This is a genomic window from Rhodobacter sp. TJ_12, assembly GCF_020023995.1.
In the GTDB taxonomy this organism is placed as follows: Bacteria; Pseudomonadota; Alphaproteobacteria; order Rhodobacterales; family Rhodobacteraceae; genus Rhodobacter.
The window spans coordinates 1-56605 of record NZ_NRRD01000018.1 but is presented as its reverse complement, the minus strand read 5'-3'; the positions used below and the strand labels follow the sequence as shown (position 1 = coordinate 56605).

The window sequence follows — 56605 nt, the reverse complement described above, 5'->3', positions numbered from 1 at the left end:
CGAGATTGCCGAAACCGTGGGCGAACAAGACCTTGCTGCCAGCCTCGTGCTGATCGGCAAGCGCGGTGAAACCGCCGAAAAGCCCGACCGGGCACTGGGCCAAAACCTAGAGCGGATCGTGCGGGCCAGCCATCGCCCGGTGTTTGTGGCCGCGCGCGCCTTCAAACCCGTGGAACGGATTTTGGTGGCGTGGGATGGCGGCCCCTCGGCGATGCGCGCGGTGGATTTCATGGCCCGCAGCCCGATCTTTGCCGGGCTTTCCGTGCGCCTTGTCACCATCGGCCATGACACCTCCGAGGCGCGCCGCAGCCTTGACGATGCCGCCGCGCTTTTGGGCGCAGCCGGGATCAAGGCCACGACCGAGGTGATTGCGGGCCAACCCGCCGCCGTTCTGGGCCGGATCGAGGAAGAAGAAGGGTTCGACCTTCTGGTGATGGGGGCTTACGGCCATTCGCGCATCCGCACGATGATCGTGGGCTCCACCACTTCCGAGATGATCCGCACCTGCCACAGCCCGGTTTTGTTGGTGCGCTAAGCAAATAGGGTCATGCCCCTCCTGTCGCCCTTCAAGGGCCACCCGAGGGCATGAGACGCGGCCGACAGGCCGCGTCTTTTTGCGCGACCCGTTGCCGCCATTGCACCGGGCGGCATTTCGGGCGACCTTATGGGCCATTTCAGCCGGAAAGCCGCCATGACCCATCCGATCCGCCATGCCGCGCTGGGGTTGTTTGCCCTGTGCCTGGTTCTTCTGTCCGTCTTCATGCTGGAGCGCGAGCGGGCCGGTGTGCAGATGCGCCCGCTTGCCGTCGGCACAACGCCTGTGACGCTTTACCAGCGCGCGGGGGCCGAGGGGGGACCCGCGGTGGTGGTGGCGCATGGGTTTGCAGGCTCACGTCAGATCATGCAGGGCTACTCCTTTCGGCTGGCGCAGGCGGGCTATCGGGTTTTGGCCTTCGATTTTGAGGGGCAAGGCCGCAATCCGGTGCCGATGCGCGGCGATGTCACAAAGATCGAGGGGACGACCGTCTATCTGATGGCGGAAACCCGCGCGGTCATCGCCGCCGCGCGCGCACTGCCCAAGGTGACGGGCGTGGCGCTTTTGGGGCATTCAATGGCGACCGATATCATCGTGCGCGTGGCCGAAGAAGAGGCGCAGGCAGGCACCCCGATTGATGCCGTGGTGGCGATTTCGAGCTTTTCCGAGGCCATCGGCCCAGAGGCGCCCGAGCGGCTTTTGCTGATTTCCGGCGCGTGGGAGGGGATGCTGCGCGATTTCGCGCTGAAGGCTGTGCAGCAAATCGACCCCACCGCGGCAGAGGGCGATCTGGCGGTCTCCGGTGCGGTGGAGCGGCGCGCGATGGTCGCACCGCATGTCGGCCACGTGGGCGTGCTTTATAGCCCTGCGGCGATCACCGCTGCACGCGATTGGCTTGATCGCAGCTTCGGTCGGGTCAGCACGGGCGCGATCGATGCGATGGGGGTCTGGATCGTCACACTTCTGACCGGGCTGGTGCTGTTGCTGCATCCGCTGGTGGCGCTGTTGCGCAAGGGTCCTGGGGCGCGGGCGATCTCGCGCGGGCAGTTCTGGCTGGCCTGTCTAGCCCCCGCCGTGGCCACGCCACTGCTGCTGATAGCCTTTCACGTCAACCCGCTGCCAGTGACCGCGATCAGCGCCTTAAGCCTGCATCTGGCGCTTTACGGCGTGCTGCAACTGGCGGTTTTGCGCGGCGCGGGGCTGCGCGGGCCGGTGTCGCTTGCAGCCCTCGGACTGTTGATCCTGTGGGGGCTTGGACTCTTTGGGTTTGCGCTGGATCGCTATTTCACCAATTTCTGGCCCTCGCCCGAGCGCGCGGTTTTGATGGCGGTTTTGGTGCTGGGCACGGTGCCGTTCATGCTGGCCGATGCGGCCCTGACCGAGGCGGGACGGGCAGCGCTATGGCGGCGGGTGGTGGCGCGACTGATTGCGCTTGCCGCGCTTGCGGCCACGGTGGCCCTTGGCGATGCGGATCGGCTGTTCATCTTGATGGCCCTGCCAGTGATCGTGGTCTTTTGGTTGGTGCATGGGCTGATGGGGCGCTGGATCGCGCGCCGCACAGGCGCACTGCCCGCCGGGCTGGGGCTTGGGGTCAGCTTGGCTTGGGTTCTGGGCGTGATCTTGCCGCTTTTGGAAGCCTAAGCCCCGGGCTTTAGGCCTCTGTCTTGCGGATCGGGTCGGTCAAAAGCCGCAAGCCGTTCAACACCACCAAAACGGTGCCGCCTTCGTGGCCGATCACCGCAATCGGCAACGGCAAAGAAAAAAACAGCCCCGAAGTGACCAGCACCACCATCGCCCCCATGGCAAAGACAAGGTTTTGTCGGATGATCGTGGCGGTGCGCTTGGCCAGACGATGCGCCTCGGCCAGACGGGCAATATCGTCGGACAAAAGGGCCACATCCGCCGCTTGAAGCGCCACTTCGGAGCCCGCCGCCCCCATCGCGATCCCCACATCGGCGCGCGCCAGCGCCGCCGCATCATTCACCCCGTCGCCCACAAAGGCGACGCGCCCCTTGCCCGCCAGATCGGCCACAAGGGCGACCTTGTCCTCGGGGCGCAGATCGGCATGGATCGCGGCGCGCGGGATGCGCAACTCATCCCCGACCCGCTCCGCCACGGCGCGCCGGTCACCGGTTAGCATGGCGATCTGTTTCACCCCGCCCGCGCGCAGCGCCGCAAGACCGTAAGGGGTGGAACTGCGCGGCAAATCTTCAAAGGTCGCGGCGCCGATGTAATGCGCCCCGCGTCCCAAAAGCACCAAGGTGCGCGGCGCCTGTTGCACCGCCTCGGGCAGCGCTTGGGCCGCATCCACCTCGGCCTTGGCGCCCATACGCGCGGCCAAACGCGCGTTGCCCGCCCAGATCACCCCGCTGTCATCGACACCGACCATCCCCTCTCCGGGGACGGCGCGCGCCTCGCGCACGGTGACCGGGGCAAGGCCGCGCGCCTTGGCGGCCCGCCGGATCGCCTCGGCAATCGGATGTTCGGAATGCGCTTCAAGCCCCGCCAGACGGGCCAGAAAATCGCGTTCATCGCCTTCGCAGTGGATTTCGACCAACTCTTGCCGCCCGGTGGTCAATGTGCCGGTCTTGTCAAAAGCGAAGGTCGACACCGACGCCAATGTTTCAAGCGCCGCGCCGCCTTTGAACAGAACCCCGCCCCGGGCGGACACCGCCAAGGCCGACAAGATCGCTGCGGGCACGGAAATCACGATGGCACAGGGGCTGGCCGCGACCAAAAGCGTGGCCGCCTTGTAAAGCGCCGCGTGCCAGCCATAGCCAAGCATGGCAAAAACGATAAACGCCACAATCGCTCCCGCCAGAACCGCAATCGTGTAACGCTGACCAAACCAGTCCGAAAAACGCTCGGACGGCGCGCGCGCCGCCTGTGCCTCGGTCACCAGCGCGATCATCCGCGCGACCGTGCTTTCGCTGAGCGGCTTGCGCACCTCGACCGCCAGCACACCATGCAGGTTCACCGTCGCTTCGAACACCTGCGCGCCCGGTGCCTTGTGCACCGGCACCGATTCCCCGGTGATGGTCGATTCATCGACCGAGCCTTCGCCCTCGACGATCAAGCCATCCACCGGCACCCGCGCGCCGGGGCGCAGCATCACCACATCGCCGGGCACAAGGCTGTCGACTGCCACCTCTTGCGTGGTGTCGCCCACACGCTTGAGCGCTCGATCCGGGCGCAGTTCCATCAACGCCTCAATCGCGCGGCGCGTGCGCCCCATCGCGCGATGCTCCAAGGTGGTCGACAGGCTGAACAGCGTCAAAAGCACCGCGCCTTCCAGCGCCGCCCCCACCGCTGCGGCTGCAACGGCCGCAATCACCATCAACAGATCGATGTCGAGCGTGCGTTCCTTGATCAGCGCGTCCAGCGCGCGCAGCGCGGCGGGCACACCACCAGCCAAAAACACGACGACCAGTGCGGCAGCTTCGAGCCAGCTTTCCGCCAGACCCGGCAACGCCCAATGGCACAGGGCCGCCATCGCCATGCCCAGAATCGTCGCCCAAGTGAGGGCCAAACGCTGCGTCTCTTCGCTCACCATCTTGCTCCCGTTTCCTGCGGGCCGGTCGCGCCGCTCTGCCCTTCTAGCGCATTTTACGGCTTATGACAGGCGACGCTTCGTCTGTGCGGGCGCGGGTCAATAGCCGGGCGGGAAATGCTCGGTCAGATAATCCACCACGGCTTTCATCGCCTCGGGGCGGCGCTCGATATCGGTCATATCGACAACGTGCTTTTCCCATTCCGCGCGGGCGCGACCGTCAGCATTGACGATATTGCGCAGCGCGTGACAGCGGGTGCATTCCTTGCGCAGCGTCTTGAGCCCCTCTCCTTTTGGCATCGGCCAAGCGCTGGCAAGCCCAGTGCTGACGCCAAAAACGATCAAGGCTTGGGCAAGACGGTGCAGCAGGCGCGTAAGCATGGACAAATCCGTTCAGGCAAAGACGCCAAAAGATCGCGCGGGCGCATGACAGTTTCACGACGTTGGCCCGCGTCACATCGCCGGACCGGCCCACCCCGGCCTGAAGCGCCCGTGTCATGGCACGCGTCGCACAACTGTCATGCAATCATCATTCGACACGCATAATTATTTCCACTAATCCGGAATTATGGAACATACTTTTGCCGCCACCGCCTTTGCGACCCTTGGCCACCCGGATCGGTTGGCTGTGCTGCGGCTGATCTTGCGCCGTGCGCCCTCGGGTGTCCGTCCCGGCGAGATCGTCAAAGCCTTGGGGCTAAAGCCCAACACGCTGTCGCATCACCTGTCCGACCTCGCCGCCGCGCGCTTGGTGACGGTGACACGGGACGGACGTGCTAGGCTTTACGCCGCCAATCTGGAAACGACCGAGGCTTTGGTGGACTACCTAGCGCTTGATCTGGGGCGGGCGCGGGGCGATGTTCTGCCCAAGGTGTTGAACAGCGGACCCGCACCGGTGGCCCCATTCCATGTTCTGTTTCTATGCACCGGGAACTCCGCCCGCTCGATCATCGCCGAGGCGCTGCTGCGCGACCTTGGGCAAGGCCGGTTCGTCGCCCATTCGGCGGGCACCCGCCCCGGGGCTGCACCGAACCCATTCGCGCTGGAGGTGCTGGCGCGCAATGGCCATGCCACCGACACGCTGAAGTCCAAATCTTTGGCGCAGTTCCGCGCACCCAACGCGCCGCAGATGCATTTCGTTTTTACCCTATGCGATCTGGCCGCGACCGAGGAATGCCCGCCCTGGCCGGGCCAGCCGATCAGCGCGCATTGGGGTCTGCCTGACCCGGCGCAGGCGACGGGCACCGGGGCGCAGAAAGCCTTGGCCTTTGCTGAATGCTATGCCGCGCTGCATCGTCGGCTGTCTGCCTTTGTCGCCTTGCCTCTTGAAACGCTTGACCGGCGCGCCTTGCAAGCGCGCCTCGACACGCTTGCCCCCCAGATCGATACGGAGTGACCTATGCCGCGCATCGCCCTCAATGGCCTTGGAAGAATGGGCAAACTTGCCCTGCGCAACCTGATGGATGCTGGCGCAGGCGGCGAGATTGTGCTGGTGAACGAACCGGCGGGCGATGCTGAGCAGCTTGCGCTGTTGATGGAATTCGATTCCGTGCATGGCCGCTGGCAAACCCCGGTGCGCGCCGAGGCCGGCGCCTTGGTGCTGAACGACCAGCGCATCCGGCTGACGCAAGAGACGCGGCTTGAAGACCTTCCGCTGCGGGAAATGGGCATCGATCTGGTGATCGATTGCACTGGCGTCTTCAAAACCGCCGCGAAGATCGCCCCCTACTTCAACGCAGGGGTGCAAAAAGTGGTCGTGAGCGCGCCGGTCAAGGATGGGGAGGCGCTCAACCTTGTTTATGGGGTGAACCACCACCTTTACGACGGCAGCCAGCGGCTTGTGACCGCGGCCTCTTGCACCACCAATTGCTTAGCGCCGGTGGTGAAGGTGATCCACGAACATCTTGGCATTCGCCACGGGTCGATCACCACCTTGCACGATGTGACAAATACCCAAACGATCGTCGATCGTCCGGCCAAAGATATGCGTCGCGCGCGCTCTGCGCTGACGAACCTGATCCCCACCACCACCGGCTCGGCCACCGCGATCACGCTGATCTATCCCGAATTGAAAGGCCGCCTGAATGGCCATGCGGTCCGCGTGCCGCTGTTAAATGCCTCGCTCACCGATTGCGTCTTTGAACTGGAGCGTCCGACCACGGCAGAAGAGGTCAATGCGCTTTTCACCGCCGCCGCCGACGGCCCGCTGCGGGGCATTTTGGGCGTGGAAACGCGCCCGCTTGTGTCTTCGGATTTCACCAATGATGACCGATCCGCCATTATCGATGCGCCCTCGACCATGGTCATCAATGGCACACAATTGAAGGTCTATGCTTGGTATGACAACGAATGGGGCTATGCCTGCCGTCTGGCGGATATTGCCCGCATGGTTGCCCAAAGTCTCTGACCCCGGCTGACGACAGGACCCGCGATGAGCGACAACCCGATCCGCGCCTATGCCGCCGTGACCGCCGCCTATTGGGCTTTCATGCTCTCTGACGGGGCGTTGCGGATGCTGGTTCTGCTGCATTTCAACCAGTTGGGGTTCAGCCCCGTCGATCTGGCATGGCTTTTTCTGCTTTATGAGGTGGCGGGGATTGTCACCAACCTTGGCGCCGGCTGGCTTGCCGCGCGCTTTGGCTTGGCGGCCACGCTTTATGGCGGACTGGCGCTGCAAATCGGGGCGCTGGTCGCGCTGGCGCAGTTGAACCCGGGGTGGAGCCTGACCGCCTCGGTGATTTTTGTGATGGCGGTGCAGGGCGTTTCCGGCGTGGCCAAGGATCTGGCCAAGATGTCGTCCAAATCCGCGGTGAAGCTGCTGGCCCCCAGCGGCGATGGCGCACTGTTTCGCTGGGTGGCGGCGCTGACCGGGTCAAAGAACGCAGTCAAGGGACTTGGCTTCTTTCTGGGCGCGGCGCTATTGGCGCTGGTCGGTTTCAAACCCGCGATCTGGGGCATGGCCGCGATCTTGGCTGCGATCCTTGCCGCCGTGGTGGTGTTCTTGCCCAAGGGCCTGCCGGGGCGGATGAAATCCGCCGAAAGCTGGGGCGGATGGCGATCAAAAGATCCGCGCGTGAACCGGCTGAGCCTTGCGCGGATGTTTTTGTTTGGCGCGCGCGATGTGTGGTTTGTCGTCGGCATTCCGATCTATTTTCACGCGGTCCTGTCCGATGGCACCGCACAGGGCAGCCGCGAGGCGTTTTTCCTAACCGGCGGCTTCATGGCGCTTTGGATCATCGGTTACGGTGCGGTGCAGGGCTTCGCCCCCAAGCTTTTGCGCGCAAGAACGCTGCCCGAAGCGGCGGTGACCCGCAAGGCGATTGGCTGGGCCGGTGCGCTGGTGCCGATCCCCTTTACGCTGGCAGCAGCCACGGCACTGGCCGGGGCGCCCGCCCCATGGCTGACCGCGCTTCTGGTGGCAGGGTTGTTGCTGTTTGGGGCAGTTTTCGCGCTGAATTCCGCGCTGCATTCCTATTTGATCCTTGCCTTTGGATCGGCAGAGCGGATCACCCGTGATGTGGGCTTTTACTATATGGCGAATGCGGCCGGGCGGCTGATTGGCACGCTTTTGTCGGGGCTTAGCTATCAGATCGGCGGGCTTGCACTGTGTCTGGCCACCGCCGGGTTGATGGCGGCGGCCAGTTGGCTTGCGGCACGCCGACTGGCCAGCCTGTGATCATTCCCCGCGCGGGTAGCGCTGGCTTTCCTCTAGCGTGTTCAAATCCATGTGGTTGCGCATATAGCGTTCCGACGCGCGTTGCAGCGGCTGGTAATCCCATGGGAAATAGGCCCCGTTGCGCAGCGCCTCATAAACGACCCAGCGCCGCGCCTGACTTTCTCGCACCGCAGCGTCAAAGGCGCCCAAATCCCAACGCGCCATCGCCAGTTCGGTCAACCGGGCCAGCGTGTCGGCATGGGCCGGATCATTGGCCAAATTCACCAGCTCTTGCGGATCAGCCTCCAGATCGTAAAGAAGCGGCGGATCGGCGTCGCACAGCATGATCTTGTAGCGCCCATCGCGCAAACAGACCAAGGGCGCGATGCTGGCTTCGGCAGCATATTCAACCGGCACCGGGGGACGCGGCGCGCCTTTGGCGATGGGGGCAAGGTCTACCCCATCGGTCCAGCGCGCAAGGGTCGAGATATCAATGCCCGCCAGCACCGCCAAGGTGGGCGTTACATCCAGCGTTGAAACGGGCGTATCGACCCGCCCAGCCTCCCAGCCCGGGGCCGAAATCATCAAGGGCACCCGGGCCGAGCCGTCGAAAAAGCTCATCTTGAACCACAAGCCCCGCTCGCCCAACATGTCCCCGTGATCGGAGACAAAGACAACAATCGTGTCTTCAGCCATCCGGCCTCGTTCCAGAACATCCAGAATTTCACCTATCTTTTCATCCAGGTAAGAGATATTGGCGAAATAGCCCTGCCGGGCGCGGCGGATATGCGCGGGCTGGATATCGAAATTTTCGATATCGCACGACTCTAAAATGCGGCGCGACTGCGCATCATGCGCGGCCAGATCGAAGGCGGGCACTTTGGGCTCAAGCTCCGCGCACCCCTCATACAGATCCCAGAACTTGCGGCGCGCCACATAGGGGTCATGCGGGTGGGTGAACGAAACCGTCAGGCACCAAGGCCGGTCATCGCTGCGCCGCGACAGATCATATAGCTTGCGGGTTGCGTGATAGGCCACCTCGTCATCATATTCCATCTGGTTGGAAATCTCGGCCACGCCCGCGCCAGTGACCGAGCCAAGATTGTGATACCACCAATCGATCCGCTCGCCGGGCCTTGTGTAATCCGGCGTCCAGCCAAAATCAGCGGGGTAAATATCGGTCGTCAGCCGCTCTTCGAAGCCGTGCAACTGATCTGGGCCGACAAAATGCATTTTGCCTGACAGCGTGGTGGCATAGCCCGCGCGGCGCAGGTGGTGCGCAAAGGTGGGAATATCGGAACAGAATTCAGCGGCATTGTCATAGACCCGCGTGCGCGACGGCAATTGCCCCGACATGAACGAGGCCCGCGCAGGCGCACAAAGCGGGCTGGCCGTGTAGGTATGGGCAAAGCGCACCGAGCGCGCCGCCAGCGCATCAAGGTGGGGGGTGTGCAGGAACGGCGCGGGACCATCGGGAAACAAGGTGCCATTGGCCTGATCCACCATAATGATCAGAATATTGGGGCGGGTCTGCATGGGCGGGCCTTTCTTTTGGGTGCGCAACGGGCGTGCGCAGCGTGGCCAGCCCAGTGAAACAGAGCTGCCCCCCATTTGGAAAGGGCGCCCGGCCCCATGCGGGGCACGCCCCAAAAAGAAACGCCCCCATGCGGGGGCGTTGTCTCAAGCATGGGCTTCGCCGCGCTTATTGATCAAGGAACGAGCGCAGCTTGCGCGACCGCGACGGGTGCTTGAGCTTGCGCAAAGCCTTCGCCTCGATCTGCCGGATCCGTTCGCGGGTCACGCTGAACTGCTGGCCAACTTCTTCCAGCGTGTGGTCGGTGTTCATGCCGATACCAAAGCGCATCCGCAAAACCCGCTCTTCACGCGGCGTCAGGCTGGCCAAAACGCGGGTCGTCGTTTCCTTCAGGTTTTCCTGAATCGCGCTATCGAGCGGCAAAACGGCGTTCTTGTCCTCGATGAAATCGCCCAGTTGGCTGTCTTCCTCGTCGCCAATCGGCGTTTCGAGCGAAATCGGCTCCTTGGCGATCTTCATCACCTTGCGAACCTTTTCCAGCGGCATTTGCAGCTTGTCGGCCAATTCCTCGGGCGTGGGCTCACGACCGATTTCATGCAGCATCTGCCGCCCGGTGCGCACCAGCTTGTTGATCGTTTCGATCATATGCACCGGGATACGGATGGTGCGCGCTTGGTCCGCGATCGACCGGGTGATCGCCTGACGGATCCACCAGGTCGCATAGGTCGAGAACTTGTAGCCGCGCCGATATTCGAACTTATCGACCGCTTTCATCAGGCCGATATTGCCTTCCTGAATAAGGTCAAGGAACTGCAAGCCGCGGTTGGTGTATTTCTTGGCGATGGAAATCACGAGCCGCAGGTTCGCCTCGACCATTTCCTTCTTCGCTTGCCGGGCTTCTTTTTCGCCCTTTTGCACTTGGTTCACGATGCGGCGGAATTCGGAAATATCCACCCCGACATACTGGCCGACTTGCGCCATCTGCGCGCGCAAATCTTCCAGCTTGCCGCCGTTCTTTTCCATCAGCGTGGCCCAGCCCCGGCCCGACTTGGCAGCCATCCGGTCCATCCAGGTCGGGTCCAGCTCGTAGCCGCGATATTCGTCGATGAATTCGCGGCGCGGAATCCGCGCGCTATCGGCCAGTTTCACCATGCCGCTGTCAATCGACATGATCTTACGGTTGATGCCGTAAAGCTGGTCAATCAGCGCTTCGATCCGGTTGTTATGCAGGTGCAATTCGTTCACCAGCAAAACGATTTCCGAGCGCAGCTTTTGATAGGCGGCCTCTTCGGCAACCGAGAAGGTGCCATCTTCGTTCAGCGTCGCCGACATGCGCTGGTCTTGCATCTCGGCCAGATTGGCATAGTCGCGCGCAATCAGATCGAGAGTTTCAAGGACCTTGGGCTTGAGCGCAGCCTCCATCGCGGCCAGCGACATGTTCGAGGTGTCGTCGTCGTCATCCTCGTCGTCGTTGCGCGCAATCGGATTGCCGTCGGCATCATATTCCGGTTCGCTGGAGGCTTGGCGCGGTTGCGCCGTTTCGGTCTCGGCACCATCGATGGGCATGCCTTCAACCGGGCGACCATCGTCGTCGTCCTCGTCTTCCCCATCGATCGAACGACCGAAGGTAGCATCAAGGTCGATCACATCGCGCAGCAGAATTTCTTCAGACAGAAGTTCGTCGCGCCAGATGGTGATGGCCTGAAAGGTCAGCGGGCTTTCGCACAGCCCGGCGATCATCGTGTTACGGCCCGCCTCGATGCGCTTGGCAATCGCGATTTCGCCTTCGCGCGACAGCAATTCGACCGAGCCCATCTCGCGCAGATACATCCGCACCGGGTCATCGGTACGATCCAGCGTTTCCGAGGTCGAGCCAGCAACCGCAACCTCACGCGAACCGGAACCAGTCTCGACGACCTGCCCGCCTTCGGCCTCTTCGGTTTCTTCCCCTTCGACGACATTGATGCCCATTTCCGAGAGCATCGACATCACATCCTCGATCTGGTCGCCCGACACTTGTTCGGGCGGCATCACCGCATTGAGCTGATCGATGGTGATATAGCCACGTTCCTTCGCCTCGGCGATCATCCGCTTGACCGCAGCCTGGCTCATGTCAAAGGACGTCTCCTCTTCGGCGGCGGTATCGGTTTTGCTATCGTCGATGTCCTTGGCGGCCATGGGCGCTCCTTGCTCCGGCTTCATCGGGCTAATCGTCGTCACGCGGGGCCTCGCGTGGCGGAATCGAATCGTTTCCCGCCGTTTTATCGAATCACAACGGCGAATCACAGAGGGCGAATCAGTTTTGATCTGTTTCACCCGCCTGAGTGTTTATCTAGCAGCGATTGCAGGAATTGCGACATCGCCGCGCGGTCTTCGCCAAGATCGGCGGTGTCGTTGATTTTCGACTTTTCCGCATGGTGATAAGCCTTCGTCGCCTGAGTGATTCGCCACGTCACGCCCTCGTCAGCCAAACCTTCGAGCGCCTCAATGGCTTCTTCCGTTTCTGCCTTCACCGCGCGGGCGGCTGCGAGCTTTGCCAATTCCTCTGCCAAGCACATGCGGGCAAAAGCGGTGTCAGTCCGGCGCAACACGGGGGGGGCGGTTCTTACATGGGGGTGGTTCAGCAGCTTTTCAAGCGCGGCGGGCGCCTCTTGTGCCAGCCGATCCGCCAGCGCCTCGGGCCCATCATGGGCATAGGTCAGCATCAGCGACAAAAGCGCCTCTAGCTCAGGGTCCGACAGATGCAGCCGCTCGATCTGGCTTTCAAACTCGGCCAGCAGCCCGGGATGGGTGACCAAGATCGCCAGGCACATGGTTTCGCGCAGTTGCTGGGCCACCGTATCGCCTGCCGCCGCGGCCAAAAGCGTAGAGCGGGTCGAGCTGAGCGGCAGCACCGGACCTTTGCCCGGCCTCCACGGCATCCGGGCGCGCGTTTGCCATCCGCCGGTCGGGGCTGCAGGCCCCATGCCAAACAACTCTTCGCGCAGCCGCTTGATCTCGGCCCCATAATGGCCCCGCAAAGAGAGATCGGAAATCCGGCCCAGCGCGGCGCGCAAAGTCTTGTCGAGCGCGGCGCGCCGCTCCGGGCTGTCGAAGACCTTGCCCTCGGTCTCGCGCCGCCACAAAAGATCGACCATCGGGCGCGCGCCCGCGATCACCTTTTCCATCGCCTCGCGCCCCTCGGCGCGGATCAGATCATCAGGGTCCTGGCCACTGGGTAAAATCGCAAAGCGCAGCCCCTTGCCCGCCTCCAGCAGTGGCAGCGCCAGATCGACGAGCCGCATCCCTGCCCGCAATCCGGCGGTATCGCCATCCAGCGCAATGATCGGCTCATCGGAAATGCGCCACATCAGCCGCAACTGATCCTCGGTGATCGCGGTGCCCAGCGGTGCCACGGCACCGGCAAACCCCGCTTCAACCAGCGCAATCACATCGACATAGCCTTCGGCGACAATCAGCGGCTGCCCCTTACCGCAGGCTTGCCGCGCGGGGCCGACGTTGTAGAGATTGCGCCCCTTATCAAAAAGCTCTGTCTCGGGTCCGTTGAGGTACTTTGCCCGGGCATTCGGGTCCATCGCCCGACCACCCAACGAAATGGCCCGCCCACGGGCATCGCGAATCGGAAAGATGATCCGCCCCCGGAACCGGTCATAGGGCGCGCCGCCATCGTCGGGGCGGATACACAGGCCCGCATCAACAATCAGATCGGGCGCAATGCCTTTGCCTGTCAGCGCCTGAAAAAGCCCCTGCCGGGTATCGGGTGCAAAGCCAATCTCGAACCGCTCCAGCGCGGCGGGCGGGAACCGGCGCCGGGCCAGATAATCGCGCGCGCCCGCGCCTGCCTGCGTACTTAGCTGAAGGCGGAAATATTTCACCGCCTCTTCCATGACATTGGCCAATTCGGTGCGCCGATCCGCGCGCTCGGCCGCCTTTGGATCGCGCGCGGGCATCGGCATGCCCGCCTCACGCGCCAAAATCTCAACCGCCTCCATGAAAGAGACGTTCTCGGTTTCCTTCACAAAACTGAGCGCATCGCCTTTCGCATGGCACCCGAAACAATAGTAAAAGCCCTTGCGGTCATCGACATGGAACGAGGCCGTATTTTCATGGTGGAAGGGGCACGGCGCCCAGTAATCCCCCTTGGCCCGATTCGACTTGCGCTGATCCCACATGACTTTGCGCCCGACAACGTCGGAAAGCGTCACGCGGGTGCGCAGGTCGTCAAGGAATCCGGGAGGTAGCGACATGGCGCCAATATCGGGCCAAGCCGCGCCCGAGTCGAGAGCCCGCATGCGCGATCCGCCCCCGACCGCGTCGCCCGGCACACAGCCCCGTTCTCAAGCCCGTTTCCATCCGCTTGCAAGCGAGCGGCGCACGATCCCCCGCGCCTTCGCCCCGGCAGACTCGCGGCATGCTTAACGAATCACTAAGCGGCTTTGGTTAACCGGGTGAAGGAAATTGCTAAACCAAGCGGAAATTCCATGTCGTATTGTCGACGCTGCGGAAACCGCGCCACACAGTTGTCGTGCAGCGTTGCGCCAGCAGGCACAATCAGCCTGAACGGCCATGTGGCTGCCTCATTTCCGCCCCGATCCGCCTCGATAACGATAGTCGAGAAATCATCTTCCGCGCAGCGTCTTAACCAGACGGTGTGCTGGAATGGAGTGGTGGAATGGGATTGCAACAGAACAGAAAAGGCACGCCAGACAGCCGCGCGCAGCGCTGGCTCTCCCGTGTCCTGCGCGAAGAAGACGGCGCGCTGATCATCCTGTCGCTTCAGATCTTTATCATCATGCTGGTCTGCACCGGCATCGCCATCGACCTTGTGCGGATCGAAGAACGTCGCGCCGTCATTCAGAACACGCTTGACCGGGCCGCGCTGGCGGCAGCCTCGCTGTCGCAAAATCTCGACCCGGAAGCGGTGGTGGACGATTATCTCGCCAAGGCCGGGCTCGACTATCTCGATACAGATACCAAGGTCGAAGAAGGCGATTTCGATGAATGGCGCCGTGTCACCATCAGAACGACAGACCGGATGCCGACGATCTTCGGCCCGCTGGTGGGGATCGACGAACTGCACACCGCAGGCAACAGCCAAGCGATGGAATCGATCGGCAACGTCGAAATTTCCTTGGTGCTCGATATTTCGGGGTCGATGAATTTCAACATCTACCACGACAATGACAGCAGCTATAACGGCGTCTATCCGACCCGGATGGATCAGTTGCGCCCGGCGGCGCTAAATTTCGTCGAGGAAATGTTCGATACGGTTCAACCGCCTACCGCACCGGCAGGGCGGCTTTCGATCTCGATTGTGCCCTATAACCAGCAGGTCACGCTGGGCAGCAAGCTTGGCTCGGTCTTCAAGCTATCGACCGATCACACGCAAAACACCTGTGCCGATGTGTTCACTTTGCCCACGAACCAGATCGCGATCTCGCCGTCGACCACGTTGCAGCGCACCATGTATGGCGACAGCTTCGACTATTGGGGCCAATATGCGCTGGGGCAAGGCAGTTGGTCACTGCGGTCAACCGTGACGAACCAAAACTGCTACGAGAATTCCTATTCGTCGGTTCTGGCCTTTGCCAATAATGAAACCACGATCAAAAGTGCGATCAATGCGCTCCGCCCGGGCGGTGATACCGCGATTGATGTCGGCGCCCGTTGGGGGTTGGCGCTTTTGGATCCGGACGCAGCCCCGGCAGTAACCTCGATGATCTCGAAAAACTGGGTCTCGTCGGACCTTGCCGGGCGGCCCTTCGATTATGACGATGGCACCAAGGACGTGGATGAAACCGCGATGAAGGTGATGGTGCTGATGACCGATGGTCAGAACACCCGCTCCTACTCCACAAAACCGGCCTATCGCACCGGCGATTCCGGCTTCGTGTCGCGCCGCAGCGCAACGGCTTTTTCGCAAAACCAGTATGACTGGGACGAGCTGTTCTATTACGTCGAGGGGCGAACCAAGCCCTATTACAGCTTCAAATACGACAAGTGGTATTACGCCTACCAAATCTATGGCACGAAATACAACATCTCGTGGGAAACGATCTGGTCCAAAGGCTATTCGCTGCAAGGCTTCATCGATATCTTCTTCTATCGTCCGCTGAGCGACATCTACTACGGCGTCGGAAAGACCGACATTTATAACGCAATGGCAGAGCAGTCAGAGTTTTCGGAGAAAGACTCGGCGCTGAATGCCCTGTGCACCACAGCGAAAGACGATGAGCACAATATCATCATCTTCACCGTGGCCGTGGATGCGCCCACCTCCGGCAAAGAGGTGCTGCGCAAATGCGCCACCGCCGACACCTATGCCTATGAGGTCAGCGCGCTGGATTTGACCGATGCCTTTGCCTCCATCGCTTCCGCGATCAACTCGCTCCGGCTGACGAATTAAGGGGGCCGGCATGAGAACGCAGACCCCGAAAAGCTGGCTAGGCCGGTTGCGCCACTCTGAGGAGGGGGCGGTCACGATCCCGGCGCTTTTGTGGTTGCCGCTTTTCATCATGATCATGGCAGCTTCGGTCGAAATGGGCGTGTTGATCATCAAGCAGACACTTTTTGATCGCGGCATCGATCTGACGACGCGGATCTTGCGGCTGGGGCTAGAAGATCTGCCCTCGCACGAACAACTTAAACGCTCGATCTGCACCAATATCGCCTTCATCCCCGATTGCATGGATCGGCTCGCGGTTGAGGTCTTTCCCGTCGATACCGACACATGGACCGCCACGAACCAAGCCGCCGCGCTATGCGTCGATTCAAGCAATGCCGCCTCGATCTCGCCGCAGATTCTGCGCGGCGGCACCAACCAGTTGATGATCTTGCGCGCCTGCCTGAAGATCGACACGATGATGGAGGTGAACCCCCTGGCCATGGCACTTGCACGCGATGTTGATGGCCGCGCGGCGCTGGTGTCGGTGACCGCCTTCGTCAACGAACCGCGACCCGGATCGTGATGCGGGAAGGGGGCGAAAGATGTTGAAATTTCTAAGACAGTTCTGGCGTCAGGAAAATGGCTCGATCCCGATCGAGGGGCTTTATGGCGGCCTGTTGCTGCTGGGCTGGTATGTGATCGCGTTTCAATTCTATGACGCGTTCCGCATGCGGTCCCAAGCCTTGCGCGCGACCTATACCGTGGGCGACCTGATCTCGCGCGAGCGCAATGCGATTGGCCCGACCTATGTGAACGGCCTGAAAAAGGTGTTCGACTACATCGCCGCCGCCCCAAACGAGAATTATACGTGGCTGCGGGTCTCGATCATTTCCTGCACCGCCACGCCGTCGGACCTGCGCAATTGCGACGGAAGCACCAAACAATTCACGCTTGAAAGCTCTTACACCACCGCGACCAACGGCGTTTCGGTGCACAACAGCAGTTCGATCAATCAAGAAGCGTCGCGCATTCCGATCATGGGCGCGGGCGATACCGCGGTGATCGTTGAAAGCTCCTATTCCTACTTCCCAATCTTCGCGATTGGTGACCGGGAAATGACCCTAGACGGCACAAACTGGACTAAGCAAGGGCTCAGCGAAAGGCTGCGGTTCTCGAACTTTGTTGTGACCCGCCCGCGCGGCCCGCGCACGGTCTGGAACGCGCAAAAGTAACCGCTCAGGCGCCCACCGCCTTGCGCACCATATCCCAATAGATCGTCTCGACAGTGTCGCGGCTCAGCCGACCGCCTTCACGGTACCAAGTGTTGACCCCGGTCAGCATGGCGATGATCGCCATGGTCGCGAGTTTGGTATCGGGCACGGACAACGCGCCCGCCGCCTGCCCCGCCTTCAAGATTTCTTCCAACTCGGTTTCATAGGCACGCCGCAACCCCTCGATCACCGCGAAATTCGCCTCTGACAGGTTGCGCAGCTCCATATAGCTCAGGAACACCGCTTCAGACCGCATCAGGTTGAAGCCGATGTGAAAGCGCACGAAACGTTCAAGCGCCTCAAGCGGCTCCGCGCCCTTCGGTTCAGTGTGCCAAGCGGCCAGCAACTCCTCCATATGGGTCTTAAGCAGATCAAACAGCAGCGCTTCCTTGTCAGGCGTATAAAGATACAGTGCCCCCGCCTGCACCCCCACCGCCGCCGCGATCTGGCGCATCGACACCGCCGCGAAACCATGGCGTGCGAACAAGCGGCTGGCCTCCGCGCGAATGCGCGGGCCGGTGATTTCGGAATGCGAACCGGTCTTGCGTGCCATGCCTCAGGGTAACTGAACGCACGTTCACTCTTCAACCGCAAAGCGCTCTGGCGCCTTACAGCGCGCCCGCCTATGGTGGCGCGGACCGCTGCAACCGCGATGAGCCGATGCCCCGCCTGACCCCGCTTTTGCTTTTGCCCGCTTTGCTCGCCGCCTGCGCAAGCGGACAAACCGCCGATTATCCGGCGCTGGTGCCGCTTGATACGGTGTTGATCGACCAGCCGCTGACGCCCTCGCCCGCGCCGGGGCTAGAGGCACGCGCCGCCGCCCTGCGCGCCCGGGCAGACCGCTTGCGCAGCGCCACACCTTAGGCGCGCCCCACGGCCACGTTGCAAGCGCGCCGCCAAACGGCTAACAGGGCGCAACAGTCCGACAATCGCACGAGGTTCCCATGTCCGCCCCTGACGCCCAACCGCTCCGCCTTGGCATCGCGGGGCTTGGCACCGTCGGCATTGGCGCGGTGAAGATCGTGCAGCGCCACGCCGATGTGCTGGCCGCACGCACCGGCCGCCCGGTGATGATCACCGCCGTCAGCGCGCGCGACCGCACCAAGAACCGCGACGCGGATCTGTCCGGCTATGCATGGGAAACGGACCCGGTCGCTCTGGCCACGCGCGAGGATATCGATGTCTTCGTTGAATTGATGGGCGGGCATGACGGCCCTGCCAAAGACGCCACCATCGCCGCGCTAAAAGCGGGCAAGGATGTCGTCACCGCGAACAAGGCGCTTTTGGCGCATCACGGGCAGGAATTGGCTGAGCTGGCCGAAAGCATGGGCCGGGTGATCCGGTTTGAAGCTGCGGTCGCCGGCGGCATCCCGGTGATCAAATCCCTGACCGAGGGGCTGGCGGGCAACGCGATCCGGCGTGTGATGGGCGTGATGAACGGCACCTGCAATTACATCCTGACACGGATGGAAACCGCCGGTCTGCCCTATGACACGGTGTTCGAAGAAGCCCGGCAATTGGGTTATCTGGAAGCCGACCCCAATCTGGATGTGGGCGGCATCGATGCCGGGCATAAGCTGGCGATCCTTGCGTCCATTGCCTTTGGCACCAAGGTCAGCTTTGACGATGTTGTGCTGGAAGGGATCGGCTGCATCTCGATTGATGACATTCGCCGTGCCGCCGATATGGGCTTTAAGATCAAGCTTCTGGGCGTGGCGCAAATGACCGGGCGCGGGCTGGAACAGCGCATGACGCCCTGCCTTGTCCCCGCCTCTTCGCCGTTGGGCCAGCTTCAGGGCGGCACCAATATGGTGGTGATCGAGGGGGACTCGGTCGGCCAGATCGTGCTGCGTGGCGCGGGCGCGGGCGAAGGCCCCACCGCCAGCGCGGTGATGGGCGATGTGCTTGATATTGCGCGCGGGACCCGGCTGCCAACCTTCGGCCAGCCCGCGGCGACGCTGGCCGATCCGGTGCCAGCCGCCGTTTCCGCCCCTGCACCTTATTACCTACGCCTGCAACTGCTCGACAAGCCCGGCGCGTTGGCGAAAATCGCCACCGCCTTGGGCGATGCGGGCGTGTCGATTTCGCGGATGCGGCAATATGGCCATGCCGACACCACCGCCCCGGTGCTGATCGTCACCCATAAGACCACGCGCGACGCGATCGACGTGGCAATCGCCGCCCTGCCCGCCACGGGCGTTGTGGATGGCTCGCCTGTCGCCTTGCGCATCGAAGAACTCTGAGGCAGGCTTTTCCCGCCCCAACGGGAGAAGCGCATGGACTGGTTCACCCCCGTCGACATCTATTGCGAACGGATGGGTCCGGGCCTTTGGGCCGAGCCGTGGAACGCGCTGTCGAACCTGTCCTTTCCGCTGTTTGCCGCGCTTGCGGCGCTGACGGCGCGGGCCCGCGGCACCGATGTGATGGGCTGGGTCTTGATCGCCATGGCGGCGCTGATCGGGCTGGGGTCGTTCCTTTTCCATACCTTCGCAAACCGCTGGTCCGAACTGGCCGACGTGCTGCCGATCTGGAGCTTTGTCGCCGTCTATATCATTGCACTGAAAGCAAAACTTCGCGCCAAGCCGCCCCATCCTGCGCTGGCGGGCACGATTGCGCTGGCCGCTATCGCGACGCTGATCTTTCTGGCAATGGGTGAAGGCGCGCCGCCCGAAGCCTTGCCCACCGGCCCAGCCCAGCCCGACCCGCTGAATGGGTCCGGACAATATGCGCCCGCCGTTTTGGCGATGGCGGTCTTTGGCGTGATCATGTTCCGCCGCCGCCATCCACAGCGTTGGTGGCTTGTGGCTGCGGCGATGACCTTCCTAATCTCGTTGACCTTTCGCACGCTTGATCGCGATCTGTGCAGCCAATTCCCGAATGGCACCCATTTCCTGTGGCACCTGCTCAATGGCGCGATGATCGGGATGATCTTGCAACTCTACCTGCGGCTGCAGCGGCCCGCCGCCGAAGCCCCCTGACCCGGGATTTCGCGTTAGCGTTCACAGGGTTGTCACCCAGTGGTGCGACGGATTAGCTGTGCCCAACCAATCTTCATGCACAGGAAACGCCATGAGTGTCCCCACCGATTTCAATGACCGTCTGCTTTCCCTTGGCCTCGCCCGCGTGTCGGAAGCTGCGGCGCATGCCTCGGCCCAGCTGATCGGTCATGGCGACGAAAAAGCCGCCGACCAAGCCGCCGTGAATGCGATGCGCGAACAGCTCAACGCGCTCGACATTCGCGGTGTGGTGGTGATCGGTGAGGGGGAACGCGACGAGGCGCCGATGCTTTACATCGGCGAAGAAGTCGGCACCGGCGAAGGCCCGGCGGTGGATATCGCCCTTGACCCGCTGGAAGGCACGACGCTGACCGCCAAAGACATGCCCAACGCGCTGACCGTGATCGCCATGGCGCCGCGCGGCACCATGCTGCACGCGCCCGACGTTTATATGGACAAGCTTGCCATCGGCCCGGGCTACCCCAAAGATGTGGTCACCCTTGATATGACGCCGACCGAACGCGTCAATGCGCTGGCCAAAGCCAAAGGCTGCACCAACCGCGACATCACCTGCTGCATTCTTGAACGCCCGCGTCACGAAGACCTGATCGAAGAAGTCCGCGCCACCGGCGCGGCGATCCGCCTGATCACCGATGGCGATGTGGCGGGCATCATTCACTGCGCCGAACCCGATGTGACCAACATCGACATGTATATGGGCTCGGGCGGCGCGCCTGAGGGGGTGCTCGCGGCGTCGGCGCTCAAATGCATGGGCGGGCAAATGTGGGGCAAACTCTTGTTCCGCAACGATGACGAACGCGGCCGTGCGAAAAAAGCGGGCATCACCGATCTCGACAAAATCTATGGCCGCGATGACATGGTCCGCGCCGATGTGATTTTTGCGGCGACCGGCGTGACCAATGGCTCGATCCTGCGCGGCGTGAAGCGCAACCCGAAATTCTTGGAAACGGAAACGGTACTGATGCGCTCGAAAACCGGCTCGGTGCGCCACATGATCTACCGCAACCCGATCCGCTAAGCGCGGAACGCGCCAGCTTGGCATATGCTCAATCGCCCGCCACTGGCGGGCGGTTTTGTTTTTCGCTATGCGAGACCGATGACCGCATTCCTGAATGTCGAAAATTCGCTGACCGGGCGGCGTTGGGTAGGCCCTACGCTTGAGGCCGACCGGCTGGCCGAGGCGATGGCGCAAACCACCCAGCTTCCGCTGCCGCTGGCGCGCGTTCTGGTGGCACGCGGCGTTGCCCCTGAAGAGGCCGCAGGTTTTCTGGAGCCGACGCTGCGCGAGCTTTTGCCCGATCCGCACCGGCTCAAAGATATGGAAACCGCCGCCGCACGGTTTTTGCGCGCGATTAAGGCCCGCGAAAAAATTGCCGTCTTTGCCGATTACGATGTGGATGGCGGCGCCTCGGCGGCGCTTTTGCTGACATGGCTGCGCCAGTTCGGCCATAGCGCCACGCTATATATCCCCGACCGGATCGATGAAGGCTACGGCCCCAACGTTCCCGCCATGCAAGAGCTTGGTCGCCGCCACGGGCTGATTGTCTGCGTGGATTGCGGCACGCTCTCCCACGAACCTGTGGCCGCGGCCAAACCCGCCGATGTGGTGATCTTGGATCACCACTTGGGCGGCGAAACGCTGCCCCCCGCCGTAGCCTGTGTGAACCCCAACCGCCAAGATGAAAGCGGCGATTTGGGGCATCTTTGCGCGGCCTCGGTCGTGTTCTTGATGCTGGTGGAGGCAAACCGCCAACTGCGCGCCGAGGGCATCAAAGGCCCCGATCTAATGGCGCTTTTGGATCTTGTGGCGCTGGCCACCGTGGCTGATGTGGCACCGCTTGTGGGCGTGAACCGGGCGCTGGTGCGCCAAGGGCTGAAGGTCATGGCGCGCCGCGAACGGCCCGGACTTGTGGCATTGTCAGACGTGGCGCGGATCGACCGCGCGCCCACCGCCTACCATCTGGGCTTTCTGCTTGGCCCGCGCGTCAATGCGGGCGGGCGGATCGGCGCGGCAGATCTGGGCGCCCGGCTTCTGGCCACCGATCAAAGCGCTGAGGCCGAAGCCTTGGCCGCCCGGCTCGATGGCCTCAACGCCGAGCGCCGCGACATCGAAAACCGCGTCCGCGACGCCGCATTGGCGCAAGCCGAAACGCGCGGGCTTGATGGCCCGCTTGTCTGGGCCGCAGGCGCCGGCTGGCATCCGGGGGTGGTCGGCATTGTTGCCGCGCGGCTCAAAGAAGCCACGAACCGCCCCGCCGTGGTCATTGGTCTGGAAAACGGCATCGGCAAAGGCTCGGCCCGCTCTGTCGCGGGCGTGGACCTTGGGGCCGCCGTGCAGCGCGTCGCAGCAGAGGGGCTTTTACTCAAGGGCGGCGGGCACCGTATGGCCGCCGGTTTGACCGTCGAAGAAGACAAGCTCGATCTGGCGATGGCGCGGCTTGGCGAATTGCTGGAACGACAAGGCGCAGGCCATGGCGGCCCAACCGATTTGCGGCTTGACGGGCTTTTGATGCCGGGTGCGGCCACAAATGCACTGGTCGAGGATCTGGAACGCGCCGGCCCCTTTGGCCAAGGCGCCCCCGCGCCACGCTTCGCCTTTGCGGATATGGCGATTTCGGGCGCGCGCCGGATCGGCGAAAGCCATTTGCGCTTTTCACTGGGCGATGGGCTGGGCGCCAAGATCGACGCGATCGCCTTTGGCGCCTTCGATGGCCCACTTGGACCAGCCCTTTCCGAGGGGGGCGCAGGGCGGTTTCACCTTGCTGGCAAGCTGGAGATCAACAGTTGGGGCGGGCGCAACAAGGTGCAATTGCGCCTTGATGATGCAGCCCGCGCTTAGGCCCCACCACAAACCCTTGGGATTGCGCCTTTTTTCAAGTTTTTTGGCCGCGACACAGAAAGTTTGGAAAAACTGCAAAAACCCTCTTGCGAGTCACGCGCGGCTGGCCTAAACACCGCCCACGCCGCGCGGCAACGCACCAAAGCGGCAACGGTGGCCCGTTCGTCTATCGGTTAGGACGCCAGGTTTTCAACCTGGAAAGAGGGGTTCGATTCCCCTACGGGCTGCCACTTTTCAAAACATACTAGGCACCAAAAGCCTTCTGCCTCACAGCATTGCTTGGGCTCGTGTGTCTAAGATTGCGCCCCCCTCAGGCAGAGGGGCGGGTCAGCCGCATCACCAGCTCTTCGCGCAAAAGCCCCTCGTCAGAGGCGGTATCGCGCGCAAGCCGCTTCAACCCGAAATGCACCCGGGCGATTTCTTGATAATAGCTGGTGAAAGCGTAATTCACTGCGGCGCCCGCCACGGCCCCCAGAACCGGCACCGTCTGCGTGGCAAGCTTCTGCCCCAAAGCCGCTGCCAACCGTGGCGCGACCTTGGCCACCAACCCATGCAGCCCCGCGCCGGTGATCGTCATGCGCGCGGTCAGGAATCCCATATCCGCCCCGTCATCGGCCTGCAAAGGCCCTGCGGCGGCGAAAACGCGCAGGCATTCTACCTTCACCTCGTCGCTGTCGGGGTCGAACCCATGTTCGGCGGCAATACCCTGGATCGCGCGCAACAGCATGGTGATGGTAAAAGGCAATTCGGCAAGCGCACTGGGCAGCCCGCCCGCGCCCCCAGCCGCGCCAAGCGCCGTGGTCATGGCCGTATTCATCCAATCGGGTCGGTCCGACACCACGGTCCGGCTGCGCCCCGCCGCCTCCAACGCAGTTTCAAGCCCGCGCTCAGTGGCCGATTGCAGGCCATTCCGCACCGGCGGCGGCAAGCGCCCCAACAGGCTTTCTGTGGTCGCCCCCACGAAAGAGATCACCTGCATCATCGGCCCAGAGGCCGCATGATGGCGGCGCGCCAGCGCATCAAGTTCGGCGGTCAGGCCCGGATCGGTGACGGGCATCAGGATTTCGGGCTGCATGGCGGCTCCTTGAAACTCCTTTGGCTTTCCCGATATGGGGCCAGCGTGCGCCGATCAAAAGGTCAGGGCAAGAATTTCTCGACTTGGCCACGCACCCCCGCCCAAGCGCCCGGGCGCAACTCCAGACCCAGGATCCGGTCGGGGTTCGTGGGGGGCGGCATCTCTACGCCGTCCAGCTTCTCGAATCCGAAGCGCGCGTAATAAGGCGCGTCCCCCACCAAAAGCACCCGCCCCCAGCCCAAACGACGCGCCTCGGCCAGACTTTCCCGGATCAACAGACCACCCAGCCCCTCGCCCTGGCGTGTCGGGTGCACCGCGACCGGCCCCAAGAGCAGCACCTGCTGGCCGCCCACCAAGACCGGCCAGAACCGGATCACCGCCGCCAGAATGCCATCTTCGCGCAAGGTCAGGCACAGCGCCTTGACCGGGGCCACCCCTTCGCGCAGCCGGTAAGACGACAGCGCGGTGCGGCCCGGCGCAAAGCAGAGGTCGTATAGCGCCTCCACCTCCCACCAGTCCGCCTCTGTCTCTTCCTCGAGCTGATACATGCCGCCCCCGGATCACCGTTGCTTCGCGCGTAACATGCGGACAAGACAGGTTCAAACCAAAGCGGGTGGCGCTTGCATGTTTACCGGCGGGCGCTGCGCAAAAGCGTATAGACCCCCGAAGCCACCACCAAGGCCGCCCCCACCAGCGTGGCCGTATCGGGCCGTTCGCCGAAGACCAGCACACCAAGGATCAGCGCAAAGATCAGCCGCGTATAGCGGAAGGGCGTGACCACCGACACCTCACCCAGACGCATCGCCGCCGTCAGCGCCCAATAGGCCGCAACGCCAAAGGCCACCGCCCCCGCAACCGGCAACAGCTCGGCCGACCGGGGCACCATGCCCCCGCCGGTCACCGCCAGAATGATTGCCCCCGCCGGGATCAGCGCGGCAAAGCCATAAATGCCCAACTGGAAGTTCGTCAGCCCGCGCGGGGCCGCACGGGTGGCCAAATCGCGCCCGGCAAAGCCCAAAAGCCCCAGCACCGTCCACAAGGCGGCAGGCACGAACCCCTCGAGCCCCGGGCGCAAAATCACCAAAACCCCCAGAAACCCCAAAGCGATCGCCGCCCAGCGCCGTGCATCGACCCGTTCGCGAAAGATCAACGCCGCTCCCGCCACAACCACCAAAGGCGTAGCTTGCAAAATGGCCGAGGCATTGGAAAGCGGGGTCAGGGCAATCCCCAGTGTGTAGCCGATCCGCCCGGTGATTTCGAAGCCCGCCTTGACCAGCATCAACCGGCTGGCCACCGCAGGTTGCCACAGGGGTTGCCCCGCGCCCAAAGCCAACGCCATAAATACCACCATGCCGCCCGCGCCAAAGAGGATCAGCACCTCGCCCACCGGCAAATCCCCGGCGGCGCGTTTGACGAACATGTCCTCCAGCGCGAAGAGCCCCATCGCAAGGGTCATCAATACCGCGCCGCGCAGATTTTCCATGTGGTTTCCCCTGCCGCTCTCCCAAGCGGGTGAAAATATGACGCGGGAGCCAAGGGGCCTATGCCCTTTCCACACCCGTCGCCCCGGCCTAATCTCCCCCTGCCGCATAAGCAAGCGCGAGAGGAAGGCCATGACTGCAGAACGGGTGATCGGGGTGATCGGGGGCTCGGGTGTCTATGACATCGCCGGGCTGGAAGGCGCAACATGGCAGGCGGTCGAAACCACGTTCGGCGCCCCCTCGGACGAGCTTTTGGTGGGCAGCTATGAGGGCGTCAAAATGGTGTTCTTGCCGCGTCACGGGCGCGGCCATCGCTTTACCCCCTCGACCGTGCCCTATCGCGCCAATATCGCCGCGATGAAGATGATGGGCGTGACGGATCTTGTTGCCGTTTCCGCCGTGGGCTCGCTGCGCGAAGATTACGCGCCGGGCGATTTTGTCGTGGTCGATCAATATATCGACCGCACCTTTGCGCGCGACAAAACCTTTTTCGATACCGGCCTTGTCGGCCATGTTTCGGTGGCGCATCCGACCTGTGGCCGGTTGTCGGCCAAATGTGCCGAGGCCGCGCGCAACGTGGGCGTGACGGTGCATGAAAAGGGCACCTATGTCGCAATGGAAGGCCCGCAGTTTTCCACCCAAGCCGAAAGTGAGCTGTATCGCAGCTGGAAAGCCGACATCATCGGCATGACCGGCATGCCCGAGGCCAAACTCGCCCGCGAAGCCGAGATGTGCTACGCCTGCGTCGCCATGGTGACCGATTATGACTGCTGGCACCCGGACCATGATGCGGTGGATGTTGCCCAAGTGATCGCCACTGCCACGGCCAATGCCGAGAAAGCCCGCACCCTTGTCGCGGCGCTGCCTGCGCTTTTGAAAGGCCCGGCAGAGGCGTGTGAAAAAGGCTGCACGCATGTGCTGGATGGCGCGATCATGACCGCGCCTGCGAAACGCGACCCCGAAGTGATCGCCCGTCTGATGCCCGTGATGGGCCGGGTTCTGAAAGGCTGAATGATGAAGACCGTCAAAGACTATATCCGCACCATCGCCGACTTCCCGCATGAGGGGATCATGTTCCGCGATGTGACCACGCTCTTTGCCGATCCGCGCGGTTTCCGCATGGCGATTGACCAACTGCTGCACCCTTGGGCGGGCGAGAAGATCGACAAGATCGTGGGGCTGGAGGCGCGCGGCTTCATCTTGGGCGGCGCGATTGCGCACCAGCTTTCCAAGGGCTTTGTGCCGATCCGCAAAAAGGGCAAGCTTCCGGGCCAGACCATCAGCCAAGCCTATAAGCTCGAATATGGCGAGGCGATCATGGAAATCCATGACGACGCCATTCAGGCCGGTGAAAAGGTGCTGATCGTCGATGACCTGCTGGCCACGGGCGGCACCTGCGGCGCGGCGATCCAACTGATCGAACGGCTGGGCGGGGACATTGTCGGGTGTTCCTTCATCGTCGATCTGCCCGAATTGGGCGGGCGCAAGCTGTTGAACGATCTGGGCATGGATGTGAACGTCCTGTGCGAATTCGAAGGGGCATGAAGGGCGCAGCGCTTCTGCTGGCCCTGTGCCTATCTGCGGGGGCGGCCACAGCCGATGTGGCCCGCCCGCGCGACCTCGACACCCTTCTGAGCGTTTTGCAAAACGCGGTGATCGCCACGGGCGACGCGACCGAGGTGCAGATCCGCGATGAGAAGCTGCACCTGACATGGAAGGGCACGGCGCTGATCGCCGATCCGCATAACCTGTTCATGGAAATGCAGCGCGCCACAAATGATGCCGAGCGGCAAGAGCTGGTCGATACCTATCTGGCGGCTTTCGACGATATGCTGCGCCTCGATACCGGCATCTTGGCCCCGGCCAGCCTGATGCCAATCATCCGCCCCAGCAATTTCGCCGAGCATCAGCCAAAGACAAAAGCCCTCGCATCAGAGCCGTGGTTTGCCGGGCTCTCGATCTATCTGGTCGAAGATTCGCCAAGCTCCACCGCCTATCTGCAGGCCTCGCGGATGCAGGCCGCCGGGCTTGACTTTGCCGCCGCCAAGAAGATTGCGCTGGAAAACCTTGCCAAGCGATCGCCCCGGTTCGAACCGCTGGGGCCAAAGCGTTGGGGGTTGGTGCTGGATGGCTATTATGAAAGCTCGCTTTTGCTGGACAGCGAGCTTTGGCGCCGCATGGCCGAGGATCAGGGCGAAGTGATCATGGTGGTGCCCAACCGCGATCTGGTGGTGGTGGATGCGTCTGGCGCACCTGAGGCCGTGGCGCAACTGGCCCGCTTCGCGCAAGAGGTCAACGAAACGCGCCCCTATCCGGTCTCGACCTATGTCTTTGGCTGGAAGGGCACGCATTGGGAAATTTTGCCCGCACAGCAATAGGCCCAAAACAAAAGGCGCTGTCACTCTTGGAACACGCCAAGTCGCTTTCATTTCAAAAGAAAATGCGACGGGGTTAACGCGGTTAATCTCTTGCTAACCCGAATCGCGCTACCCAGATCGGGCCTGATGGTTCTGCTGCTTGCTACACGTGAACCAAAAGAGCAGCGCCCTGCCGCCCCCGGCAGGGCGCACCCATTTCCGGCCCTCACGCACCGCTTGGCAAGATAACCCCGGGGTTCAAAATACCGCGTGGGTCGAGCGCCGATTTGACCGCCCGCATCATCCTCAATTTTGCCGGGTCTGCGGTGCGGGCAAGCGCATCCACCTTGAGCCGCCCGATCCCATGTTCGGCGGAAATGGATCCGTCAAACCGCTCCACCACCAACTGATGCACGGCCTCCATCACCGCGAGGCGGTGCGCGTCATAATCCGCCCGGTCACGCCCCTTGGCTGGGAAAACGTTGAAATGCAGGTTGCCATCGCCCACATGGCCAAAACAGTTGAGCCGGTAATCCCCCATCTTGCGGATCATCTGGGTGGCCGCCGTGATGAAGGCCGGGATATCTGCAACCGGCACCGCGATATCATGGCTGGAAATCGCGCCGATACGCCGGTTCGCCAAGGGCAAGGATTCCCGCATCTGCCAAAGCTGCGCCGCCTGCCCCGCCGATTGCGCCACAACGGCATCTTGCACCAGATCGCCCGCCGTTTCGTATAGATCGGCAAAGGCGGCCTCGGCCTCCATCCCCGCAGGCAAGCCCAGATCAATCAGCACCGACCAATCCGGGTCTTGGGCAAAGGGCAGATGCACGTCCGGCCCGACCTCGCGCAAAAAGCCGAGCCCCCAGCCGGAGATCAGTTCAAACGCACTGACGCAGCCCGCGAACCGCGCCTGCGCCACCCCCAAAAGATCAACCGCCGCCTGTGGCGAAGCAACCGCGAAGACCGCCGTGCCTTCGACCGCCGGGGGTTCGAAAAGCCGTAAGCTTGCGGCGGTGATGATCCCAAGGCTGCCTTCGGCCCCGATCACCAGATCGCGCAGATCATAGCCGGTATTATCTTTCGCCAGCCGTTTCAGGCCGTGCCAGATCGTGCCATCGGCCAGCACCACCTCTAGCCCCAAGCACAGTGCGCGCGCATTGCCATAGCGCAGCACATTGACCCCGCCCGCATTTGTGGCCAGACAGCCGCCAATCTGCGCCGAGCCCTGACTGGCCAGCGTGAGCGGAAAGCGCCGCCCCACCGCCTGCGCATGATCGTGCACCGCTTGCAAGGTGGCCCCTGCCTCGATCACAAGGCTTTGGGCATCCGCCGCGCGCAAAGCGGCCATCTTTTCAAGGCTCAGAACAACTGGCGCGGCCCCGTCGGGACAAACCTGCCCGCCCACAAGCCCTGTGCCCCCGCCATAGGGCACCACGCCGACCCGGTGCGCATGACAAAAGGCCAAAAGCGCAGACACCTGCGCCGTGCTTGCGGGCTTGGCCAACACGCCGGCATGGCCTTTCCAGCGCCCGCGCGGTTCTTCCAGATAGCGCGGCTCGGCCGGGCCCAGCCAAAGATCGGGCAGGGCCTCGGCCAGCTTACGGACAAAGGCATCATCGGCGGAGTTCAGCATCCTGCCCTCTTTTCTGTGGTCGTCGTTCCGGCCGCACTTAGCCGGTATCGGTGCGCCCGCGCCGATCCGCGCGTAGGTTGGAATAAAGGACGTGATTGCGCCAGCGCCCATTGATCTGCAAATAGCTTTGCGCCACGCCTTCGTATTTGAAACCCGACTTTTCCAGCACCCCGCGCGAGGCCGCATTCTCGGGCAGGCAGGCGGCTTCGATCCGGCTCAAATCCATCGGCCCGAAGGCGTAATCGACCACGGCAGAAATCGCCTCGCGCATGTAGCCTTGGCGGGCATATCTTGCCCCCACCCAATAGCCCAAAGTGCCCGCCTGTGCCGGGCCGCGCCGGATATTGTCGAGCGTGATCGCGCCCAAAACCCCGCCGGTGCGGTTATCGATCAGGAAAAAGGGCAAGGCCGTGCCCGCAGCCTCGGCCCGTGCGGCCCAATAGACCCGGTTAGAAAATGCCTTGCGGCCCAGATGATCGACCGACCACGCCGGTTCCCACGGCATCAAGAAATCGCGGCTTTCCGCCCGCAGGCTCGCCCAGCCGCGATAGTCGGAATGCGTCGGCAAACGCAGCGTCAGCCGCTCTGTTTCGACCAATGGTTTCCGACGACGCATGAACATCAGGCAGCCAATCTGCGCCGCAGCCCCGCAAAATCGGGCGCGCCCTGGGCCGGCCCATAAAGTGCGAGCGCCGTGCGATCTTGCGACAGCATCCGACCCGCATAATCGCGCACCGCCTCCATGCTGACGGCATCGATCCGGGTCGACACTTCGTCCAGCCCCGGCACCCGGCCCCAAATCGCCAAGGTGCGCGCCATCCGCTCGGCGCGGCTTGACGGACTTTCCAGCCCCATCAACATGCCCGCCTTCATCTGCGAGCGAGCGCGGGCGACCTCGGCCTCGGTCATGTCTTCGGCGGCCCGCTTAAGCTCATCGACCGTCAGCCCGCACAGATCCGCGACCTCCTCGCCCGAGGTGCCCGCATAGATCGTGACCATGCCCGTATCGTCATAGGCCCCGGCCTGCGCGAAGATCGAATAGCACAGGCCCCGTTCTTCGCGGATTTTTTGAAACAGCCGCGAAGACATGCCACCCCCCAACGCCGTGGCATAGACTTGCGCGGTGTAAAGATCGGCGTCCTGATACGAAGGCCCCTCAAAGGCCAGCGCAAAATGGACCTGTTCAAGGTCCTTGATCTCGCGCCGTTCATGCCCCGACCACGCAGCCTTTTGCACCTCGCGTTTGCCGATGGCGGACAGATGGCCAAACAAGTCTTCGGCCTGTTTCACCACTTCGGCATGATCCACCGCCCCCGCAGCGGACAAGATCATCTGGTCCGGGCCGTAATGTTCCGACACGAATTGCGCCAGATCGGCACGCCCGAACCGCTCGATATTGCCTGCCGGGCCAAGAATCGTGCGCCCGATCGCCTGATCGGGATAGGCCGCCTCTTGCAACCAGTCGAAAATGATATCGTCGGGCGTGTCGAGCGTCTGGCCGATCTCTTGCAAGATCACGTGGCGTTCCACCTCGATCTCGCGGGTGTCGAACACCGGGTTGAGCACGATATCGGCAATCACATCAAGCGCGAGCCCGACATCGGCGCCCAGCACCCGCGCGTAATAAGCCGTCGCCTCGCGCGAGGTATAGGCGTTGATATAGCCGCCCACATCCTCGATCGCCTCGGCAATGGCCAAGGCAGAGCGGGTCTTGGTGCCCTTGAACGCCATATGTTCAAGGAAATGCGCAATCCCGTTTTGCTCAAGCCGCTCATGCCGCCCGCCCGCCTGCACCCAGATCCCGATGGAGGCCGAGGCAAGGCTCGGCATCCGCTCGGTGACGATGCGCAACCCATTTGGCAGCGTCGTCAGCTCGATCATGCGCGGCGCTCCTTGCGGATCAAGGCTTCCAGCGCGGCCAGATCATTGGGCACACGGGTGACGCGTTCCTCACGCGCGAACAGATCCGCCATGCGCGCGGGCAACGGCGGGCGAACGCCGGTCGCGGCCTCCACCGCATCGGGGAATTTGGCCGGATGCGCGGTGGCCAGCGTCACCATCGGCACCGGCGCATGGGCATGGGCGTGGCCCACACGCACGCCCACGGCGGAATGCGGGCACAAAAGCTCGCCCGAACGGGCCAGTTCTTCAGCAATCGTTTCGCTGGTTTCGGCCTCGGATACGCTGGCCGAGCCATAAATCTCGCGCAGGGTCTCCAGCGCCCCTTGCGACACGCTGAACCCGCCGTTGGTTTTCAGTTCATCCATCAATTGCGCAACGGCCGCGCCATCCTTGCCATAGGCAAAGAACAACGCGCGTTCGAAATTGGACGAGATTTGAATATCCATCGACGGGCTGATCGAGGGTTTCACTCCATCCATGCGGTAATCGCCCGTGGTCAGGCAGCGGTGCAAAATGTCGTTTTGGTTCGTGGCGATCACCAGCTTATCGATCGGCAGCCCCATTTCCTTGGCGATATAGCCCGCGAAAATGTCGCCAAAGTTGCCCGTCGGCACGGTGAAGCTGATCTTGCGCTCGGGCGCGCCAAGGCTGACGGCGGCTGTGAAGTAATACACCACCTGCGCCAACACCCGCGCCCAATTGATCGAGTTCACGCCCGCCAGCCCGACCTCGTCGCGGAAGGCGAAATCGTTGAACATATCCTTGAGCCGGTTTTGGCAATCGTCAAAGGTGCCGCCCAGCGCCAGCGCATGCACATTGTCTTCGGCCGGCGTCGTCATCTGGCGGCGCTGCACCTCGGACACGCGCCCATGCGGGAACAGGATGAAGACATCGACGTTTTCAAGACCCTTGAACGCCTCGATCGCCGCAGAGCCGGTATCGCCCGAGGTTGCGCCCACGATGGTGATCCGCTTGCCCTCTTTTGCTAGTGCAAGCTGAAACAACTGGCCAATGATCTGCATTGCGAAATCTTTGAACGCCAGCGTCGGGCCGTGGAACAGTTCCAATAAGTGATGGCCCGGCGCCAATTGCACCAAGGGCGCGCGCGCGGCATGACCAAAGCCCGCATAGGCACGTTCAATCGCGCCGCGCAGTTCGGCCTCGGTAAACGCCGCGCCAATGAACGGCGACATCACCCGGAACGCCACCTCTTCATAGCTGCGCCCGGCAAGGTCCGCGATTTCCCCGGGGCGCATCGCCGGCACCCATTCGGGCACGTAAAGGCCGCCATCGCGGGCAAGCCCGGTCAACATCGCCTCGGCAAAGCTGAGAACCGGGGCCTGCCCCCGGGTGGAGATATAGCGCATCGTTCGCCCTTTTCTTGCGTTGCCGCGTGATACGCGAGATACGCGAGATCGCAAACCTTGTCAGCCCCAGTGATGCAAGGGAAATCGCCGCAACCCGCCGAACCGGCGCGCATTTGCGTGATCGGCTTCCCTTTCGCCCCACTGCCCCCTATCTGTGAACGATGCAGAAAAGGAGCCCGCGATGAGCCAGGACCAGTTCGCCCCCTTCGAGACCCATATCGACGAGGCCAGCGCGCTGGCGGTGCTGCGCCACGCCACGGCCGGCGCGGAAGATGGCGAGTTGTTCCTTGAGCGGCGACGCTCCGAAGCATTGATCTTTGATGATGGCCGGGTGAAAAACGCCTCTTACGATGCTTCCGAAGGGTTTGGCCTGCGTGCCGTGAAGGGCGAGGTGTCCGGCTTCGCCCATGCGACCGAGATTTCCGAAGCCGCCCTGAAACGCGCCGCCGAAACCGCGCGGCTTGCTGTGGGCAATGGGGGGGGCGTGATGGCCCCGCCACCCTCCCGCACCAATCGCGCACTTTATGGCAATGCCGATCCGATGGCAGACGCCCCCTTTGCGGCGAAAATCGACCTTTTGCGCGAAGTCGATGCCTTCACCCGCGATCTGGACAAGCGCGTTGTTCAGGTTAGCGTCGCACTGGCCGCCAGCCTGCAAGAGGTGTTCATTCTGCGCCCCGAAGGCGGGCTGGTCAGCGACATCCGCCCGATGGCGCGGCTCAATGTTTCGGTCATTGTCGAGGAAAACGGGCGGCGTGAAAGCGGCAGCCACGGCGGCGGGGGCCGGTTCGGGCTGGCGGGGCTGATTGAGCCGCATCACTGGCAACGCTCGGCGCGCGAGGCGTTGCGCATCGCGCTGGTGAACCTTGCCGCAGAACCCGCGCCTGCCGGGGCGTTTGACGTGGTGCTTGGCCCCGGCTGGCCCGGCGTGATGCTGCATGAGGCGGTGGGCCACGGGCTTGAGGGCGATTTCAACCGCAAAAAAAGCTCGGCCTTTGCCGGGCTGATGGGCACACAGGTCGCCGCCAAAGGCGTGACCGTAGTGGATGATGGCACGATCCCCGACCGGCGCGGCTCGATCTCCATCGACGACGAGGGCACGCCCTCGGCGCGCAATGTGCTGATCGAAGATGGCGTGCTGGTGGGCTATATGCAGGACCGGCAAAACGCCCGCCTGATGGGGGTGCCCCCCACCGGCAACGGGCGACGCGAAGGCCATGCCCACCCGCCGATGCCGCGCATGACCAACACCTACATGCTGGGCGGCACCACCGACCCGGCAGAGATTTTGGCCGATCTGAAAGATGGCATCTATGCCGTGGGTTTCGGCGGCGGGCAGGTCGATATCACCAATGGCAAATTCGTTTTCAACTGCACCGAGGCCTATCGGGTGAAAAACGGTGTCGTCGGCGCCCCGGTTAAGGGCGCAACATTGGTGGGCGATGGCCCGGCCGCGATGAAGGGGATTCGCGCCATCGGCAATGACATGGCGCTGGACCCGGGCATTGGCAATTGCGGCAAGGCCGGGCAATGGGTTCCGGTTGGCGTGGGGCAACCGACGCTTCTGATTTCGGGGCTTACGGTAGGGGGCTCGGCCACCTGAGGCAAAAAGCTTCAAATTTCGACGTGTTTGAGAAAATAATTTACAACCTTGAGGCGAATCGCGTTTTCGGTAACTCTTTATTAAGATTAACGCGTCACGTTGATCTTGCGAACGAGGCGGAGGGACGGATGAAAACAGGTTTGTTTTCTTACCCCACCCCCTTCACCCCACCCACCACGGAAGAAGACGAGCTTTCGTTTCTCCGCCTCGCTCGCTCCCGTCGCGTCGGCGCGACAACCTTCCACCGACTTTTGGCAGAACATGGCAATGCGCAGGCCGCGCTGGCCGCGCTTCCCGATGTGGCGCGGGCCGCGGGGGCCTCGGGCTATGCACCCTGCCCACTGGGCGTAGCCGAGGCGGAGCTGGCCGCCGGGCGGCGCGCGGGGGCGCAGCTTTTGCTGCCCGGGCAGCCCGCCTATCCCACCGATCTTTCAGAATTTTCCGATGCGCCACCGCTTCTGTGGGCGCTGGGAGATACCACCCTTTTGCGCCGCCCGCGCGTGGCGCTTGTGGGGGCGCGAAACGCCTCTTCCTTGGGGCTGCGCATGGCGCAACGGCTCGCGGCAGAGCTTGGCAAAGCAGAGTTCACGGTCATTTCCGGGCTTGCGCGCGGCATTGACGCCGCCGCCCATGATGCCGCCCTGCCCACCGGAACCATTGCCGTCATGGCTGGCGGCATTGATGTGATTTACCCACAAGAAAACCGGGCGCTGGCCGCGAAAATCGCCCAATCCGGGCTGCGCTTGTCGGAAGTGCCGCCGGGGGTGGAACCCCAAGCGCGCCATTTTCCGCAGCGCAACCGGATCATCGCTGCGCTATCGCGCGCCACTTTGGTGGTGGAAGCCGCCGCCCGTTCGGGCAGCCTTTTGACCGCGCGGATGGCGCTTGATTACGGACGTGACGTGATGGCCGTGCCCGGCCACCCGATGGATGCGCGCGCCGCAGGCTGCAACATGCTGATCCGCGATGGCGCCACGCTCATTCGCGGCGCCGATGACGTGCTGGAGGCGCTTGGCCCAAATGTTGCGTCCGCGACAGAAGCCGCCCCGCGCGCCGCCGCATCACCACCTGCGCCCCCGGCGCAAGCCGCCACGCCCCCTGCTGCGCCCACACAACAGACCGATCTACGCGGGCGGCTTTTGGCGCTTTTGGGGCCAGCGCCCACGCCAGAAGACGCGGTCATCCGCGATCTGGGCACGGATGCGGCCACCCTGTCACGCGCCCTTGTGACGCTTGAGATCGAGGGCGAAGTGATCCGCCATCCGGGGGGCTTGCTTAGCCGGGGCTAGGCCAAAGCGGGCGTTTCATGCCGGATTGACATTCCCCCCAATCGCCCCGCATGGTCCGCCCTCAGCCTATTGCGAAGAGTGAACAAGAGGAAGTCATGGCCGTTGTCGTTGTCGAATCCCCCGCCAAGGCCAAGACAATCAACAAGTATCTGGGCGACGATTATACGGTTCTGGCCTCGTTCGGGCATGTGCGCGACCTGCCGCCAAAAGATGGCTCGGTCGACCCCGAGCATGATTTCGAGATGAAATGGGAGGTCGCCTCCGACTCGAAAAAGCATATCCGCGCGATCTCCGAGGCGCTGGCCTCCGATGACGAACTGATCCTCGCCACCGACCCTGACCGCGAGGGCGAGGCAATTTCGTGGCACCTGCAAGAGGCGCTGGCAAGCAAGCTGAAAAAGAAGAAGGTAAGCCGCGTCACCTTCAACGCGATCACCAAAGCCGCGATCACCGAGGCAATGAAAGCCCCGCGCGAGGTCGATCAGGCGCTGGTCGAAGCGTATTTGGCCCGCCGCGCGCTCGACTATCTCGTGGGGTTCAATCTCTCTCCGGTGTTGTGGCGCAAACTGCCCGGCGCGAAATCGGCAGGCCGGGTGCAATCGGTCTGCCTGCGGTTGATCGTGGAACGCGAAATGGAGATCGAGGCGTTCCGGGCGCGCGAATACTGGACGGTCAGCGCCGTTTTGGAAACGCCGCGCGGACAAACCTTCACCGCGCGCCTGACGGTTCTGGGCGGCAAGAAGCTTGATAAATTCGATCTGGCCAATGCGACCGATGCGGAACTGGCCGTGCAAGCGGTCACCAGCCGCGATTTGACGGTAAAATCGGTCGAGGCGAAACCTGCCAGCCGCAACCCCTATCCGCCGTTCATGACCTCGACCCTGCAACAAGAAGCCAGCCGCAAATTCGGCATGGGGGCCAAGGCCTGCATGTCGGCGGCGCAAAGGCTCTATGAGGCGGGGCATATCACCTATATGCGGACCGACGGCATTGATATGGCGCCCGAAGCCGTGATGGCCGCGCGCGACGAGATCAAGCGCCGCTTTGGGGACAATTATGTTCCCTCCAGCCCGCGCATGTACAAGAATAAGGCCAAGAACGCGCAAGAGGCGCACGAATGTATTCGCCCCACCGATATGAGCGCCGCGCCCGACAAGCTGAAACTGGCCGAAGATCAGTGGAAGCTTTACGACCTGATCTGGAAGCGCACCCTTGCCAGCCAAATGTCGGCGGCGATGATGGAGCGCACCACGGTGGATGTTGGCTCTGCCGATGGTCAGGTAGAACTGCGCGCCACCGGCCAAGTGCTGACCTTTGACGGCTTCCTCAAAATCTACGACCAAGGCCGCGATGACGACGAGGGCGAAGACGGCGCGCGCCTGCCGCAAATCATGCAAGGCGAGCCTGCCAAGAAGGGCGAAATCACGCCCGAGCAGCACTTCACCCAGCCGCCGCCGCGCTACACCGAGGCGACGCTGGTCAAGCGGATGGAAGAGCTGGGCATCGGGCGGCCGTCCACCTATGCCTCGATCCTCACGACAATCGTGGACCGTGGCTATGTCCGCAAAGACAAGAACCGGCTGATCCCCGAGGATACTGGGCGGCTGGTGACGGCGTTCTTGACCAACTATTTCCGCCGCTACGTCGAATATGATTTCACCGCCGATATGGAGACCGAGCTTGACGACATCTCCGCCGGGGATCGCCACTATAAAGAGGTGCTCGCCCGGTTCTGGCGTGATTTCTCGGCGGCGATTGGCGAAACGGCAGATTTGCGCATCGGCGAGGTGCTGACCAAAATCGACGAGGTTTTGGCCCCGCACCTTTACCCGCCGCGCGCCGATGGCGGCGACCCGCGCGCCTGCCCGCTGTGCAACGAAGGCCGCTTGCATCTGAAAACCGCCCGGTCGGGCGGGGCCTTTATTGGCTGTGGCAATTACCCCGAATGCCGCTACACCCGCCCACTGTCGGCGCCGGGCGATGACGAAACCGCCGCGCTAGATGGCAAGGTTCTGGGCCAAGACGAGGGGCAAGATATCACCCTGCGCATTGGCCGCTTTGGCCCCTATGTGCAAAAGGGCGAAGCCTCGGAAGAGGTGCCCAAACCCCCGCGCGCCAGCCTGCCCAAAGGTTGGTCGCCCGAAAGCCTCGACCTTGAGCGCGCGCTGATGCTGCTCTCTTTGCCGCGCCAGATCGGGGCTCACCCTGAAGATGGCGAACCCGTTGAAGCCGCGATTGGCCGCTTTGGCCCCTATGTGAAGCACAACAAAACCTATGCGAACCTGCCCGATGTCGAAGAGGTCTTCACCATCGGCATGAACCGCGCGGTCGAGCTTTTGGCGCAAAAGCTGGCCCGGGGGCCGGGCCGGGGGGCTGCAGCGCAACCGCTCAAGGAATTGGGCGATCACCCCGAGGGTGGGCCGGTGCAGGTGATGCCGGGCCGCTACGGGCCCTATGTCAAATGGGGCAAGATCAACGCGACCCTGCCCAAGGATGTGGAGCCGACCGAGGTGACGATGGAGGTGGCGCTGCCGCTTCTAGAGGCAAAAGCCGCCAAAGGCGGAAAGAAGACGGCGGCCAAGAAAACCACCGCCAAGAAGGCGCCCGCGAAAAAGGCGGCAGCCGAAAAGAAAGCCGCCCCGAAAAAGGCAACCGCCAAGAAAACCACCACCGCAAAGAAGGCTCCGGCGAAGAAAGCGGCCCCAAAACAGGCGCCAGAGCCCGATTCGGGGGAAGACGCGGCGTCCTGAGCCCACGCCGCGACGCGGCAATTGACTTGCGTGCCTAGCTTCGTCACAACTTTCCGAAGGGATTTCGGGAGGTTTCCATGAACAAGATTTACGGCTCGGCGGCAGAAGCCCTTGACGGGCTTTTGTTCGACGGGATGACACTGGCCGCGGGAGGATTTGGCCTGTGTGGTATCCCAGAGCTTTGCATCGATGCGCTGGTTGAAAGCGGCGTGAAGGATATCACCATCGCCTCGAACAACTGCGGCGTGGATGGCTTTGGCCTTGGCAAGCTGCTGGATACCAAGCAGATCAAAAAGATGATCTCGTCTTACGTGGGCGAGAATGCCGAATTTATGCGGCAATATCTGTCGGGCGAGCTTGAACTCGAATTCAATCCCCAAGGCACTTTGGCCGAGCGGATGCGCGCGGCGGGCCACGGCATTCCGGGCTTTTACACCAAAACCGGCGTCGGCACGGTGATTGCCGAGGGCAAAGAGCACAAAGACTTCAACGGCGAGACCTATATTCTGGAAACCGGCATCTTCGCCGATGTCTCGATCGTCAAAGCGTGGAAGGCGGATACCTCTGGGAATGCGATTTTCCGCAAGACCGCGCGCAACTTCAACCCGCCTGCCGCGATGTGCGGCAAGGTCTGCGTGATGGAGGTAGAGGAAATCGTGCCCGTGGGCAGCCTTGACCCCGACCACATCCACCTGCCGGGCATCTATGTGCACCGCCTTGTGCAAGGCCAGCATGAAAAGCGCATCGAACAGCGCACCACGCGCAAACGCGCGGATGCCCCGACCCCGGCAGGGGCCGGTGGCGGCTGCGGCGACAAAGGGGAGGCGTGATCATGCCGAAGAATTGGCCCGATGCAGCCGACACAATTGATCTGTTCATTTACTTTAGAGGCGAGGCCAAGAGCTTACTTGAAGATGAAGTCTTTGCTTCCTCCCAAGCAAGGTTATCTGCCGAATTGGAGTTGGCCCAAAGTTTAATGAACGCCCATGTTCAGGGTGCAATTGTCGAGTCTCTCGACGAAATTGTTCATCAACTTGGGGAGGCGTGATCATGGCGTGGGATCGCAACCAGATGGCGGCGCGCGCCGCGAAAGAGCTACAAGACGGCACCTATGTGAACCTTGGCATCGGCATTCCGACCTTGGTGCCGAACTTCATCCCCGAGGGCGTTTCGGTCACGCTGCAATCGGAAAACGGGATGCTTGGCATGGGCCCCTTTCCCTATGAGGGCGAAGAAGACCCCGATCTGATCAACGCGGGCAAGCAAACCATCACCGAACTGCCCCAGACCGTCTATTTTGATAGTGCCACCAGCTTTGGCATGATCCGTGGCGGCAAAATCGCAATGGCGATCTTGGGCGCGATGGAGGTCAGCGAAGAGGGCGATCTGGCAAACTGGATGATCCCTGGCAAGCTCGTCAAGGGCATGGGCGGGGCAATGGATCTTGTGGCCGGGGTCAAGCGCGTGGTGGTGGTGATGGATCACACCAACAAGCACGGCGATTCCAAGGTCTTGCACAAATGCACCCTGCCGCTCACCGGTAAAGCGGTGGTGGATCGGATCATCTCCAACCTTGGCGTGATGGATGTGGTCCCGGGCGGGCTGAAAATTGTGGAACTCGCCGATGGCGTGACCGAGGCAGAATTGCGCGCCGCGACCGAGGCCACCATCGTCGACTAAGCAAACCCCAAAAGCCTCGCCCAGCGCGGGGCTTTCATCCTTAAAATTGTTCGCGAGCCCGCAACAACATCATATTCCTGCCCCAATTAACCACTAGATGCAGGGCAATGATGAGCCTCAGTCCAAACACATCCCCGGCCCCATCCCTTGCCCGCCGCTGGCGCGACAAAGCGCTGATCCTCGGGCTGTTGGCGCTGGTGGGCCTTGGGCTTGCGGGTCTTGCCTCGGCCACGGGATGGGAAGAAACTTGGGCGCAACTGACCCGCCTGCATCTTTGGCAGATCATCGCGCTTTTGGGGCTTTCGCTTGCCAATTATGCGCTGCGCGGTCTGCGCTGGCATGTTCTGGCGCGCCGTTTGGGCCTGCCGACACACCTCGTCCAAGATTTCCGACACTACCTTGGCGGCTTTGCCATGTCGGTCACGCCGGGCCGGGTGGGGGAATTGGTGCGGATGCGCTGGCTCAAACGCGAAACCGGCTGGGCGGTCGAGCGCACCGCGCCCTTGGTGCTGATGGACCGCGCCGGTGATTTGGCCGTGATGGGGCTGATCTTGGCGCTGGCCATTTCGCTCGCCGCGGGCGGGATTGCGGGGGCGCTGCCCGTCACAATGCTGGCGCTTGTGGCTGCGGTGGTGGCGACACGCCCCAAACTTCTTGCCGCGCTTGTCACCTTGGCCTATCGCGCCTTGGGCCGCTTGCCGCGCCTTTTTGCCCGTGCCCGCCAGGCCGCGCGTTCGCTTGCGCGGTTCAGCCACGGCCCAACGCTCGCCCTTGCGCTCACGCTTGGTTTCGCAGGCTGGATGGCAGAGGGCTATGCGTTCCATCTGCTTTTGGGCTTCATGGGGGCCGAAATCGGGCTTTGGAAAGCGGTTGCGATCTTTATCTTTTCCACGCTCGCGGGCGGGCTCACAGGCGCACCGGGGGGCCTTGGCGGGGCGGAGGCGGCGATGGTGGCGCTTTTGAGCCTTGATGGCGTCCCGCTTGAGGTCTCTGTCCCCGCAACGGCTGTGATCCGGCTCACCACGCTGTGGTTTGCCATTGCGATCGGGCTTGCGGTCTTTCCGCTCGCCGAGCGCGCCTCGCTGCATGCGCCGCAAGGAGGCGGCCAATGACCAAAGACACCCATTACACTGGCTGGGGCCGGGCACTTCGCGCCAAAGGCCCGGTCGCCCGCCCCGAAAAGCTGCGCCATCTGGCAGACCTGCCGCCAACTCCCGCTTTTGGGATGCGCCGCTCTTATGGCGATGCGCCGCTTAATTCAGCCGGGGCCATGGTGGATATGAGCGGCTTTGATCGGTTTCTGGCCTTTGACCCCGAAACCGGCTGCCTAACGGTTGAAGCCGGCGCCCGGATCGGCGATGTCGCCGCCGCCTTTGTGCCGCAAGGCTGGATTCCGGCGGTGATGCCGGGCACCGGTTTTGCCACGGTCGGCGGCTGCATCGCGCAAGATGTGCATGGCAAGAACCACCATCACGTTGGCAGCTTCGGCGCGCATGTAACCGAGATTGTGCTGTTGCAAAATGGGGCAGAGGTCACCGCCACCCCGGGCACGGCCCTCTTTCAAGCCACCGTTGGCGGGCTGGGCCAAACCGGGGTGATTTTACGTGCCACGCTGCGGCTGAAGCGTTGCGATGGCAATCTGATGCTGGTCACCGAACGCCGCGCGCGCGACTGGGACGAACATCTGGCGTTTCTGGATACCTCCGAGGCCAGCTATACTGTGGGCTGGATTGATGCGACTGCCACCGGCTCGACCATGGGGCGTGGCATTGTCGAAGAAGCCGAGATTGGCCAAGGCGTGGTGAAAGAACGCAAGCGCACCGCCAAAGTGCCGATGGATGCGCCGCATTTCGCCTTATCGGCCCCGGTGGTGCGCGCCTTTAATCAAGCCTATTACCGCCGCGTGCCCGCGCAGGGCCGCACAATTGCGCGCCCGATGGCGGATTTCTTCTTTCCGCTCGATAAAATCCACGACTGGAACCGCCTTTATGGGCGGCGCGGCTTTCACCAATTTCAATGCGTGGTGCCGCTTTCCTCGGCCCGTGCGCTGCGCGCGATGATGGAGCGCATCTCCACCTCAGGCCTTGCCTCGCCCTTGGCGGTGCTCAAACGGATGGGGGCGGGGCGCGCGGGCTACCTCAGCTTCCCGATGGAGGGCTATACGCTGGCCATCGACTTTCCGAACCGCCCCGCCGCGCGCGATTTGATCCGCGCGCTGGAAATTGACACGGCGGAGGCAGGCGGGCGGCTTTATTTTGCCAAAGATGCCTTGGCCGAGGGTGCGCGCATCCGCGGCATGTATCCTGAACTGTCTCTCTGGCAAGAAGAGGTCGCCCGCGCCGACCCGACCGGCGCCTATCAAACCGACCTTGTAAGACGCTTGAACCTGAGGAGTGCCTGAGGCATGCAAAACTGGATCGTTCTCGGGGCCACTTCCGGTATGGCCCGCCCCTTCCTGCGCCGTTTGGCGATTGATGGCGCCCGGCTGATGCTGGCGGGCCGTGATATGGAAGAGCTGGAAACGCTCGCGAAAGACTGCAAATTGCGCGGTGCCGCCGAAGTGGAAACCATCGCTTTCGACATTCGTGACGATGCGGCCTTCGCCCCGCTGATCGACAAACTGTCCGCAACGCAAGGCGTGCTGAACCTTGCTTGCTTTGTTGGCACCATGCCCGAGCAAAGCGCGATTGATGCCGATCCGGCGCTGATCGACGCGGTGGTGACCGACAATTTCACCGGTCCGGCCAAATTCCTGTCGCTGCTCGCGCCGGTGATGGAAGCGCGCGGCGAGGGCGTGATTGTGGGCGTCGGTTCGGTCGCGGGCGACCGTGGCCGCGTGGGCAACTATGTCTATGGCGCTGCGAAAGCTGGCTTTGCCACCTATCTTTCAGGCCTGCGCAACCGGCTTGGCCGCAAAGGCGTCCATGTGATGACGGTGAAACCCGGCCCGGTGGAAACGCGCATGACGGCGGGGATGAAACTGCCCTTCATGGCCAAACCCGAGCAAGTGGCCGAAGATATCATGGGCGGCATCGAGCGGCGCGCCAATGTGCTGTACACCGCCCGGATCTGGTATTTCATCATGATGGTGATCCGCGCGATCCCCGAGCCGATCTTCAAGAAAATGTCGATCTAACGGCGGACTGGCCCGCGCCTAGTCAAACTGTGGCGCGCGGCCTTGCATATTCGCGGCAATCACCTCCATCTGATCGGGTTTCCCGATCAGATCGGTTTGCTCGCGGCTTTCGCGCTCCAACACCTCCGCCTCGGGCGCGGTATAGGCGACCTCGATCAACCGCTTCGCCGCACGAATAGCCGAGGGAGATTTGCCCGCGATCTGACGCGCCAAAGCCTTGGCGCGCGCCAGCGGGTCTTCGGCCAGTTCGGTCACCAACCCGATCTGCATGGCCTCTTCGGCCAGAATCTCTTCTGCGGTCCAAGTCATGCGGCGCAGATGATCGGCGCGCAGGATTTTGGGCAAGGTGACCATGCCGCCCATATCGGGCACAAGGCCCCATTTCATCTCCATGATCGACAACCGCGTGCCCGGCGCGGCAATACGCACATCCGCCCCCGCAGCCAGTTGCAGACCCGCGCCAAACACCACGCCGTGGAGCGCCGCGATCACCGGCGCCGGCAGCGCCCGCCAACACAAAGAAAACTGCTGAAACCGGTTTGCCGCCCCATGACTGCGCGGCATAATCAGCCCCTCCGGGTCGCCCAAAGCAAGGGCCGAGAAATTCGCCACATCCAGCCCCGCGCAAAAGGCGCGGCCCGCACCGGTCAGCACCACCGCGCGCAAGCTGGCATCGGCGGCCAAATCCTCTGCCACAGCGATCAACGTATCGATCATCTCGAAATCGACCGCGTTCATCTTGTCGGGACGCGCAAGGGTGACAACCGCCACACCCTCCGCCTTTTGCACCTCTACCCGGTTCATTACGCCCTCCTCTTTGCGCCAACTTGCCATGAAACGCCGCCCCGCGCCTGTGTGACGCTGCGAAAGCCGCTTTACCCATTGCGACTTTGCCCCTAGCCATGAGGGATGACCCAGCCACGCTACACGCCGCTTGTCGCCGCCCTGCCCGCCAACGTGCCCTTTGTCGGGCCCGATACGCTGGAACGCCGCCGGGGCCGCCCCTTCACCGCCCGGCTCGGCGCGAATGAAAACGGGTTCGGCCCCAGCCCCCGCGCGATTGCCGCGATGGCCGCCGCGGCGGGCGAAGCGTGGATGTATGGCGATGCGGAAAACCACGACCTGCGCCATGCGCTGGCCGCGCATCACGGCTGCGCGCCCGAAAACGTCATCGTCGGCGAGGGGATCGACGGACTTTTAGGCTATCTGTGCCGGTTGCTGATCGAACCGGGCGACAGCGTCGTGACCTCGGACGGGGCCTATCCGACCTTCAACTTCCATGTCACCGGCTTTGGCGGCATCTTGCACAAGCTGCCCTATAAGGGCGACCACGAAGACCCCGAGGCGCTTTTGGCCAAGGCCGCCGAGATCGGCCCCAAGCTGCTTTACATCTCTAACCCCGACAATCCGATGGCGTCCCATCACCCCGGCACAGTGATGGCGGAGATGGTCAGCCGGGTGCCCAGTGGCACGTTGATGGTTCTGGATGAAGCCTATGTCGAACTGGCGCCCGAAGGGACCGAGGCCCCGATAGACGCCAATGATCCCCGTGTGATCCGCATGCGCACTTTTTCCAAGGCGCATGGGCTGGCGGGGGCGCGGGTCGGCTATGCGCTTGCCCACCCCGAACTGATCGCCGCCTTTGACAAGATCCGCAATCATTTCGGCATGTGCCGGATGTCTCAGGCGGGGGCGCTGGCCGCGCTGCAAGACAAAACATGGCTTGCCTATATGCGCCGCTTGGTCGAAGGCTCGCGCAACACCATCGCGCAAATCGCGCGCGACAACGGGCTGGAGCCGCTGCCCTCGGCGGCGAATTTCGTCGCCGTCGATTGCGGCGCGGATGGGGCCTTTGCCACCGCCGTTCTGGAAGAGCTGGCACAAGCCGATGTGTTCGTGCGCAAACCTGGCGTGGCCCCACAAGACCGCTGCATCCGCATTTCCTGCGGCCCCGAACCAGAGATGCACGCCTTGGCCGCCGCGCTGCCCGATGCGTTGGCACGCGCCCGCGACAGAACGCCGGGTTGACCCATCCCCTAGGCCCGTGCAGCCATTTCAAAAGATACATCCACGGGAAAGGTCAGGCATGAAACAGTATCTTTTGATGGAGAAATATCCGGTCTTCGACCTGACCCTTCCAAAGACCGAAACAAGCTGCGCCACCGTCGATGATGTGATGGCCAAGCTGAAGGAAAAAATCGATGCCCATCCGAAGGTCGCCTATATCGCCACCTTCGACCATTACGCCCACACCACCGCCATCGAAGGCACGATCGACCGCTCGATCCTCGCCGCGCAGAACATCGTTTTCTGCTTTGGCGTGGCGCTGCCCAATGCCCATGTGCTGGCTGTGCGCCCGCGCGCGATCGGCGTGGCCGATCTTGGCGAGGCCTTCCACCTGACGTTCCTTGAGCCGCCGATGGAACTGGCGACCAAGGAAATGGAAGCGTGGTGCAAGTCGCTGGCCGATCTGAAGGGCTGATCGCTCAACACAGTGTGAGCCCGGGCTTTTGGGCGCGGGCTCACGCCGCTCTCGCGCGGCCTTGATTTGCCCCCAACAGCGCGGCTGCGCCACTCTGCCGACACCGATGAAGGAGTCGCAGATGTCCCCCCGAACCCGACGCTCTCTTGCCCTTTTCAGCCCGCTTGCTTTCGCGCTGACGTTTGGCGCCTATGCCGGTGATCTGCCTGCGCCCCCACCCCATCCCACGGCCAGCGCGACGGCCGATGCCGCCCCTTCGACCCCGGCATTCGAGGCGGCCCGCGCCCGAATGCAAACCGGGATGAGCACCCCCTATACCGGCGACGCCGATCTTGATTTCGTGCGTGCGATGGTGCCCCACCACCAAGGCGCTATGGAGATGGCGCGGATCGTGCTTGAAAACGGCGCCGACCCCGCGCTGCGCCAGCGCGCCAAGGCGATGCTGGAACGCGATCAGGCCGAGCTGGACTGGTTGGAAGGCTGGCTTGTCAAACACGGCCAGCGCTGACCCGTTACGCCCCAGCCGCCACAACGGCGGCGGCGGCCTGAATGCCGCCCGTTCCATGCGGGATCGACAGCGCTTGCAGCCCGGCCTCCATTACCGCCAAAACGCCCAGCGTCATATGCGCATTCACATGGCCCATATGCGCGACACGCAAAAAATCATCGGCCTCGGGCGTGCCGGGCGGGGCCATGCCAAGCCCAATGCCCAACGTCACGCCTGCCTCGGCCTCGCACCAGCGGCGCAGACGCTCCGCCCCGCCTTGGGCAATCCGCGCCGCGGTAACCGAGCCCGCACGGAATGCCGGGTCAGCGACATTCAGCGCAATCGCGCCGCCCTGCCCCCATGCCTCGAACGCGGCCCCCACCGCCCGCGCCAAGGCGCGGTGGCGTGCCCAAACATGGGGAAGCCCCTCTTCTTCCAAGATCATCGTCAGCGATTCCGCCATGCCAAACAGATGATGCGTGGGCGCAGTGCCGCCAAAATGCTGGTAATAGAATTCCGGCGCGAGCCGCGGCCCCCAATTCCAGTAGGGCGTGCGCAGATCGGCGGATTGGCCCGCCGCCACGGCCTTATCCGACACCCAAACAAACCCCAGCCCCGGCGGCACCATCAGCCCCTTTTGGCTGGCCGCTAGCATCACATCGACGCCCCAATCGTCGAAACGAAACGCATCACAGGCAAGCGAGGCGATGCAATCCACCGCCAAAAGCGCCGGATGCCCCGCCGCATCCATCGCCGCGCGCACCGCCGCCACGTCATTGCGGATAGAGGTGGCGGTATCGACATGGGTCAGCAGTACCGCCTTGATCTCGTGGCGCGGATCGGCGCGCAAAGCGGCCTCTACCCGGTTCGGATCGACCGGCGCAGACAGGCCGAAATCCAACGCTTCGACCGTCACGCCCATCGCCTGAGCCTGCACCGCCCAGCCCACGCCGAACCGCCCGGTTTGCAAGGACAACACCTTATCCCCGCGCGAAAACAGGTTCGCGACCGAAGCCTCCCACGTGCCATGACCATTACAGATATAGATCGCCACATGCCCGGTGCTCAGCGCGACGCGGCGCAAATCGGCCACCACCCGCGCGGTCAGATCGACCAGATCGCCTTCATAGATATTGGGGGCAGAGCGATGCATCGCCGCCAGCACCCGTTCCGGCATCACCGAAGGGCCGGGAATGGCAAGATAGGAACGGCCATGGGCAAGGCTGGAACGCGGGGTCATGGGAAGTCTCCAATCGGGTGGAAAAGCGGTAGTCCCGCGCCGCGCACCCTGTCAACGCAGGCGTTGTAACGGGCACAAATCCCGCGTGCCTTGCCGCCTTGCGCCAATCGCGCTATCCCGAACCCATCCCGCCATGACCCAGAGGCCCGCGTGACCCATTCGACCGACCCCGCCCCCACGGCCCCGCGCGCGGAACGCTATGGATCGCGCGCCCTTTTCGGGCGGATCTGGCGCGATTATCTTTGGCGCCATTGGAAAAAGATGGCGCTCGCCGCCCTGCTTCTGGCGGTCGAGGGGGGCTGTCTGGGTGTCCTGAGCTGGATGCTGGAGCCGCTCTTTGACAAGGTCTTTGGCGCGGGGCAATCCGGGCTGATCTGGCTGGTTGGCGGGGCGATCTTTGGGCTGTTCCTGATCCGCGCGGTCACGTCGATCGGGGCGCGCGGACTTTTGACCGATGTGGCGCAGCGCGCCTCAAGCGATATGCAAGTGGATTTGCTGCGCCATATCCTGCGACTTGACCAAAGCTTTTTTCAGGAAAACCCGCCCGGCGCGCTGATTGAACGGGTGCAAGGCGACACTTTGGCGGTGCAGGGGGTGTGGCAGGTGTTCATCACCGGGGCTGGGCGCGATGCGATTTCGCTGATCGCGCTTTTCGCCGTGGCCATTTCTATCGACTGGCGTTGGACCTTGGCCGCGCTGATCGGAGCCCCGCTTTTGATCGCACCCACCGCGCTTGCCCAAAGCTATATCCGGCGCAAGACCGGGCAGATGCGCCACCAATCGGGTGCGCGCGCCACCCGGCTGGACGAGGTGTTTCACGGCGTCGGTGCAGTCAAGCTTTACCAGATGGAGGGCTATCAGGTCGCCCGGTTCGACAAGCTGGTGACGCAGATCCGCCAAGCCATGGTGAAAATGGCGCTGTCGCAATCCACCATTCCCGCGCTGATCGATGCGGTCACCGGGCTGGGCTTCTTTGCCGTTTTGGTGCTGGGGGGGCCGCAGATCGTCGCGGGGGAACGCACGGTGGGCGAGTTCATGTCTTTCTTTACCGCCATGGCGCTGGCCTTTCAGCCGCTGCGCCGCTTGGGCGGGCTTGCGGGGATCTGGCAAACGGCCGCGGCCAGTCTGGAACGGCTGTACCGGGTGTTTGACATCACACCCGCCGTGACCTCTCCGGCCGCACCGAAGGCGCTCCCCGCCACCACCGCAGTGCGCTTTGACAAGGTCGATTTCGCCTATGGCACCAAACCGGTGCTGCGCGGGCTCTCCTTTACCGCTGAAGCCGGGCAAACCACCGCGCTGGTTGGCCCCTCGGGGGCAGGGAAATCGAGTGTGTTCAACCTGTTGACCCGGCTCGTCGATGCGCAATCGGGCGCGATCTCGGTGGGGGGCGTGCCTGTGACCGCACTGGATCTTGCCGCGCTGCGCCAGTTGTTTTCGACAGTGACCCAAGATGCGGCGCTTTTTGACGAAACGATCCGCGAAAACATCCTGCTGGGCCGCACAGATGTCAGCGAGGCGGCGCTCGCCCGCGCCTTGGACACCGCCCATGTCAGCGAATTCACGGCTACCCTACCCGAAGGGCTTGATACCCCCGCCGGGCCGCGCGGTTCGGCGCTATCGGGCGGACAGCGCCAGCGCGTGGCGATCGCGCGCGCCGTGCTGCGCGATGCGCCGATCTTGCTTTTGGACGAGGCGACCTCGGCGCTGGATACCGCCTCCGAGGCAAAGGTGGCGCAAGCGCTGGCCGAGCTATCGCAAGGGCGCACCACGCTGGTGATCGCGCATCGGCTATCCACCGTGCGCAATGCCGACAAGATCGTGGTCATCGTCGCGGGCGAGGTGGTCGAAGAAGGCACGCATGACGACCTTTTGGCGCGCGGCGGGGCCTATGCGGGGTTGTGCCGGATGCAGCTTGTCGAATGACGTTCGCCACCCATATCGTTGGCCATATCGGGGTAAGGAGGCACCATGCGCACGATCTATGAAATAACCGGCCCCGACCGGGAGCATTTCCTGCAAGGGCTGGTGAGCAACGATGTCAAGAAACTGGCCCAAGGGCCGATCTACGCGGCGCTGCTGACGCCACAGGGCAAATATCTGGCCGATTTCTTCCTTGTTCCACAAGGCGATACGATCTTGCTTGATATCGCGGCCAGCTTGGCCGAGGCGACGGTGAAACGGCTGATGATGTATAAGCTGCGCGCCGATGTGGCGATCACGCCCTCGGACCTTCAGGTGTTTCGCGGCACTGGTCCCGCGCCCGAAGGGGCCGTGGCGGACCCACGCTGTGCCGAAATGGGCTGGCGCCTATACGGGGCCGAAAGCGGCGAGGATGGCAGCGATTGGGACGCGCTGCGCGTGGCCCATATGATCCCCGAAACCGGGATCGAACTGACCCCCGAAACCTATATTCTTGAAGCCGGGTTCGAGCGGCTGAATGGCGTGGATTTCCGCAAAGGCTGCTATGTCGGGCAGGAAGTCACCGCCCGGATGAAGCATAAAACCGAATTGCGCAAAGGCTTGGTGCAATTGGCGATTTCCGGCGCGGCGCCGATCGGCACGCCGATCGTTTCGGGGGCGCGCACGGTTGGCACGCTTTTCACCCAATCGGGCGGGCGGGCGCTGGCGCAAATGCGTCATGATGCGCTGGATGGGCCGCTCAGCGCGGGACCGGCTCAGCTTCACGCGCTTTGATCTGCCGCCCCGCCCCATGCCGTTCACAAATCCGCGATAGCGCGCCACAATCAGCCCTAACAACTCCTTGCCACCCACGCGTGCCTGCCCCGGCTTGCGGCCAGCCCTTGGCCGGACTTTTGCGCGATTAAACCTTGAACAATTGGTCAAGATGGCCATATATGCCCGGCTGTTCTCGTTAACAGGCCCTAAATACGGGCGGGAACAAACCCACCCATGCAAAAAATGCATGGCAGTTATGTCTTTGAGGCCATATCGAATCGGTTCGCAAGCGCCCTACATGACCGCCACGCCAGGAAACGCAAGAGCAATAAAAAGGACAGAAAATGCGCGATTTCGTTGACGGCTCCGCATTCAACTATGAGCAAGGCCAGCGGGCACGGAAGCTCTTTGCTGCCGTGGTTCTTGCTGCGCTGGATGATGCGATTGCCGATGACAAGAAATATGGCAATGGCCCCGAGCAGATCGCCCGCTGGGCGCGCTCGCGGGATGGGCGCGAAGTTCTGTCCTGCGCCGGGATTGACCCGAACGAACGCGTGGTCAAAGGCCTGATGGAATTCGTCACCAAAGGGGTCCGCACCTCGGTTGCGCTGTCGCGCGAAGAAAGCGAACGCCGCATGGCTGCCGAAGAGGCCGAAGCGGCCTAAGCTCCGCGAAGCCAAATGGCAAAAGGCGCGCCTTCACCGGGCGCGCCTTTTGCATTTTGAACGTATGTCGCCTAACCGCGAATGCGGGGCAATGCTGCCCCACTTTCCGGTGCGTGCGCAGATCCGCGCCGGTCAGTCGTAGGCCTGCCCCATCAGGGCGCGCTGGATTTCGCGACGGACAAGTTTGCGCACGTTTTGGGTGATCCGCTCGCCCAAGGCACCGCGCAACTCATCGCGCACCATCTGCCCGACCATGTCGCGCAGCGCGGCCTCATCCAGCAGGCGATCATCCATCACCGATTCATCCGAACCCGCGGTCGAATACTCATCCTCATAGGCCATCGGGTCGTCATAGCTTTCCTCGGGAAGATCGGCGCCATCAAGCTCATCGCGCAAGCTTTCATAGCTGGAGCGGCGGCTCACCGCCTCTTGTGCGACTTCTTCCGCATCCTCGACGCTCAGCCGACGCCGCCCGCTACCGCTGGCCAGATTCAGCGTTGCCTCGGCCCAATCCATGCCAACGCTCGGGTTTTCGCCCCAAGCCGCATCTTGCAGATCGGGGTCAACGGACCCGTCCTGTTCCTCCGCCTCGAGCCCGGGCTCTGTGTCCAGATGTGCGTCTTGCCCCCCCTCTACCGTCTCGGGAGCAAGCTCCGCCATCGCATCCTCGACCGAAGGAAGGTCTTCCACCGCCGTCATAGAAGGCGCCGCATCCACACCGGCCTGCGCGGCTTCGGACGCGTCTTGTTCAGGTTCCGACGAGGCACCAAGGGCCTCTTGGCCAAAGGTTTCCGGCAATTCCGTCAAGGGCGCAGCACCTTCGGCGACGAAAGGATGCCCCTCTTCGGGCTCAAACTCGGCATCGCTTTCGGCAACGGCGGCTTCAAGTTCGGCAATCGTGCTTTCAAGCCGGCTCAATTCATCGCCCAGATCATCCGAGGGCGGGGTGGGCTCTGCCACATCTTCCTCGGTCTCAAACCCGCTTGAGGCATCAAGAAGCGCGCCCGTGCCCGCCAAAGCCGCCTCGGCCTCGGCCAAAAGCGCTTCGGCCTCCGAAAGTTCTTTCGGGGGGGCTTCGGCGCGCATATCGGGCATCTCTTGCGCCGCTTCCGTCCCCGCGTCCGCCTCGGCTTCATCGACGCGCAAGGCCGGGGTCAGGACAAGAAACTCATCCACCTCTTCTTCCGGGCCTGCCTCGGTTGTGGCCTCGGGAACGGATGCGTCTTCAACCGGCATATCGGGTTCCGATTCGGGCGTCGAAAGCGTGTCTTCTTCGGCCATGGGCGCGTCGTGCATGTCCCCTGCGGCGTTTTCGGGCAAGGCTACCTCTGGAGCAACGTCAAGGCCAACATCTTCCGCGACGGGCTCAGGCGTTGCCTGCGCTTCGGTCTCGGGAACGGGCTCGGGGTCTGGGTCTGGGTCGGACACAACCGCCTGCTCGGGGCGCAAATCACCCTCGGGCTCAGGCGCGCGCATGGCGACCGCAGCGGCGCTGCGATGCGACACCGCCGAGGGGCGCGGCGCCTCTGAATCGCGCGATACCAAGCGACGAATCGACGCCAGCACATCTTCGATTTCGATATTCGTCTCGGTTTCCGACATCATGCCCTCAATCCTGCGGTCCGACTGAACATCTGTCCAGCCCTTTGATGAAAGCAGAATCCCTCTTTACCGGGCCTTTGCCCGATCGAAGCAGGTCGGCACCCATGGCGCGTGCCGCGCGGCAAGCTTATTGCTTGCCAATGGCCCGCAAGACGCGATCAAGGCGCTCACCTTGAACACTAAGAGGCGCGTTCTGCACCGCATTGTAATATGCTGCGGGGTCATAGGTGGGGATCCCGAGCTTGAGGTCTTCTACCGTCAATAGACCCATAGCGGACAAAAGTTGATAATATGCTACCTGCAAATCGGCTTCCGCGGTGATCCGCGAAGCGCGAGCATCCAGCAGGTCTTGCTCGGCATCCAGCACATCAAGCGTGGTGCGTGCCCCCAGCGTCGCTTCTTCGCGCACGCCGCGATAGGCGATGTCGGCGGCCTGGATCTGTTGATCATAGGCACGGATCTGCGCGCGATACACATCGATCATCGCATAGGCATTGGCAACGCCTTGCGACACCGCCACCCCGGCCTGACGCAGGCCAGCACGCGCGCCTTCGCGCTGGACAATCGCCTTGCGCCGGGCCGAGGAAATCGCCCCACCCGAATAAATTCGCTGGCCAATCGTCAAATCCAGCGTGGTGGACCGCCCGACCCCTTGCGGGTCGGCAAAAGTCGCCCCGCCCGAAATCGTCGGCATGCGCTGCGCATCGGCCAGCGCCACCCCCAGATCAGCGACGGCAGCTTGATGCTGTGCCTGCTTGACCGACGGGTGCTGACGCAGCGCGGTGGTGGTGGCTGCATCCATTGATTTCGGCAGCGTCGGCGCCTTGGGCAGACGCGACAGACCTTTGGGATAATGGCCGATGGCGGCCTTATAAGCCTCGCGCGCCGCTTTATAGGTGCCCTGCGCCGCAGCCAGCGACGCCCGCGCCCCGGCCAGCGACGCCTCAGCTTGCGACACATCGGTGCGCGTCACCTCACCCACGTCAAACCGGTCGCGCGCGGCCTTGAGCTGCTCCGAGATCACGCGCACGGAATTTTCGTTGATCGCCACCTGCTCGGCGGCGGCCTTGGCATCGGCATAGGCTTGCACCGCCGACAACAGCACATCTTGCTCGGTCGCGCGCAGCGCCTCGCGGGTCGCCAGCACCGTTTCCTTGGTGATGCCGACGTTCAGATTAGAGCGACCAAAATCGTAGATCGTCCAATCGATCGACAGCGACAGCGTTGCGGCCAAATCGCTCCAATCCCCGGTGCAGCCGGTCGAAACCGCCTGATAGGTGCAGCGCTGGGTTTCGAAGTTCAGCCCCCAATCCACAACCGGGCGCAGCGCGGCGACGGCGCCGGCCACATCTTCATCCGCTGCGGCCAAGGTGGCGCGGTACTGCTCAATCAGATGCGAGTTGCGATAGGCCGACACCAGCGCATCTGCCAAGCTTTCGGCACTGGCAGCCACCGTTCCAGCGGCCAAAGCCAAGCCGGTCACCGTGGCCATCAGAAGGGGTTTCAAACTCTTGCGCATCTGCTCGTCCTCGCTTCATGCCCCCGGCCTTGGTGCCAAGGTGCCCGCCGCCGATCCTGTTCCGGTCCTCACGGCATATTCATACCAGCCGATATGAACCGGGCAGTACCGTTTTGCAATCAGAGTACGAATTCTTTTGCCAAAGTGAAGCCTTCTAGCACCGGTGCTGCCGCATTGAAGACATCGCGCCACACCAAAGTGCCGTCGATTTTGCGGCCAAGTCGCGCGGTTCCCAGTGCGCCTTCCATGAAAATGGCAATGATCCGGCCACCTTCTTTCAACTGCGCCTCGATCGCGGCCGGAAGATTTTCGATGGCGCCCTCGATCACGATTGCGTCATAAGGGCCATGTTGCGCCGCGCCTTCAGCCAACGGCCCCGCAATCACGGCGGCATTATCGACATCATGGATCGCCAACTGCGCCTCTGCCTTGGGGGCCATGTCATCGGTTTCCAGCGCCACCACCGCCTCGGCCATCCGCGCGATCACCGCCGCCGAATAGCCCATGCCCGCCCCGACATCGAGAACAAGATCGTTGGGCTGGATGTCGATCGCATCAAGCATCTTGGCAAAGTTGCGCGGCTCCAGCAGAACGCGCCCGCCGCCAAGATCGATATTCTCGCCGACATAGGCTGCCTCGCGGCGCGGCGCGGGCACGAAATCCTCCCGCGGGACCGTCAGCATAGCCTCGATGATGGGAAATTTGGTGACATCGTTGGGGCGAACCTGAGTGTCGACCATCATGGTGCGGCGCGCAGCGAAATCCTGCATGGGGACCTCTCGATAGGGGTTTCGTTGCGCGGTTTTGCCACAGAAACGGGCAAGGGGCAACGGCACAGCCACCCGCTGCGGCGCTTTTGCATACCGTGGTGCACCACTCCACGCCACCTGCGACCGCTCTGCGCCTCGACGACGCGCAGAGCCCCTTGCGCCCGCGCGCGTGATTGGGTATCGAGGGCCACCTCAAGGCGGCGGGTTGGCGGAGAGGTTACGCAGCGGATTGCAAATCCACAATCAACCCATTGAAATCAAACAACCCCTGTTGAGAAAATCGGCGGAACAGGCCGGGAACGAACGGGGAATGTTGAGACGGTCACGACGCAGATTTCAACTCTCCGCCGCGCGCCATTTCCACGCTATAACCAAGCGCCTTAAGTGCCGGGATTATCTCCTCCGGCTTGATGGTCTGGTTACTGGTGGGGCGGGGTCTCGCCGAGCGCCTTCATTGCAGCCCTATCGCAGGTCGACGGCCCGGTGACGCTGCGCATCAATTCGCCTGGCGGTTCGGTCTTTGGCGCGCAAGCAATGGTTGCAGCTATGCGCCAGCACCCGCACCCGATCACGGCCCAGATCGACAGCCTTGCGGCCTCTGCGGCGAGTGTCATCGCGGCCAATTGCTCCCGCTGCGTAATGGTGCCGGGCTCGATGCAAATGATTCACCGGTGCTGGTCGATCGTCATGGGGAACTGCGAAGATCTTCGCACCTCCGCCGATCTGGCCGAAAAGATCGACGGGTTGATCGCAGACGCCTATTTTGCGCGCTCTGGTGACGCAACGAGCCGCGATGCATTCGTGGAAATGATGGCGGCAGAAACGTGGTTCACGCCAGAAGAGGCCATCGCCGCGGGCTTGGCTGACGCCATCGCGGAAGACAGCACGCAACGCGCTCAGCAGCCGTGGGATTTGTCGGCCTTTGCGCATGCCCCGCAGGTCGACGCCAGCGACGAAGACGACGTCAACGAAACGGATGACGCGCTGCCTGATGACGGCGGCGCGCCCGATCCCGTCGACAATGAGAACGACGCCAGCGAGCCGATCGCGGCGCGCGCCGAGCGGGCGCGTGATCTGCGACTTCGCCTGCTGGCCAAACCCATCTGAGCGCGCCGCGCCGGATCAATAGCCGCTGTGGCGGCGCTTCATGAAAGGAAAGCGAAGATGAAAAGTCTTCAGGAACTGCGCGAGCAGCGCGGCACGATTGCGGCTGCGCTGGAAGCTCTGGTGAAACGCGATGACTATGACCCTGCGATTCACAACGAGGAATATGATCGCGGCATTGATGAGCTGAACGCAATCGATGATCGGATCGCTCGTATCCATGATCTCAACGAAAAGCTGGCCGAAAGCACCTCGACCCAAAATTTGGCTGATGCCGCCGAGCGCCGTGGCCAGCGCAATGGCGACCCGGTGATGAAGGCCTTCGCCAAGTTCCTCAAGGGCGGCGAGCGCGCGCTGAATGAGGATGATTGGGCTGCGGTTCGCAACACCATGTCGACCACGACCGGCAGTGAGGGTGGCTTTACCGTCCCGACCGATGTCGCCTCGACGATCATCGAAGCCCTTAAAGCCTATGGCGGCATGCGCGCGGTGGCCGATGTGATCTCGACCGAAAGCGGCAACCCGATGTCGTTCCCGACCTCGGATGGCACGAGCGAAGAAGGTGAACTGGTGCCGGAAAACACCTCGGCCACCGATGCAGATCCGACCTTCGGCACGGTGCCGTTGGGCGTCTACAAGTTCAGCTCCAAGGTGATCGCGGTTCCGTTTGAACTCCTGCAGGATTCGGCGGTCGATATCGAGGCCTTCATCAATGCCCGTATCGTGACGCGCCTTGGGCGCATCACCAACCGGATGTTCACGACCGGCAGCGGCACGGCGCAGCCGAACGGTCTGATCACCGCCGCGTCTGTCGGCGTGACTGCCGCCAACGGCTCTTCGCAGGTGACCTCGGTCACCTATGACAGCCTTACCGGCCCCATTGTGCTGCCCGATGGGTCTATCCCGGCCCATGGTCGCCTGACCGTCTCGCTAACCGGGCCGGATGCCGAGGGCGGCACGCAAATCGTCATGGGGCCGTTGCTGTTGCCACTCGA

At 63.0% G+C, this 56605-nt stretch carries 50 protein-coding genes, 1 tRNA gene and 1 pseudogene (1 of these 52 cut by a window edge); 34 read left to right on the top strand and 18 right to left on the bottom strand.

Annotation, left to right across the window (positions count from 1 at the left end; all coding sequences use genetic code 11):
* Together CKO11_RS13020 and CKO11_RS13015 are read left to right on the top strand one after the other, a co-directional pair.
* Nucleotides 1–535 carry the 3' portion of a universal stress protein gene (locus CKO11_RS13020; RefSeq protein WP_223639539.1) on the top strand. It extends 320 nt beyond the left edge of the window, so only the last 535 of its 855 coding nucleotides appear in the window; its start codon lies beyond the left edge, outside the window; it ends in the stop codon at nucleotides 533–535.
* Between the two features lie 156 nt (nucleotides 536–691).
* On the top strand, nucleotides 692–2176 hold the full coding sequence (locus tag CKO11_RS13015) for an alpha/beta hydrolase (RefSeq protein ID WP_223639537.1): 1485 nt from the start codon (nucleotides 692–694) through the stop codon (nucleotides 2174–2176).
* Nucleotides 2177–2186: 10 nt separating this feature from the next.
* Here the strand turns inward: CKO11_RS13015 and CKO11_RS13010 are convergent, their stop codons facing one another.
* Both CKO11_RS13010 and CKO11_RS13005 read right to left on the bottom strand, forming a co-directional pair.
* Nucleotides 2187–4028: a heavy metal translocating P-type ATPase gene (locus CKO11_RS13010; protein WP_411742017.1), complete on the bottom strand. Its 1842-nt coding sequence runs from the start codon at nucleotides 4026–4028 to the stop codon at nucleotides 2187–2189.
* Between the two features lie 156 nt (nucleotides 4029–4184).
* Complete coding sequence (locus tag CKO11_RS13005; RefSeq protein WP_223639533.1) at nucleotides 4185–4466, bottom strand: hypothetical protein; 282 nt, start codon at nucleotides 4464–4466, stop codon at nucleotides 4185–4187.
* Nucleotides 4467–4653: 187 nt separating this feature from the next.
* Here CKO11_RS13005 and CKO11_RS13000 point away from each other — a divergent pair, with 187 nt between their 5' ends.
* The 3 genes from CKO11_RS13000 to arsJ are packed head-to-tail and all read left to right on the top strand — an operon-like array spanning nucleotide 4654 to nucleotide 7761.
* Entirely contained in the window at nucleotides 4654–5481 is an 828-nt protein-coding gene (locus CKO11_RS13000) for a metalloregulator ArsR/SmtB family transcription factor (RefSeq protein ID WP_223639531.1), read from the top strand.
* Between the two features lie 3 nt (nucleotides 5482–5484).
* Nucleotides 5485–6492 carry an ArsJ-associated glyceraldehyde-3-phosphate dehydrogenase gene (locus tag CKO11_RS12995; RefSeq protein ID WP_223639529.1) on the top strand — a complete coding sequence of 336 codons (1008 nt, stop codon included), beginning with the start codon at nucleotides 5485–5487 and terminating at the stop codon, nucleotides 6490–6492.
* Nucleotides 6493–6516: 24 nt separating this feature from the next.
* On the top strand, nucleotides 6517–7761 hold the full coding sequence (gene arsJ / locus CKO11_RS12990; protein WP_223639526.1) for an organoarsenical effux MFS transporter ArsJ: 1245 nt from the start codon (nucleotides 6517–6519) through the stop codon (nucleotides 7759–7761).
* On the opposite strand, the gene betC is transcribed toward arsJ, so the two are convergent.
* From betC to dnaG, 3 genes are all read right to left on the bottom strand, one after another.
* On the bottom strand, nucleotides 7762–9276 hold the full coding sequence (gene betC, locus CKO11_RS12985; RefSeq protein WP_223639523.1) for a choline-sulfatase: 1515 nt from the start codon (nucleotides 9274–9276) through the stop codon (nucleotides 7762–7764).
* Between the two features lie 166 nt (nucleotides 9277–9442).
* Nucleotides 9443–11452, bottom strand: a complete 2010-nt coding sequence (gene rpoD / locus CKO11_RS12980; protein ID WP_223639520.1) for an RNA polymerase sigma factor RpoD — start codon at nucleotides 11450–11452, stop codon at nucleotides 9443–9445.
* A gap of 134 nt (nucleotides 11453–11586) precedes the next feature.
* Entirely contained in the window at nucleotides 11587–13521 is a 1935-nt protein-coding gene (gene dnaG, locus CKO11_RS12975; protein WP_223639605.1) for a DNA primase, read from the bottom strand.
* Between the two features lie 425 nt (nucleotides 13522–13946).
* Between dnaG and CKO11_RS12970 the strand changes: the two genes are divergently transcribed.
* Genes CKO11_RS12970 through CKO11_RS12960 form a run of 3 tightly spaced genes read left to right on the top strand, consistent with a single transcriptional unit; the run spans nucleotide 13947 to nucleotide 16891 of the window.
* Nucleotides 13947–15680 carry a TadE/TadG family type IV pilus assembly protein gene (locus CKO11_RS12970; RefSeq protein ID WP_223639517.1) on the top strand — a complete coding sequence of 578 codons (1734 nt, stop codon included), beginning with the start codon at nucleotides 13947–13949 and terminating at the stop codon, nucleotides 15678–15680.
* 10 nt (nucleotides 15681–15690) lie between these two features.
* Nucleotides 15691–16242 carry a TadE/TadG family type IV pilus assembly protein gene (locus CKO11_RS12965; RefSeq protein ID WP_223639514.1) on the top strand — a complete coding sequence of 184 codons (552 nt, stop codon included), beginning with the start codon at nucleotides 15691–15693 and terminating at the stop codon, nucleotides 16240–16242.
* Nucleotides 16243–16261: 19 nt separating this feature from the next.
* Nucleotides 16262–16891 (top strand): hypothetical protein, encoded by a 630-nt coding sequence (locus CKO11_RS12960; RefSeq protein ID WP_223639511.1) that lies wholly within the window; start codon nucleotides 16262–16264, stop codon nucleotides 16889–16891.
* 4 nt (nucleotides 16892–16895) lie between these two features.
* Here CKO11_RS12960 and CKO11_RS12955 read toward each other — a convergent pair whose 3' ends face one another.
* Nucleotides 16896–17483 carry a TetR family transcriptional regulator gene (locus CKO11_RS12955; RefSeq protein WP_223639508.1) on the bottom strand — a complete coding sequence of 196 codons (588 nt, stop codon included), beginning with the start codon at nucleotides 17481–17483 and terminating at the stop codon, nucleotides 16896–16898.
* A gap of 107 nt (nucleotides 17484–17590) precedes the next feature.
* On the opposite strand from CKO11_RS12955, the gene CKO11_RS12950 reads away from it, so the two are divergent.
* The 6 genes from CKO11_RS12950 to CKO11_RS12925 all read left to right on the top strand — a co-directional run bounded on the left by CKO11_RS12950 (nucleotide 17591) and on the right by CKO11_RS12925 (nucleotide 23016).
* Entirely contained in the window at nucleotides 17591–17794 is a 204-nt protein-coding gene (locus CKO11_RS12950) for a hypothetical protein (protein WP_223639506.1), read from the top strand.
* An 80-nt stretch (nucleotides 17795–17874) separates the two neighbouring features.
* Nucleotides 17875–19173 carry a homoserine dehydrogenase gene (locus CKO11_RS12945; protein ID WP_223639504.1) on the top strand — a complete coding sequence of 433 codons (1299 nt, stop codon included), beginning with the start codon at nucleotides 17875–17877 and terminating at the stop codon, nucleotides 19171–19173.
* Nucleotides 19174–19206: 33 nt separating this feature from the next.
* A complete protein-coding gene (locus CKO11_RS12940) occupies nucleotides 19207–19908 on the top strand; it encodes a ceramidase domain-containing protein (protein ID WP_223639502.1) in 702 nt (233 codons plus the stop codon).
* 91 nt (nucleotides 19909–19999) lie between these two features.
* Complete coding sequence (gene glpX / locus CKO11_RS12935; RefSeq protein WP_223639500.1) at nucleotides 20000–20965, top strand: class II fructose-bisphosphatase; 966 nt, start codon at nucleotides 20000–20002, stop codon at nucleotides 20963–20965.
* A 78-nt stretch (nucleotides 20966–21043) separates the two neighbouring features.
* On the top strand, nucleotides 21044–22786 hold the full coding sequence (recJ, locus tag CKO11_RS12930; protein ID WP_223639498.1) for a single-stranded-DNA-specific exonuclease RecJ: 1743 nt from the start codon (nucleotides 21044–21046) through the stop codon (nucleotides 22784–22786).
* Between the two features lie 155 nt (nucleotides 22787–22941).
* Nucleotides 22942–23016: transfer RNA gene (locus tag CKO11_RS12925), tRNA-Glu, on the top strand.
* Between the two features lie 80 nt (nucleotides 23017–23096).
* Here the strand turns inward: CKO11_RS12925 and CKO11_RS12920 are convergent.
* The 3 genes from CKO11_RS12920 to CKO11_RS12910 form a co-directional block, all read right to left on the bottom strand.
* Entirely contained in the window at nucleotides 23097–23861 is a 765-nt protein-coding gene (locus tag CKO11_RS12920) for an EcsC family protein (RefSeq protein ID WP_223639496.1), read from the bottom strand.
* A gap of 62 nt (nucleotides 23862–23923) precedes the next feature.
* Nucleotides 23924–24409 carry a GNAT family N-acetyltransferase gene (locus CKO11_RS12915; RefSeq protein ID WP_223639494.1) on the bottom strand — a complete coding sequence of 162 codons (486 nt, stop codon included), beginning with the start codon at nucleotides 24407–24409 and terminating at the stop codon, nucleotides 23924–23926.
* 80 nt (nucleotides 24410–24489) lie between these two features.
* Nucleotides 24490–25344 carry a DMT family transporter gene (locus CKO11_RS12910; RefSeq protein WP_223639492.1) on the bottom strand — a complete coding sequence of 285 codons (855 nt, stop codon included), beginning with the start codon at nucleotides 25342–25344 and terminating at the stop codon, nucleotides 24490–24492.
* A 130-nt stretch (nucleotides 25345–25474) separates the two neighbouring features.
* On the opposite strand from CKO11_RS12910, the gene CKO11_RS12905 reads away from it, so the two are divergent.
* The 3 genes from CKO11_RS12905 to CKO11_RS12895 are packed head-to-tail and all read left to right on the top strand — an operon-like array spanning nucleotide 25475 to nucleotide 27720.
* Nucleotides 25475–26353 carry an S-methyl-5'-thioadenosine phosphorylase gene (locus CKO11_RS12905; protein ID WP_223639490.1) on the top strand — a complete coding sequence of 293 codons (879 nt, stop codon included), beginning with the start codon at nucleotides 25475–25477 and terminating at the stop codon, nucleotides 26351–26353.
* 3 nt (nucleotides 26354–26356) lie between these two features.
* Nucleotides 26357–26887, top strand: coding sequence for an adenine phosphoribosyltransferase (locus CKO11_RS12900; RefSeq protein WP_223639602.1), 531 nt, complete (start codon nucleotides 26357–26359; stop codon nucleotides 26885–26887).
* Nucleotides 26884–27720 carry a DUF1444 family protein gene (locus CKO11_RS12895; protein WP_223639487.1) on the top strand — a complete coding sequence of 279 codons (837 nt, stop codon included), beginning with the start codon at nucleotides 26884–26886 and terminating at the stop codon, nucleotides 27718–27720. Before CKO11_RS12900 ends, CKO11_RS12895 begins: the two co-directional genes overlap by 4 nt.
* A gap of 205 nt (nucleotides 27721–27925) precedes the next feature.
* Here CKO11_RS12895 and CKO11_RS12890 read toward each other — a convergent pair whose 3' ends face one another.
* The 4 genes from CKO11_RS12890 to thrC are packed head-to-tail and all read right to left on the bottom strand — an operon-like array spanning nucleotide 27926 to nucleotide 32604.
* Nucleotides 27926–29335, bottom strand: a complete 1410-nt coding sequence (locus tag CKO11_RS12890) for an FAD-binding oxidoreductase (protein WP_223639484.1) — start codon at nucleotides 29333–29335, stop codon at nucleotides 27926–27928.
* A gap of 37 nt (nucleotides 29336–29372) precedes the next feature.
* The gene (locus tag CKO11_RS12885) at nucleotides 29373–29957 is read right to left on the bottom strand and encodes a GNAT family N-acetyltransferase (RefSeq protein WP_223639481.1); all 585 of its coding nucleotides are present in this window, start codon (nucleotides 29955–29957) and stop codon (nucleotides 29373–29375) included.
* On the bottom strand, nucleotides 29957–31216 hold the full coding sequence (locus CKO11_RS12880) for a M16 family metallopeptidase (protein WP_223639478.1): 1260 nt from the start codon (nucleotides 31214–31216) through the stop codon (nucleotides 29957–29959). Before CKO11_RS12880 ends, CKO11_RS12885 begins: the two co-directional genes overlap by 1 nt.
* A complete protein-coding gene (thrC, locus tag CKO11_RS12875; RefSeq protein WP_223639474.1) occupies nucleotides 31213–32604 on the bottom strand; it encodes a threonine synthase in 1392 nt (463 codons plus the stop codon). The genes CKO11_RS12880 and thrC overlap by 4 nt, the downstream gene beginning before the upstream one ends.
* A 181-nt stretch (nucleotides 32605–32785) precedes the next feature.
* Here thrC and tldD point away from each other — a divergent pair, with 181 nt between their 5' ends.
* From tldD to CKO11_RS12830, 9 genes are all read left to right on the top strand, one after another.
* Complete coding sequence (gene tldD / locus CKO11_RS12870; RefSeq protein WP_223639471.1) at nucleotides 32786–34207, top strand: metalloprotease TldD; 1422 nt, start codon at nucleotides 32786–32788, stop codon at nucleotides 34205–34207.
* A 128-nt stretch (nucleotides 34208–34335) separates the two neighbouring features.
* Nucleotides 34336–35496: a DNA-processing protein DprA gene (dprA, locus tag CKO11_RS12865; RefSeq protein WP_223639468.1), complete on the top strand. Its 1161-nt coding sequence runs from the start codon at nucleotides 34336–34338 to the stop codon at nucleotides 35494–35496.
* Between the two features lie 95 nt (nucleotides 35497–35591).
* Nucleotides 35592–38246: a type I DNA topoisomerase gene (gene topA, locus CKO11_RS12860; RefSeq protein WP_223639465.1), complete on the top strand. Its 2655-nt coding sequence runs from the start codon at nucleotides 35592–35594 to the stop codon at nucleotides 38244–38246.
* Nucleotides 38247–38323: 77 nt separating this feature from the next.
* Complete coding sequence (locus tag CKO11_RS12855) at nucleotides 38324–39076, top strand: CoA transferase subunit A (protein ID WP_223639463.1); 753 nt, start codon at nucleotides 38324–38326, stop codon at nucleotides 39074–39076.
* Between the two features lie 2 nt (nucleotides 39077–39078).
* Complete coding sequence (locus CKO11_RS12850; protein WP_223639460.1) at nucleotides 39079–39294, top strand: hypothetical protein; 216 nt, start codon at nucleotides 39079–39081, stop codon at nucleotides 39292–39294.
* Between the two features lie 2 nt (nucleotides 39295–39296).
* Nucleotides 39297–39926, top strand: coding sequence for a 3-oxoacid CoA-transferase subunit B (locus tag CKO11_RS12845; protein ID WP_223639458.1), 630 nt, complete (start codon nucleotides 39297–39299; stop codon nucleotides 39924–39926).
* Nucleotides 39927–40036: 110 nt separating this feature from the next.
* On the top strand, nucleotides 40037–41038 hold the full coding sequence (locus CKO11_RS12840) for a lysylphosphatidylglycerol synthase transmembrane domain-containing protein (protein WP_317851808.1): 1002 nt from the start codon (nucleotides 40037–40039) through the stop codon (nucleotides 41036–41038).
* The gene (locus CKO11_RS12835) at nucleotides 41035–42327 is read left to right on the top strand and encodes an FAD-binding oxidoreductase (protein ID WP_223639453.1); all 1293 of its coding nucleotides are present in this window, start codon (nucleotides 41035–41037) and stop codon (nucleotides 42325–42327) included. Before CKO11_RS12840 ends, CKO11_RS12835 begins: the two co-directional genes overlap by 4 nt.
* A gap of 3 nt (nucleotides 42328–42330) precedes the next feature.
* Nucleotides 42331–43062, top strand: coding sequence for an SDR family oxidoreductase (locus CKO11_RS12830; RefSeq protein WP_223639448.1), 732 nt, complete (start codon nucleotides 42331–42333; stop codon nucleotides 43060–43062).
* Between the two features lie 18 nt (nucleotides 43063–43080).
* Here the strand turns inward: CKO11_RS12830 and CKO11_RS12825 are convergent, their stop codons facing one another.
* Nucleotides 43081–43866 carry a crotonase/enoyl-CoA hydratase family protein gene (locus CKO11_RS12825; RefSeq protein ID WP_223639445.1) on the bottom strand — a complete coding sequence of 262 codons (786 nt, stop codon included), beginning with the start codon at nucleotides 43864–43866 and terminating at the stop codon, nucleotides 43081–43083.
* A gap of 105 nt (nucleotides 43867–43971) precedes the next feature.
* Between CKO11_RS12825 and CKO11_RS12820 the strand changes: the two genes are divergently transcribed.
* The 3 genes from CKO11_RS12820 to CKO11_RS12810 all read left to right on the top strand — a co-directional run bounded on the left by CKO11_RS12820 (nucleotide 43972) and on the right by CKO11_RS12810 (nucleotide 46052).
* Nucleotides 43972–45090, top strand: a complete 1119-nt coding sequence (locus CKO11_RS12820) for a pyridoxal phosphate-dependent aminotransferase (protein ID WP_223639442.1) — start codon at nucleotides 43972–43974, stop codon at nucleotides 45088–45090.
* Between the two features lie 58 nt (nucleotides 45091–45148).
* Complete coding sequence (locus CKO11_RS12815) at nucleotides 45149–45544, top strand: DUF6858 family protein (protein ID WP_223639438.1); 396 nt, start codon at nucleotides 45149–45151, stop codon at nucleotides 45542–45544.
* A gap of 121 nt (nucleotides 45545–45665) precedes the next feature.
* Entirely contained in the window at nucleotides 45666–46052 is a 387-nt protein-coding gene (locus CKO11_RS12810; protein WP_223639435.1) for a DUF305 domain-containing protein, read from the top strand.
* Nucleotides 46053–46056: 4 nt separating this feature from the next.
* Here the strand turns inward: CKO11_RS12810 and CKO11_RS12805 are convergent, their stop codons facing one another.
* Nucleotides 46057–47271: a pyridoxal-phosphate-dependent aminotransferase family protein gene (locus tag CKO11_RS12805; RefSeq protein ID WP_223639432.1), complete on the bottom strand. Its 1215-nt coding sequence runs from the start codon at nucleotides 47269–47271 to the stop codon at nucleotides 46057–46059.
* A 261-nt stretch (nucleotides 47272–47532) separates the two neighbouring features.
* Between CKO11_RS12805 and CKO11_RS12800 the strand changes: the two genes are divergently transcribed.
* The 3 genes from CKO11_RS12800 to CKO11_RS12790 all read left to right on the top strand — a co-directional run bounded on the left by CKO11_RS12800 (nucleotide 47533) and on the right by CKO11_RS12790 (nucleotide 50615).
* Entirely contained in the window at nucleotides 47533–49197 is a 1665-nt protein-coding gene (locus tag CKO11_RS12800) for an ABC transporter ATP-binding protein (RefSeq protein ID WP_223639599.1), read from the top strand.
* 45 nt (nucleotides 49198–49242) lie between these two features.
* Nucleotides 49243–49968 (top strand): YgfZ/GcvT domain-containing protein, encoded by a 726-nt coding sequence (locus tag CKO11_RS12795; RefSeq protein WP_223639429.1) that lies wholly within the window; start codon nucleotides 49243–49245, stop codon nucleotides 49966–49968.
* A 326-nt stretch (nucleotides 49969–50294) separates the two neighbouring features.
* A complete protein-coding gene (locus tag CKO11_RS12790; protein ID WP_076483818.1) occupies nucleotides 50295–50615 on the top strand; it encodes a DUF6280 family protein in 321 nt (106 codons plus the stop codon).
* Between the two features lie 132 nt (nucleotides 50616–50747).
* Here the strand turns inward: CKO11_RS12790 and CKO11_RS12785 are convergent, their stop codons facing one another.
* From CKO11_RS12785 to CKO11_RS12775, 3 genes are all read right to left on the bottom strand, one after another.
* A complete protein-coding gene (locus CKO11_RS12785) occupies nucleotides 50748–52220 on the bottom strand; it encodes a hypothetical protein (RefSeq protein ID WP_223639426.1) in 1473 nt (490 codons plus the stop codon).
* Between the two features lie 124 nt (nucleotides 52221–52344).
* Nucleotides 52345–53736 (bottom strand): TolC family outer membrane protein, encoded by a 1392-nt coding sequence (locus tag CKO11_RS12780; RefSeq protein WP_223639424.1) that lies wholly within the window; start codon nucleotides 53734–53736, stop codon nucleotides 52345–52347.
* Between the two features lie 119 nt (nucleotides 53737–53855).
* Complete coding sequence (locus CKO11_RS12775; RefSeq protein ID WP_223639422.1) at nucleotides 53856–54506, bottom strand: protein-L-isoaspartate O-methyltransferase family protein; 651 nt, start codon at nucleotides 54504–54506, stop codon at nucleotides 53856–53858.
* A gap of 435 nt (nucleotides 54507–54941) precedes the next feature.
* Here CKO11_RS12775 and CKO11_RS12770 point away from each other — a divergent pair.
* A pseudogene (locus CKO11_RS12770) lies at nucleotides 54942–55613 on the top strand (head maturation protease, ClpP-related); the annotation flags it as partial.
* A gap of 57 nt (nucleotides 55614–55670) precedes the next feature.
* Nucleotides 55671–56605: phage major capsid protein (locus CKO11_RS12765; protein ID WP_223639418.1), on the top strand; the 935-nt coding region annotated here is incomplete at its 3' end.

Coding starts and splice junctions, on each gene's coding strand:
- CKO11_RS13015 (WP_223639537.1), top strand. CDS start 692: ATGACCCATCCGATCCGCCATGCCGCGCTGGGGTTGTTTGCCCTGTGC.
- CKO11_RS13010 (WP_411742017.1), bottom strand. CDS start 4,028: ATGGCGGCCCTGTGCCATTGGGCGTTGCCGGGTCTGGCGGAAAGCTGG.
- CKO11_RS13005 (WP_223639533.1), bottom strand. CDS start 4,466: ATGCTTACGCGCCTGCTGCACCGTCTTGCCCAAGCCTTGATCGTTTTT.
- CKO11_RS13000 (WP_223639531.1), top strand. CDS start 4,654: ATGGAACATACTTTTGCCGCCACCGCCTTTGCGACCCTTGGCCACCCG.
- CKO11_RS12995 (WP_223639529.1), top strand. CDS start 5,485: ATGCCGCGCATCGCCCTCAATGGCCTTGGAAGAATGGGCAAACTTGCC.
- arsJ (WP_223639526.1), top strand. CDS start 6,517: ATGAGCGACAACCCGATCCGCGCCTATGCCGCCGTGACCGCCGCCTAT.
- betC (WP_223639523.1), bottom strand. CDS start 9,276: ATGCAGACCCGCCCCAATATTCTGATCATTATGGTGGATCAGGCCAAT.
- rpoD (WP_223639520.1), bottom strand. CDS start 11,452: ATGGCCGCCAAGGACATCGACGATAGCAAAACCGATACCGCCGCCGAA.
- dnaG (WP_223639605.1), bottom strand. CDS start 13,521: ATGTCGCTACCTCCCGGATTCCTTGACGACCTGCGCACCCGCGTGACG.
- CKO11_RS12970 (WP_223639517.1), top strand. CDS start 13,947: ATGGGATTGCAACAGAACAGAAAAGGCACGCCAGACAGCCGCGCGCAG.
- CKO11_RS12965 (WP_223639514.1), top strand. CDS start 15,691: ATGAGAACGCAGACCCCGAAAAGCTGGCTAGGCCGGTTGCGCCACTCT.
- CKO11_RS12960 (WP_223639511.1), top strand. CDS start 16,262: ATGTTGAAATTTCTAAGACAGTTCTGGCGTCAGGAAAATGGCTCGATC.
- CKO11_RS12955 (WP_223639508.1), bottom strand. CDS start 17,483: ATGGCACGCAAGACCGGTTCGCATTCCGAAATCACCGGCCCGCGCATT.
- CKO11_RS12950 (WP_223639506.1), top strand. CDS start 17,591: ATGCCCCGCCTGACCCCGCTTTTGCTTTTGCCCGCTTTGCTCGCCGCC.
- CKO11_RS12945 (WP_223639504.1), top strand. CDS start 17,875: ATGTCCGCCCCTGACGCCCAACCGCTCCGCCTTGGCATCGCGGGGCTT.
- CKO11_RS12940 (WP_223639502.1), top strand. CDS start 19,207: ATGGACTGGTTCACCCCCGTCGACATCTATTGCGAACGGATGGGTCCG.
- glpX (WP_223639500.1), top strand. CDS start 20,000: ATGAGTGTCCCCACCGATTTCAATGACCGTCTGCTTTCCCTTGGCCTC.
- recJ (WP_223639498.1), top strand. CDS start 21,044: ATGACCGCATTCCTGAATGTCGAAAATTCGCTGACCGGGCGGCGTTGG.
- CKO11_RS12920 (WP_223639496.1), bottom strand. CDS start 23,861: ATGCAGCCCGAAATCCTGATGCCCGTCACCGATCCGGGCCTGACCGCC.
- CKO11_RS12915 (WP_223639494.1), bottom strand. CDS start 24,409: ATGTATCAGCTCGAGGAAGAGACAGAGGCGGACTGGTGGGAGGTGGAG.
- CKO11_RS12910 (WP_223639492.1), bottom strand. CDS start 25,344: ATGGAAAATCTGCGCGGCGCGGTATTGATGACCCTTGCGATGGGGCTC.
- CKO11_RS12905 (WP_223639490.1), top strand. CDS start 25,475: ATGACTGCAGAACGGGTGATCGGGGTGATCGGGGGCTCGGGTGTCTAT.
- CKO11_RS12900 (WP_223639602.1), top strand. CDS start 26,357: ATGAAGACCGTCAAAGACTATATCCGCACCATCGCCGACTTCCCGCAT.
- CKO11_RS12895 (WP_223639487.1), top strand. CDS start 26,884: ATGAAGGGCGCAGCGCTTCTGCTGGCCCTGTGCCTATCTGCGGGGGCG.
- CKO11_RS12890 (WP_223639484.1), bottom strand. CDS start 29,335: ATGCTGAACTCCGCCGATGATGCCTTTGTCCGTAAGCTGGCCGAGGCC.
- CKO11_RS12885 (WP_223639481.1), bottom strand. CDS start 29,957: ATGTTCATGCGTCGTCGGAAACCATTGGTCGAAACAGAGCGGCTGACG.
- CKO11_RS12880 (WP_223639478.1), bottom strand. CDS start 31,216: ATGATCGAGCTGACGACGCTGCCAAATGGGTTGCGCATCGTCACCGAG.
- thrC (WP_223639474.1), bottom strand. CDS start 32,604: ATGCGCTATATCTCCACCCGGGGGCAGGCCCCGGTTCTCAGCTTTGCC.
- tldD (WP_223639471.1), top strand. CDS start 32,786: ATGAGCCAGGACCAGTTCGCCCCCTTCGAGACCCATATCGACGAGGCC.
- dprA (WP_223639468.1), top strand. CDS start 34,336: ATGAAAACAGGTTTGTTTTCTTACCCCACCCCCTTCACCCCACCCACC.
- topA (WP_223639465.1), top strand. CDS start 35,592: ATGGCCGTTGTCGTTGTCGAATCCCCCGCCAAGGCCAAGACAATCAAC.
- CKO11_RS12855 (WP_223639463.1), top strand. CDS start 38,324: ATGAACAAGATTTACGGCTCGGCGGCAGAAGCCCTTGACGGGCTTTTG.
- CKO11_RS12850 (WP_223639460.1), top strand. CDS start 39,079: ATGCCGAAGAATTGGCCCGATGCAGCCGACACAATTGATCTGTTCATT.
- CKO11_RS12845 (WP_223639458.1), top strand. CDS start 39,297: ATGGCGTGGGATCGCAACCAGATGGCGGCGCGCGCCGCGAAAGAGCTA.
- CKO11_RS12840 (WP_317851808.1), top strand. CDS start 40,037: ATGAGCCTCAGTCCAAACACATCCCCGGCCCCATCCCTTGCCCGCCGC.
- CKO11_RS12835 (WP_223639453.1), top strand. CDS start 41,035: ATGACCAAAGACACCCATTACACTGGCTGGGGCCGGGCACTTCGCGCC.
- CKO11_RS12830 (WP_223639448.1), top strand. CDS start 42,331: ATGCAAAACTGGATCGTTCTCGGGGCCACTTCCGGTATGGCCCGCCCC.
- CKO11_RS12825 (WP_223639445.1), bottom strand. CDS start 43,866: ATGAACCGGGTAGAGGTGCAAAAGGCGGAGGGTGTGGCGGTTGTCACC.
- CKO11_RS12820 (WP_223639442.1), top strand. CDS start 43,972: ATGACCCAGCCACGCTACACGCCGCTTGTCGCCGCCCTGCCCGCCAAC.
- CKO11_RS12815 (WP_223639438.1), top strand. CDS start 45,149: ATGAAACAGTATCTTTTGATGGAGAAATATCCGGTCTTCGACCTGACC.
- CKO11_RS12810 (WP_223639435.1), top strand. CDS start 45,666: ATGTCCCCCCGAACCCGACGCTCTCTTGCCCTTTTCAGCCCGCTTGCT.
- CKO11_RS12805 (WP_223639432.1), bottom strand. CDS start 47,271: ATGACCCCGCGTTCCAGCCTTGCCCATGGCCGTTCCTATCTTGCCATT.
- CKO11_RS12800 (WP_223639599.1), top strand. CDS start 47,533: ATGGCGCTCGCCGCCCTGCTTCTGGCGGTCGAGGGGGGCTGTCTGGGT.
- CKO11_RS12795 (WP_223639429.1), top strand. CDS start 49,243: ATGCGCACGATCTATGAAATAACCGGCCCCGACCGGGAGCATTTCCTG.
- CKO11_RS12790 (WP_076483818.1), top strand. CDS start 50,295: ATGCGCGATTTCGTTGACGGCTCCGCATTCAACTATGAGCAAGGCCAG.
- CKO11_RS12785 (WP_223639426.1), bottom strand. CDS start 52,220: ATGATGTCGGAAACCGAGACGAATATCGAAATCGAAGATGTGCTGGCG.
- CKO11_RS12780 (WP_223639424.1), bottom strand. CDS start 53,736: ATGCGCAAGAGTTTGAAACCCCTTCTGATGGCCACGGTGACCGGCTTG.
- CKO11_RS12775 (WP_223639422.1), bottom strand. CDS start 54,506: ATGCAGGATTTCGCTGCGCGCCGCACCATGATGGTCGACACTCAGGTT.